Annotated in this window: 36 protein-coding genes and 3 tRNA genes (1 of these 39 running past the window's edge); 24 read left to right on the plus strand and 15 right to left on the minus strand. The window is 71.1% G+C overall.

All coding sequences use genetic code 11. The annotated features are described in order from the left end of the window. The 6 genes from tauA to EOE48_RS09535 all read left to right on the plus strand — a co-directional run. Positions 1-640: the 3' portion of a taurine ABC transporter substrate-binding protein gene (gene tauA / locus EOE48_RS09510; RefSeq protein ID WP_246154072.1), read on the plus strand. The gene continues 455 nt to the left of window position 1, outside the view; the window shows 640 of its 1,095 coding nt (coding positions 456-1,095); the start codon falls outside the window, past its left edge; the stop codon is at positions 638-640. 46 nt (positions 641-686) lie between these two features. Next, on the plus strand, positions 687-1,520 hold the full coding sequence (locus tag EOE48_RS09515) for a taurine ABC transporter ATP-binding protein (RefSeq protein WP_127728556.1): 834 nt from the start codon (positions 687-689) through the stop codon (positions 1,518-1,520). Next, entirely contained in the window at positions 1,517-2,410 is an 894-nt protein-coding gene (locus EOE48_RS09520; protein WP_127728557.1) for an ABC transporter permease subunit, read from the plus strand. The genes EOE48_RS09515 and EOE48_RS09520 overlap by 4 nt, the downstream gene beginning before the upstream one ends. Positions 2,411-2,437: 27 nt before the next feature. After that, on the plus strand, positions 2,438-3,193 hold the full coding sequence (locus EOE48_RS09525; protein WP_127728558.1) for a TSUP family transporter: 756 nt from the start codon (positions 2,438-2,440) through the stop codon (positions 3,191-3,193). A gap of 74 nt (positions 3,194-3,267) precedes the next feature. Further along, a complete protein-coding gene (locus EOE48_RS09530) occupies positions 3,268-4,029 on the plus strand; it encodes an SDR family NAD(P)-dependent oxidoreductase (protein ID WP_127728559.1) in 762 nt (253 codons plus the stop codon). A 179-nt stretch (positions 4,030-4,208) separates the two neighbouring features. Next, entirely contained in the window at positions 4,209-5,591 is a 1,383-nt protein-coding gene (locus tag EOE48_RS09535) for an aminotransferase family protein (protein ID WP_127728560.1), read from the plus strand. A 225-nt stretch (positions 5,592-5,816) separates the two neighbouring features. Here the strand turns inward: EOE48_RS09535 and EOE48_RS29135 are convergent, their stop codons facing one another. From EOE48_RS29135 to EOE48_RS29140, 3 genes are all read right to left on the minus strand, one after another. Continuing rightward, positions 5,817-6,431 (minus strand): DUF6538 domain-containing protein, encoded by a 615-nt coding sequence (locus EOE48_RS29135; protein ID WP_187371363.1) that lies wholly within the window; start codon positions 6,429-6,431, stop codon positions 5,817-5,819. A gap of 326 nt (positions 6,432-6,757) precedes the next feature. Next, entirely contained in the window at positions 6,758-7,378 is a 621-nt protein-coding gene (locus EOE48_RS09545) for a DUF4145 domain-containing protein (protein ID WP_127728561.1), read from the minus strand. A gap of 191 nt (positions 7,379-7,569) precedes the next feature. After that, positions 7,570-7,722, minus strand: coding sequence for a hypothetical protein (locus tag EOE48_RS29140; protein WP_187371364.1), 153 nt, complete (start codon positions 7,720-7,722; stop codon positions 7,570-7,572). Between the two features lie 275 nt (positions 7,723-7,997). Between EOE48_RS29140 and EOE48_RS09550 the strand changes: the two genes are divergently transcribed. The 10 genes from EOE48_RS09550 (at position 7,998) to EOE48_RS09600 (ending at position 24,321) form a co-directional block, all read left to right on the plus strand. Beyond that, complete coding sequence (locus EOE48_RS09550; protein WP_246154075.1) at positions 7,998-8,681, plus strand: recombinase family protein; 684 nt, start codon at positions 7,998-8,000, stop codon at positions 8,679-8,681. Positions 8,682-9,329: 648 nt separating this feature from the next. Further along, positions 9,330-10,148, plus strand: coding sequence for a hypothetical protein (locus EOE48_RS09560; RefSeq protein WP_127728564.1), 819 nt, complete (start codon positions 9,330-9,332; stop codon positions 10,146-10,148). A gap of 4 nt (positions 10,149-10,152) precedes the next feature. Continuing rightward, positions 10,153-11,157 carry a hypothetical protein gene (locus EOE48_RS09565; protein ID WP_127728565.1) on the plus strand — a complete coding sequence of 335 codons (1,005 nt, stop codon included), beginning with the start codon at positions 10,153-10,155 and terminating at the stop codon, positions 11,155-11,157. Between the two features lie 770 nt (positions 11,158-11,927). Continuing rightward, a complete protein-coding gene (locus tag EOE48_RS09570) occupies positions 11,928-12,287 on the plus strand; it encodes a helix-turn-helix domain-containing protein (protein ID WP_127728566.1) in 360 nt (119 codons plus the stop codon). A 1,452-nt stretch (positions 12,288-13,739) separates the two neighbouring features. Beyond that, a complete protein-coding gene (locus EOE48_RS09575; RefSeq protein WP_127728567.1) occupies positions 13,740-14,333 on the plus strand; it encodes a hypothetical protein in 594 nt (197 codons plus the stop codon). Between the two features lie 199 nt (positions 14,334-14,532). After that, positions 14,533-15,234, plus strand: coding sequence for a hypothetical protein (locus EOE48_RS09580; RefSeq protein WP_127728568.1), 702 nt, complete (start codon positions 14,533-14,535; stop codon positions 15,232-15,234). Positions 15,235-15,454: 220 nt separating this feature from the next. Then, positions 15,455-19,216 carry a CHAP domain-containing protein gene (locus EOE48_RS09585; protein WP_127728569.1) on the plus strand — a complete coding sequence of 1,254 codons (3,762 nt, stop codon included), beginning with the start codon at positions 15,455-15,457 and terminating at the stop codon, positions 19,214-19,216. A gap of 3 nt (positions 19,217-19,219) precedes the next feature. Beyond that, a complete protein-coding gene (locus tag EOE48_RS09590) occupies positions 19,220-19,492 on the plus strand; it encodes a hypothetical protein (RefSeq protein WP_127728570.1) in 273 nt (90 codons plus the stop codon). 232 nt (positions 19,493-19,724) lie between these two features. Then, on the plus strand, positions 19,725-23,603 hold the full coding sequence (locus EOE48_RS09595; protein ID WP_127728571.1) for a hypothetical protein: 3,879 nt from the start codon (positions 19,725-19,727) through the stop codon (positions 23,601-23,603). Positions 23,604-23,808: 205 nt separating this feature from the next. Beyond that, a complete protein-coding gene (locus tag EOE48_RS09600; RefSeq protein WP_127728572.1) occupies positions 23,809-24,321 on the plus strand; it encodes a hypothetical protein in 513 nt (170 codons plus the stop codon). Between the two features lie 381 nt (positions 24,322-24,702). Here EOE48_RS09600 and EOE48_RS30195 read toward each other — a convergent pair whose 3' ends face one another. Together EOE48_RS30195 and EOE48_RS09610 are read right to left on the minus strand one after the other, a co-directional pair. Further along, entirely contained in the window at positions 24,703-26,301 is a 1,599-nt protein-coding gene (locus EOE48_RS30195) for a DUF6538 domain-containing protein (protein ID WP_281292741.1), read from the minus strand. Positions 26,302-26,480: 179 nt separating this feature from the next. Beyond that, a tRNA-Leu gene (locus EOE48_RS09610) sits at positions 26,481-26,565 on the minus strand. Between the two features lie 557 nt (positions 26,566-27,122). On the opposite strand from EOE48_RS09610, the gene EOE48_RS09615 reads away from it, so the two are divergent. Continuing rightward, a complete protein-coding gene (locus tag EOE48_RS09615; RefSeq protein ID WP_127728574.1) occupies positions 27,123-32,675 on the plus strand; it encodes an HAD-IA family hydrolase in 5,553 nt (1,850 codons plus the stop codon). A 103-nt stretch (positions 32,676-32,778) separates the two neighbouring features. On the opposite strand, the gene EOE48_RS09620 is transcribed toward EOE48_RS09615, so the two are convergent. Next, positions 32,779-32,982, minus strand: a complete 204-nt coding sequence (locus EOE48_RS09620; RefSeq protein WP_127728575.1) for a hypothetical protein — start codon at positions 32,980-32,982, stop codon at positions 32,779-32,781. A gap of 247 nt (positions 32,983-33,229) precedes the next feature. On the opposite strand from EOE48_RS09620, the gene EOE48_RS09625 reads away from it, so the two are divergent. The 3 genes from EOE48_RS09625 to EOE48_RS09635 all read left to right on the plus strand — a co-directional run bounded on the left by EOE48_RS09625 (position 33,230) and on the right by EOE48_RS09635 (position 35,008). Further along, a complete protein-coding gene (locus tag EOE48_RS09625) occupies positions 33,230-34,663 on the plus strand; it encodes an NAD-dependent succinate-semialdehyde dehydrogenase (protein WP_127728576.1) in 1,434 nt (477 codons plus the stop codon). A 142-nt stretch (positions 34,664-34,805) separates the two neighbouring features. Then, positions 34,806-34,882: transfer RNA gene (locus EOE48_RS09630), tRNA-Arg, on the plus strand. 49 nt (positions 34,883-34,931) lie between these two features. Beyond that, positions 34,932-35,008 (plus strand) — tRNA-Arg (locus EOE48_RS09635). 207 nt (positions 35,009-35,215) lie between these two features. Here the strand turns inward: EOE48_RS09635 and EOE48_RS09640 are convergent. From EOE48_RS09640 to EOE48_RS09650, 3 genes are all read right to left on the minus strand, one after another. After that, positions 35,216-36,622, minus strand: a complete 1,407-nt coding sequence (locus tag EOE48_RS09640; RefSeq protein ID WP_127728577.1) for an amidase — start codon at positions 36,620-36,622, stop codon at positions 35,216-35,218. Positions 36,623-37,276: 654 nt separating this feature from the next. Further along, on the minus strand, positions 37,277-38,335 hold the full coding sequence (locus tag EOE48_RS09645) for a DUF2778 domain-containing protein (RefSeq protein ID WP_127728578.1): 1,059 nt from the start codon (positions 38,333-38,335) through the stop codon (positions 37,277-37,279). Between the two features lie 213 nt (positions 38,336-38,548). Further along, positions 38,549-38,743 carry a hypothetical protein gene (locus EOE48_RS09650; protein WP_127728579.1) on the minus strand — a complete coding sequence of 65 codons (195 nt, stop codon included), beginning with the start codon at positions 38,741-38,743 and terminating at the stop codon, positions 38,549-38,551. Positions 38,744-39,121: 378 nt separating this feature from the next. On the opposite strand from EOE48_RS09650, the gene EOE48_RS09655 reads away from it, so the two are divergent. Next, entirely contained in the window at positions 39,122-39,763 is a 642-nt protein-coding gene (locus tag EOE48_RS09655; protein ID WP_127728580.1) for a P-loop nucleotide/nucleoside kinase family protein, read from the plus strand. Between the two features lies 1 nt (position 39,764). Further along, positions 39,765-40,646: an FkbM family methyltransferase gene (locus tag EOE48_RS09660; protein WP_127728581.1), complete on the plus strand. Its 882-nt coding sequence runs from the start codon at positions 39,765-39,767 to the stop codon at positions 40,644-40,646. 3 nt (positions 40,647-40,649) lie between these two features. On the opposite strand, the gene EOE48_RS09665 is transcribed toward EOE48_RS09660, so the two are convergent. After that, the gene (locus EOE48_RS09665) at positions 40,650-41,792 is read right to left on the minus strand and encodes a 2OG-Fe(II) oxygenase (RefSeq protein ID WP_127728582.1); all 1,143 of its coding nucleotides are present in this window, start codon (positions 41,790-41,792) and stop codon (positions 40,650-40,652) included. Positions 41,793-41,987: 195 nt separating this feature from the next. On the opposite strand from EOE48_RS09665, the gene EOE48_RS09670 reads away from it, so the two are divergent. Both EOE48_RS09670 and rnhA read left to right on the plus strand, forming a co-directional pair. Continuing rightward, positions 41,988-43,892: a glycoside hydrolase family 15 protein gene (locus EOE48_RS09670; protein WP_246154077.1), complete on the plus strand. Its 1,905-nt coding sequence runs from the start codon at positions 41,988-41,990 to the stop codon at positions 43,890-43,892. Positions 43,893-43,977: 85 nt separating this feature from the next. Beyond that, entirely contained in the window at positions 43,978-44,643 is a 666-nt protein-coding gene (gene rnhA, locus EOE48_RS09675; protein ID WP_127728583.1) for a ribonuclease HI, read from the plus strand. A gap of 6 nt (positions 44,644-44,649) precedes the next feature. Here rnhA and EOE48_RS09680 read toward each other — a convergent pair whose 3' ends face one another. The 5 genes from EOE48_RS09680 to EOE48_RS09700 all read right to left on the minus strand — a co-directional run bounded on the left by EOE48_RS09680 (position 44,650) and on the right by EOE48_RS09700 (position 49,872). Next, a complete protein-coding gene (locus EOE48_RS09680) occupies positions 44,650-45,693 on the minus strand; it encodes an ABC transporter ATP-binding protein (RefSeq protein WP_210249555.1) in 1,044 nt (347 codons plus the stop codon). Next, positions 45,690-46,667 carry an ABC transporter ATP-binding protein gene (locus EOE48_RS09685; RefSeq protein ID WP_127728585.1) on the minus strand — a complete coding sequence of 326 codons (978 nt, stop codon included), beginning with the start codon at positions 46,665-46,667 and terminating at the stop codon, positions 45,690-45,692. The genes EOE48_RS09680 and EOE48_RS09685 overlap by 4 nt, the downstream gene beginning before the upstream one ends. Next, a complete protein-coding gene (locus tag EOE48_RS09690; protein ID WP_127728586.1) occupies positions 46,664-47,578 on the minus strand; it encodes an ABC transporter permease in 915 nt (304 codons plus the stop codon). The genes EOE48_RS09685 and EOE48_RS09690 overlap by 4 nt, the downstream gene beginning before the upstream one ends. After that, the gene (locus EOE48_RS09695) at positions 47,575-48,552 is read right to left on the minus strand and encodes an ABC transporter permease (protein ID WP_127728587.1); all 978 of its coding nucleotides are present in this window, start codon (positions 48,550-48,552) and stop codon (positions 47,575-47,577) included. The genes EOE48_RS09690 and EOE48_RS09695 overlap by 4 nt, the downstream gene beginning before the upstream one ends. A 261-nt stretch (positions 48,553-48,813) precedes the next feature. Then, the gene (locus tag EOE48_RS09700; RefSeq protein WP_127728588.1) at positions 48,814-49,872 is read right to left on the minus strand and encodes an AraC family transcriptional regulator; all 1,059 of its coding nucleotides are present in this window, start codon (positions 49,870-49,872) and stop codon (positions 48,814-48,816) included. Positions 49,873-50,025: the final 153 nt, after the last annotated feature.

Consider the following 50,025-nt stretch of genomic DNA (forward strand, 5'->3'; position numbering starts at 1 on the left):
ATCGATCAAGGACCTGAAGGGCAGGACGGTCGCCGTGCCGTTCGTCTCCACGGCCCATTATCAGCTGACCTTCGCGCTGCAGGAGGCGGGCCTGGGGCCCAAGGACGTCCGGGTCCTCAACATGCGCCCGCCGGAGATCGCGGCGGCCTGGGAGCGCGGCGACATCGACGCCGCCTTCATCTGGGCGCCGGTGCTGACGGGCCTGAAGAAGACCGGCACGGTGCTGGCCTCGGCCGGCGACTTCGCCGCCAAGGGCAAGGCGACCTTCGACGGGATCGTGGCGACGAACGCCTTCCTGGCCGCCCATCCCGACTTCGCCACGACCTTCGTCCGGCTGCTCGCCGCCGCCGACGCGGATTACGCCCGCAACGGCGCCTCCTGGACCGCCGGCTCGCCGCAGGTGGCGGCCATCGCCAAGTGGACCGGGGCCGCGCCCGCCGACGTGCCGGAGGGCCTCGCCGCCTACCGCTTCCCGACCCTCGAAGGGCAGGCCTCGGCGCAGTGGCTCGGCGGCGGTGCGGCGACCGCGCTGAAGTCGACGGCGGAATTCCTGAAGGCGCAGGGGCGCGTCCCCGACCTCGCACCCGATTACGGCGCCTTCGTCACCGCCGACGTGGTCAAGGCGGCCGCCGGGCGCTGACCCGCCCGCCCCCGATCGCTCCCCGCGCCGCCTCAAGGAGACTGCCATGCTGGAGATCGCCAAGCTCAGCGTCCAATACGGCGAGGGCGAGAGCGCGACCCTCGCCCTGTCCTGGATCGACCTGACGATCGAGCCGGGGGAGTTCGTGGTGGCGCTCGGCGCTTCGGGCTGCGGGAAGACGACGCTGCTCAACTGCATCGCCGGCTTCCAGCCGGCGACCGAAGGACGGATTCTCCTCGACGGGCGCCCGGTCACCGGGCCGGGGGCCGACCGCGGCGTGGTGTTCCAGCGCCACGCCCTGATGCCCTGGCTCGGCGTGCTGGAGAACGTCGCCTTCGGCCTGCGGATGCAGGGCGTGGCGAGGCCCGAGCGCGAGGCGCGGGCCCGCGCGATGCTCGACCTCGTCGGGCTTGCCGACTTCGCGGGGAAGCGGATCTACGAGCTCTCCGGCGGCATGCAGCAGCGCGTCGGCATTGCCCGGGCGCTCACCGCCGATCCGCGCATGCTGCTCATGGACGAGCCGCTCGGCGCGCTCGACGCCTTCACCCGCGAGCAGGTTCAGGAGCTGATCCTGTCGATCTGGGCGCGGACGCGGAAGATGGCGTTCTTCATCACGCACGAGGTCGAGGAGGCGATCTTCCTGGCGACCAAGCTCGTGATCATGACGCCCCGGCCGGGGCGCATCGCCGAGGTCATCCCGCTCGATTTCTGCCGCCGCTTCCTCGCCGGCGAGGAGGCCCGGGCGGTGAAGTCCAGCCCCGACTTCATCGCCATGCGCGAGCGGGTCCTGCGCTTCATCCACGACCACGGCGGGACGAGGACGGATCCCGAGACGAGCGATCCCGCACGGATCGAACCCGGCCAAGGAGCTGCCGCATGAGACCCGCCGCCCCCCATGCCCTTCCCATCCCTGCCGCCCCGGGCGAGGTCGCGACCGACACCCCCGATTCGGCGATGCACGCCCTGTCCTCGCTCCGGCGCCGCCGGGCCGCGATGCGCGGCAGCGCCCCCAAGATGCTGCTGGTCAGCCTCGCGACGGTGGCCGCCGCCCTCGCGGCCTGGGGCATCGCCACGCAGACCGGCCTCGTCAGGCCGCTGTTCCTGCCCCGGCCCGACAGCGTGCTGAAGGCCTTCGCGGACGCGGTGGACGGGCGCATCGACGGCGCGCCGCTCCTCGATCACGTCGCCATGAGCCTCCTGCGCGTCGCCGGCGCCTTCGTGCTCGCCGCCCTGATCGGGATCCCGGTCGGCCTCGCCACCGGCCTGAACCCGATCCTGCGCGCCGTCCTCGACCCCTTCATCGAGTTCTACCGGCCCCTGCCGCCGCTCGCCTACCTGCCCCTCGTCATCATCTGGTTCGGCATCGGCGAGACCTCGAAGATCCTGCTGATCTTCCTCGCCTGCTTCGCCCCCGTCGCGCTCGCGGCCCGGGCCGGGGTCGCGGCGGCGAGCGCCGACCAGATCAACGCCGCCCGGGCGCTCGGCGCCAGCCGCCTCCAGGTGGTGCGCCACGTCGTCCTGCCGGCGGCCCTGCCGGACATCCTGGTGGGGCTTCGCATCGGCATGGGCGTCGGCTGGACCACGCTCGTCGCCGCCGAGATGGTCGCGGCCTCGACCGGAATCGGCCAGATGGTGCTCAACGCCTCGAACTTCCTGCGCACCGACATCGTCATCATGGGCATCCTGGTCATCGGCGCGCTCGCCGGCGCCTTCGAGTTCGGGATGCGCCGGCTGGAACGGCGCCTCACCCCCTGGAAAGGCAAGGTGTGACCGGTCGCCCCGCCCGGGATCCGCGACATGTCCTTTCTCGCCACTCCCGCCTTCGCCTTCGCCGGCGTGACCTTCCTCGCGGCCGCGTTCCGGGGCGTCACCGGCTTCGGCTACAGCCTCATCGCGGCGCTCGGCCTGGGGCTGCTCCCCTCCGCGCAGGTCGGCATCCCGTTTCTCCTCGGGGCCGATCTCGTCCTGACGGCCCTGCTCCTCCTCGATCGCCGGGGCATCGCGGTGGATTGGTGGGTCCTGCGCCCGCTCCTCGCCGCCGGCCTCGCCGGCGCCGCCTGCGGCGGCCCCCTCGCGGTCGGCCTGGACGAGACGACGGCGCGGCTCGTCGTGACCGTGGCGGTGCTCGGGGCCGCTGGCGTCGCGCTGGTGCGCCGGCCACCGGCCTGGCTCGCCGACCGCCGCCTCGGCATCGCCGTCGCCTTCCTGGTCGGCGGGCTGATCAGCGCCTTCGCGGTCGGCGGTCCGCTGATCTCGGCCTGGCTGCTCGCCAGCGGCGCCGACCGCGGCCGGCTCAAGGGGGCGCTCGCGGTCTTCTTCGGCGCGGCGGACATCCTCGGGCTCGCCGGCCGCGGCCTCCTCGGGGCCATCGAGCCGGGTGTCTGGGACCTCGTCCTCCTCTACGGGATGCCGACGCTCCTGGGCTTCGGCGCCGGCACTCGGCTCTCGGCCCGCCTCTCCGCGGCGGCATGGCGCCGCCTCGCCTCGGGGGGCCTCGCCGGCATCGCCGCGACGGGTCTCGTCCAGGCCATCGTCACCCTCGGGCGCGGATAGGCACCGGGCCGTCCAGGAGCCGGGATCCGCCCTCCCTGTCGCCGTCATGCACCCGCTCGCCTTCGGAGTCCCTCATGTCGAAGATCGCTCTCGTCACCGGAGCCACCGCCGGCTTCGGCGACGCCATCGCCCGTCGTCTCGCCCGCGACGGCTGGCGCCTCGTGGTGACCGGCCGCCGCCGCGACCGGCTCGACGCCCTGGTGGCGGCGCTCGGCGGGAGCGAGCGCGCCCACCCGCTGGCCTTCGACATCCGCGACGAGGCCGCGACCCGGGACGCGCTCGCCGCGCTGCCGCCGGCCTTCGCGGAGATCTCGCTGCTCGTCAACAATGCGGGGCTCGCCCTCGGCACCGGGCCGGCGCAGGATTGCGACCTCGCCCAGTGGCGGACGATGATCGACACCAACGTCGTCGGCCTCGTCACGATCACCCGGCTTCTCCTCGACCGGCTGATCGCCGGTCGCGGCCTCGTCGTGAACCTCGCCTCGATCGCGTCGAACTGGCCCTATCCGGGCGGCAACGTGTACGGCGGGACCAAGGCCTTCGTCCGGCAGTTCTCGCTGGGGCTGCGCTGCGACCTCTCGGCGAAGGGCGTGCGGGTCACCTCCATCGAGCCCGGCCTGTCCGAGAGCGAGTTCACGCTGGTCCGCACCGGCGGAAGCCAGGCCGCCCACGATGCCCTCTACAAGGGCGCGCATCCGCTCCGGCCCGAGGACATCGCCGAGACCGTCGGCTGGGTCGCCTCGCTGCCCGGTCACGTCAACATCAACAGCGTGGAGATCATGCCGGTGACCCAGTCCTGGGCGCCCTTCGCGATCCAGCGCGACCCGGCGGCCTGAGACGAGATCCGATCACGATCCCGGGGGCCGCCGGCCGACCCGCACCTAAGCAGATTTCGCAAAGGCGGTTGCCGGTTTTGCGACAAAAATCTGCGGCAAAACAATGACCTGAGCGGACGAAGCGTTGGCTTGCCAACGCAAGGCTGCTTAGCCCCGCCTCTTCCGGAAGGAACCGCTCCATGAACCACATGCACCGCGCCAACGATCTGCGTCACGTCATCGAGGCCGACCGGGCCCATGTCTGGCACCACCTCTCGCAGCACAAGGCCTACGAGACCGCCGACCCGCGGGTGATGGTCGAGGGCAAGGGGATGCGGGTCTGGGACGCGACCGGCCGCGAATACCTCGACGCGGTCGCGGGCGGCGTCTGGACCGTCAATGTCGGCTACGGCCGCACCCGCATCGCCGACGCGGTGCGCGACCAGCTGGTCAAGCTCAACTACTTCGCCGGCTCCGCCGGCTCGGTGCCGGCCGCCCTGTTCTCCGAGCGGCTGATCGAGAAGATGCCCGGGATGAGCCGGGTCTACTATTCGAACTCGGGGTCGGAGGCGAACGAGAAGGTGTTCAAGATGGTGCGCCAGATCGCGCACCGGCACCATGGCGGGCGCAAGGCGAAGATCCTCTACCGCGAGCGCGACTATCACGGCACCACGATCGGGGCGCTCGCGGCGGCCGGCCAGGACCAGCGCCGCGACCAGTACGGACCGTTCCCGGACGGCTTCGTGATGGTGCCGCACTGCCTCGAATACCGCAGCCAGTGGGGTTCGGTGGAGAATTACGGCGAGAGGGCCGCCGACGCCATCGAGGCGGTGATCCTGCGCGAGGGGGCCGACAGCATCGGGGCGATCTGCCTCGAACCCGTCACCGCCGGCGGCGGCGTGATCACCCCGCCTCGGGGTTACTGGGAGAAGGTGCAGGACATCTGCCGCCGGCACGAGATCCTGATCCACATCGACGAAGTGGTCTGCGGCATGGGCCGCACCGGCGCCTGGTTCGGCTACCAGCATTACGGCGTGCAGCCGGATTTCGTGACGATGGCCAAGGGCGTGGCCTCGGGCTACGCGGCGATCGCCTGCACGACGACGACCGAGGCGGTGTTCTCGCTGTTCAAGGACGACGCCGCCGACCCGATGTCGTACTTTCGCGACATCTCGACCTTCGGCGGCTGCACCGCCGGCCCGGCCGCCGCGATCGAGAACATGCGGATCATCGAGGAAGAGGGCCTGCTCGAGAACACGGTGGCGATGGGCGAGCGGCTGATGGCCGGCCTCCACACCCTCTCCGAGCGCCACCCGGTCATCGGCGATGTGCGCGGCAAGGGGCTGTTCTGCGGCGCCGAGCTGGTGGCCGACCGCGCCACGAAGGAGCCGGCCGAGGAGAGGCGGGTCCAGGCTGTGGTGGCGGATTGCATGGCGCACGGCGTCATCATCGGTGCCACCAACCGCTCGCTGGCCGGGCTCAACAACACCCTGTGCCTGAGCCCGGCCCTGATCGCGACCCCGGACGACATCGACCGGATCGTCGCGGCGATCGACGCGGCGCTCGGGCGGGTCTTCGCCTGAAGCGCCGCGGGCCCGATCCGCGGGGTCTTGCCGGCGGTCTTCCAGAACGACCGTCGGCCCCGTGGGATTGCTCTTATACGGTTTTCGGACGATTCGTTCCGTAAAACCGTATCACCAGCCCGCGCGGCGCCTGAGCGAAGCCGATTTCCGCATTGCGAAGCAATCAATCGGAAATCGTATGAATTGATGTTTCTTGCCGCTTGATCCACGCAAAACGATCAAGCATCACGGAAACGGGGCAATCCCGGTTACACCGCTGGCGGGAGCTTGTATGGCTACCGTCGGCGCGTCAGACACTCTCACCAGTTTGCTCTCAGGGTCGTCGAGTGGCTCACCGCGTGCCGCGGCGCCCAGCTTGAGGCTCGCTCGCTGCATGACAGCGGCAAACGGCCCGCATGCGCTTGCCGCGATCACCCTCATCGACAACGAGGCCACGTCGCTTGAGCAGTGTGTCGGCCTGCTCGGCGCACCACTCCTCCATCTCCGACTGGCCTGCGCGCGGGGCTGGTCGCCTCCTGGATGAGGGCAGCGCCCAGGTTCGGCCGCAGCGACCAACCGGAAGGGCGCCTCGGCCACAGCGTCGCCGAGATCGACACGCCAGAACCCCTGCCGGCTGGGCTCGTCGCGATACTGGCTGATCCACCATGCGTGGAACGGCGCTGCCATGTCGTGGGCTTGGCGCTCGCTCAACGTCGTCGAGCCGCTTCCGAGGTTCGCCCAACGCTCCTCGAGTTCGGCGAGGGCGACGGCATGCCGGCGCTTGGGATCCTCAGGTTGCTTGGTGCCGAGGCTGATCTTCTCTTCGCGCTTGCCGCTCAGGGCGCGCAGATCGTCGGGCACACCCCTGCGCAGGTCGTAGGTGCCGGTCCTGGGATGCTCCAGGGACGCGTCGTCATCAGCGCCATTTGTACCACCCGTTTGCACCACCGGGCAGTCCCAAGATGCTGATTTCGCTGATCGCTTCGGAGGCTCAACCACTTAGCGAGTGGTTGGTGCCCAGGAGAGGATTGCGCCTTGCTGCCGCTAAGTGGCTGAAAACAAAGGGGATGAGGTGGACGCCCCTGCCCCTTTGTTGCACGGTCTGTAGCACGGCTTGGCGCGGGCGTTCTAGTGCCCGAGTCTGGCGGCACCCCGAAGCCGGGACCAGCTTACTGCCGGCTGATGCATCAGCTACTTGCTTGGGCTTCGGCAAGTCCCCGCGCGATTTGGGCCTTGAGAACGAAGAGAAACTGGCCCAAAGCTTCAGCGAAATTCACCGACCGCTTCGCCTCTTCAGGTGAGACATGAGGGTTCTCCGCATCTACATGGCGAGGCCGGTTAGACCCAAGACGTACCGAATGCGCCCACTCGCCCATATCTTCTGTCAGAACGTGGTCTTTGACCGCCTGCTCAATGCGTTTGTAGACCGAACCTTCCGTGTAGTTTAATTCCTTCAGCATCGCATCAACCGCGCTACCAGCCATCACTGCGGCAGCATCAGGCGCATATATTGTCTCGTAAGCCTGCTGGAGAAATTTTCGCGCTATGGGCGGGATATCAGCGTGAGCGTATCGTGCATCTGGGTAGATAGATACAATCACCGGGTCTTGCCCGTATTCAGGATAACATCGCGCAGTAACTACTGATCCACAACTAGAACAGGAAAACGCCGCCCAAATATCCTGATTCTGTCCATCAGATCTATTTGTGAAAGACGGCTGCCAAAATCTATTTAGTAGAGGATTTGCAATTTGGCAGTGAGGGCATCGCGGCAATTGCAGGCTGCCTGCGAGTGTGTGTTGCGTCATTCTAAAACCTCCTGCACGCCTGCAATCAGTTTGTCGGATGTTTAGGGGTCACACAATCCTGAGGCCACCCTCGCGCCAGCGGATCAGGATTTCCCCCCGTACCCCCGCCCCCGGGGATGGTCAGGTGAGCATTGAGCCGGCCTCCGGTCCCCCTCGCCAGGGCAGCCTCCCGGCCCGGCATCAGGCTGCCTTCACGCCCCCGCCTCCCGGGCCAGCAGCACGTCAACCATCCGCTCCCACTCGGCCTCGATGAGCGCCGCCACCCGGGCCTGCCGTTCGATCCTCGCCACCTCGGCCGGCTCGATGTCACCGCCGCGGTCGGCTTGCTGCTGCTGATGGTCCATCCCTTCGGCTCCCGCTTGATGCCTGTCCTCCCGACCGCTTGATGATGGCCAAGGCGTCTTGAGAACACAACGGGAACAGAACGGGTGAGTGGCGGGATGGTTGCCGAGGCGTGCCGGTAGGCTGGGAGGTGGCGCGGTGCGGGCCTCCCGGGATCGGCAGCCCACCAGCCCGACCATCGGTATCCGTGTCATCATTCATCATCGAGCGTTGATGGGTATTGACACGGGAGATGGCGGGACTCAGCTTATGGCGATCACCGCCGAGGGCCGCCCACGTGACCACCTATGTCGCCTACTGCCGCGTGAGCACCGACAAGCAAGGCCGCTCCGGGCTCGGCCTCGAAGCCCAGCAAGCCGCCATCCAGGCCCACCTCAGGCCAACCGACGTGCTGCTCCAGCCGCCCTACGTCGAGGTTGAGAGCGGGAGGCGCACCGACCGGCCGCAGCTTCAAGCCGCCATCGAGCGGTGCAGGAAGACCGGCGCCACGCTCCTCATCGCGAAGTTAGACCGCCTGGCCCGCAACGTGGCCTTCGTGTCGAGCTTGAAGGATAGCGGGGTAGAGTTCCGAGCGTGCGACTTCCCAGACGCCAACCGGCTCATGGTCCACATCCTGGTGGCCTTCGCAGAGCACGAGGCGGAGCTAATCTCGCAGCGGACCAAGGCGGCCCTGGCGATGGCCAAGGCGCGGGGGAAGAAGCTCGGGGGCGACCGGGGCTATCGGCCTGAAGCAGCGCCCACGGCCGACGATGTGGCGAAGGCGACGGCGGTGCGGCAGCGGAAGGCGGACCATAAAGCCTTCGCCGTGCTGCCCGTGCTGGAGCGGCTGCAAGGGGATGGCGTGGTGGGCCTGAGCGAGTTGGCCCGGCGCCTCAACGAGATGGGCCAGCCGACGCCGCGGGGGAATGGGTCTTGGACGGCGACGGCGGTGAAGCGGGCCCTGGCGCGGGTGGCGGTGTGAGCCGCTCCTCAACCAGCTCGAAGCCCTTGGGCAGCCACGATGGCCTAGCAGGGTAGCGGCTCAGCAAGGCCCATGACTCGGCAGATACTCGGTGGCTCCTGGCGATGAGTTCGGCGGTGAATGCGTCTGCGTCTGTAGCCTTGAACATCGCCCACCATCGCGCGAATACCGGGCGGACGCTACAGCATAGGCTAACGCGAAGGGCCGGAGGCGTCGGGATTGCCGCCTGAACTTCGGGCGTCTGGTGAGGGGCCTTGGGCTGCGGCCTCGCGCCGCTCCAGCTCCGCCTCAACGGCGGCCCTCACAAAATCCGTCCGGTCCTCATCTTCTCGCACGACAGCCGCAATCCGCGCGAAGGTCCCCTCTGGGAACCGCGCCGACATGTCTTCAGCCCATCGCCTCTTTCTGCCCACCTGCCGGCGGCTAGGCGATTCGCAGTGCAGCATCAAGCTCCCCTTTTTCTCATATGAGGTATTGACGGTCATTAATCATATGACTTATCGATAGCTCATATCAGATATCGCGGGCGGCCGGCAGGGCAATCCGCGGCTGATGTAGGTCACCACCCCCGAAAACTGGCAGAGAGGCCGGGCGGCATCCTCGTGGATCCGCATCGGCGGAGCTTTGCCCGAGCTGCGAGCCACCCCGATGACCGTCCACCAGCGCCCCTTCGCGCCGGCCGATGCCGTGCGCCTCGACCTCAGCCGCCCGGCCGTGCCCCCGTCAGCCGTGAAGCTCACCGCCGCGGACGATCCGTCCCGCCTCGGAGCCCACCTGGACGGCGCCTCCCCCGAGGTGCGCCAAGCCGCCGTCGAGCGGTCGCGCCGCGTCCCCGAGCCCGGCGAGGTGCGGGAAGCCTGGCACACCCTGCCGGCCACCATCCGGGATCGCATCGGGGAGGAGGCGCTGCTGCACGCCTTCTTCGTGATCGCGGCTGACACGGAGGGCCGGGAGTTGGTCCTGGACGCGGCGGATCGGTGCGAGGACGTTGCCTCGGCAGCACTCACCCAATCCATGGTGCTCGCAGAGGAAGCCCTGCCGGACCTGTTCGGGACCGCCGAGGCCGAGGCGCCATGGGCCCGCGGCGGTGGCGCCGGGTTGGTCGCGGTGCAGCCCACGGCTCCCGAGGTGGTCTTGGGCCCTGACGGTCTCCCCGGGCTCGATGCCATCGCCACCGCCTGGGACCGCCTCACACCGGCTGCCCAGCGCGAGATAGGCGTCCAAGCCGCCGCCCTGGCCTTCTACGGCTGGGTTGCCGGTGATGACGACCACGCTCCCGCCGACAGGTGGTTCACGGAAGAAGCCGTCTCCCGGGGCGTCCGCGGGGAGGATCGGGCTCGTCCCCGCCTGGACGAAGCCGCGGAGCGGTTGCTGCCCGAGCTGTTCGGCGCCTCGGGGGAAAAGCCTGCCTGGGCTGAGACCACCACTACCGCCCCCGCTACCGTCACCACCGGCCCGGAGGTCTGACCCGATGACCGTCCATCAGACCCCGGCAGCCTTCACCCTGCCGCCCCTCTCGCCGCTTCAGGCCGCGATCCGACAGCATCGGGTCGCCCTCGCGCGGCTCGATGCCGCCCAAGACCTCGACGCGGAGGAGGAGCCCGAGGCGGGGCGGCTGGCGCGGGAGGCGGAGGTGCGGGCCTGGGCTGCCCTCATGGCGGCCCCCTGCCTCAGCCGTGCGGATGCCGCCAGCCTGGTGGCCCACGTCACGCCGAGCATCGAGGCGGACCCGTGCCCCGACCTTTGCTCCAAGCTCGTGGACGCCCTGGCGGCGGTCCTGAAGGCGGACCGGGAATCGGTAGCGGGGGAGGAGGGGGAGCCCTCGCCGATCACCCTCGCCATACGGGCCCATGAAGCCGCCAGGAGGGCGCAGGAGGCCGCCTCCCGGCTGCTGGAGTCCATCGCCCCGGCCGGGCTCGATGCCAGCTCACGGGCCGTCTGCGAGGCAGAGGAGGAGACATCGAGCCTCCTTCAGCAGACGCCGTGCGGCTCCCTCGCCGATGCCACCGCGCTGCTGGCCTACCTCCGGTCCGTCCTCGCCGACGCTCCCGACCTCAGTACCTTCGATAGGGCGGTCTTCATGGTCCGGGTGGCCGACCTCGGGCTGTTCGTCGGGGATCAGGAGGGGGAGGACGCGGGGGAGACCTCGGGCGGCCTTACGGATGCCATCGCGGCCCACCGCCGGGCCTGGGAGGTCTTCGCCGCGATGGGTGGGCCGGAGGGCGGGGAGGCGCACGATGCCGGCTCGCGGCTGCTGGAGATGCCTTGCGGCTGCCGGACGGGGGCGGAGGCGATGCGGGCGCACCTTCGCTGGTTCCTCCCGGAGCTGGAGGCGGCCGGGGAGGAGTGCCGGGACGGTGCCGCCGGGTATGAGCCCGAGCTGAAGGCCCGCCTGCGGGAGCTGGAGCTGTTCCTCGCGGGCCCTGTGGATGCCGGGGAGGAGGTCGGCCGGGTGGTGAACTCGGGGCGGGGTTGAGGTCTACTCTCGGGCGGCGTGAAGACGACACGAGGGAGAGGCCCCGATGGTCGCAAGCAACGTACCGGAGGCGATAGCCCGCGCCTTCGCTGATAAGGGGACCATCTCGGGGCCGGAGCTGTGCCGCCTCCTGCCGATGGATGCGGATACCTTGCGGAGGCACTGCGAGGCCGGGAACATCTCCTATGTGAGGCTCGGCCACGGTCACCGCCGGTCCTTCACCCTCGCGGCCATCTCCCGCTTCCTCGCTGAGCGGACGGTGACGGAGAGCCCTCCCGATCCCAAGCCCAGGCGGGTCGGCGCTCGGCAGCCGGCTCCGGGCTGGGAGGGTGGCGACTTGAAGGCGTTGCGCGAGAGCTTGCGAGCCGAGCGGCTGCAAAGAAGAGCGGGAGAGCAGCGATGACAGTCCCCGCCGCAGTGCTTGAAGCCTTCTCCGACCGGGCGGTGATCGGGCCCTCCGAGGTGTGCCGGCTCCTGTCGATCAACCAGCAGACGCTTCGCCGGCACTGCAAAGCTGGTAACATCAGCTACGTGCAGACGGGCTTCGGGGAGCGGTCGCCACGGCGAGCCTTCACCCTGGAGGCCGTCATGCGGTTTCTCACCGAGCGGAGCAGGATCCAGCCGTGTCAGTCAGCAAGTCGGACAAGAGCCCGTACTACCAGTACGACTTCTGGCGAGGCGGAAAGCGGTTTCAAGGCTCAACGCGCGAGACGGATCGCCGAGCGGCAGCAGGCAGCCGGAGAGCAGGCCAAGCGTAGGGCGGTGGCGCCATGATGATCCCGGCCCCCCTAGCAGCAGCCTTCGAGAAGAAGTCCACCATCTCCAGCGCCGAGCTGTGCGAGCTGCTGCCGATGGATGACGCCACGCTCCGCCAGCACGTCCGCGCGGGGAACATCGAGTTCATACGGCTGGGCCTCGGGGTCTCGGCGCCGCGGCGGTTCACCCTGGAAGCCGTGATGGCTTTCCTCGAAGAGCGGCGGGAGCGGGAGGCGCCGGCTGTGGGTCTACTGCGGGAGGTGGCTCGGCCCCTGCGCACCTCGCCAGGAGCAGCATCCGGGGCGGTCTCGGGCATCCTCGGGAGCCTGCTGGAGAAGCGCAGCGCCGCCACGAAGGCAAAGGTAGGCCGATGAGCTATTCGGCCCTCCCCGCCAACCACCCCCGCCAGCAGTAGCCCCGGGAAGCCACCCAGCAGCCCCGCCAGGACTCGCCAGGGCAATCCGGCATCCACCCTAGCCTGATGGGTCTCGTGGGCCCTGGCGGGGGTCCTGAGAGCAAATTGTAGTAGCGGAGGATATGAAGAGGGCAGCGCCATCACGGTGGCCGCGTGTCACCATGGCGGGGAGGCTTGGCGCAGGCGTGGGGCAGCTTCGCGACAGCTTCGGACCGCCAGGTAGACGCGCCAGCGTCACACCGACGAAGAGTGGGAGCGGATCTTTGGGCCTGACGACGGGGACGACGACTACGGGCTCCCGAGGATGGGCCGGGCGGATCGCCGCGCGGCGGGGCTGAAGCCGGCCAAGAGGTAGGCTGGAAGCGGGCTTAATGAAATCAAGGACTTAGAGACCCCAAATAGCTTCGTATATGAAGGGGGCCTCTAGGTTATAGCTATAGGAGACATAGGAGGGAGAGACCAGCAGATGCGTTAGCATCGCATCCCATCTCCTTCCCCTTGGTGGGTCACTGCGAGGCACATGAAGGAGCAGTGCTCAAAGTGACATTAGTGTCACCAAGGCTAGACCTAGGGGCCTTCCTCGAAGCATCTGGAGAGGAGGAGACACAACCATCACCGACAAGGCTCAAGGGGCACTGGATGCCCTGCTAGTCTTCCTCACCTCCCTGGTTCCCCTCCTAGTGGTGGCCTGGAAGGGACGGAGGCGGGGGCAGCCACCCTAGCGAGGGGATGGTGCAGAGGGTGACCACCACCGAGGGCAGTCCCCTCATGGTCACCTCATGCACTGCCTCATGCCCAGCTCAGGGGATCAACCGGGGAGGAGGATGGGATTAGGGGGTCTTGGAAGGACGGAAATCCTATCGCCCCTGGTCCTGAAGGCCAACTTCAGGTCCCGCCCGCAGCCCGCTCCAGAGGCACCAGCAAGCTGCGCACAGGCATGTCAATTAGCATCGTGGCCGCATCTAGCCGAAGGGACAGCTTGGTGCCTGATACTCCTGGTCCCAGAATGCCTTGACCAGGGAGAGGCAGAGTGTCGCTACAACACGTAGCATAATGAGAAGAGATAGCTCCCCGCCAGCCTCCAAGCTCCAGCATTCTGGACCCCCTGCGAGATGCCCCCGAGCGGGGCAACGGCGGTGGCACTCCTCAGCCCCCGACCCTTGATGCCATTAGGAATAGAGACCTACCACCGAGAGATACCATCGGTGGCGCCTAAACCGGTCACCCTATCAGCCTCGCCGAAAGCCACCCCGCTATGGCCAAGCGCAAAGCCCCCTCCAAGCCGCCCCCGACCCCTCCGGCTGCCACAAGTACCCCGAAGGTCCGCAAGGTCTACCCGAGGCCCCGCTTCAAGTATCCTCCCGCCACCGCGGCGACGGTCGAAGGGCTTCTCACCTATCACGATCAATGGGTGCGCTACGCTCTGGAGCCTGAGGTTGCCCCGGCGCCCGACCGAGAACTGCTCCTGAGGGGTCTCCCGCAGGGCTACGTCGCCTCCGCCAACCTCGCCGTTGAGCATGATCGGGTGGTAGTCAGCTTCAAGGCTGCCCCGATGTGCCAGTACAAGCGGGACGAAGGGCTGACCGCTCATACGGTCCCCTTGGGCTTCTTCGTGCTCCGCGCCCTGTCCCTGTTCGAGGGGCATGCGTTCGACAACAGCTATCGGGGGCCGCCTGATGCGGGCGGTATCGTGCTGCTGGCGGCCGGCTTCACGCTGCCCCGCCTGCTTGCTGATGCCGACGCGGAGGAGGTGGTGGCACAGTTGAACGGGAGGGATGACCTCTGCCCGTGGTCTCTCCGCGTAGAGCCGGGCCGGCACCGGGCGCTCCGGGGTAGGCAGGAGGCCATCGCCCACGCCCTGCGCCGATACGAACGTCACGCCGCCGCTTGGGGCTTGGCAGACATCATCACCATCGAGACCTACGAGGCCCTGCTCAAGGGCGCCTTCCGCCTGTTCGATGCCGAGCACGGCAAGCACTTCCTGCGGCCCCTGAGCGGTCGCTGAGACCCCTTCGAGCGTCGTAGCCGCCCCGGCTCCGCTCCTCACCCATCACAGCTCCCGCCCCCTCGCACCCATCCGGCACCTCGCCGGGAGGGCGATGCCTCATGCCCGCTTCATGGCGGCTCAGGGCTCGGGTCGGCGGCTGTGACCACCCGGCAGGATCACCCTGCCACATCGCCAACCATAAGGACTCAGCCACCCCATGCTGACCGATACCGTGAGCGCCACTCCCACCACCGTCACCCGGCGCCGTTCCTCGAAGTACCCCCCGACCACCCGGGAGGCCCTGACGGCGACCCTGGCCCTCTACAACCAGGCCGTGGGCCATCTTCAGGACCCCGAAGGCCACCCCGCGCCGGACCTCGGGCTTGCCCAGGCTGGCCTCCCGCAGGGGTCAATCTCGGCCATCAGCATCGCGGCCCCGCACCCGCTCTACGGCCCCGTGCTGGATTTCCGCATCGGCGAGCGTAACCCCCGGCAGGCGCCCGCTTCGGGCATCCTCATCCTGCGGGGTCTGTCCCTGTTCGGGGGAGTGCCCTTCATCGATACGAACAAGAAGGGCGGCCGGGAACAGCACTACGTCGAGGTGCTGGCGGAGGGCTTCACCCTTCAGCGGCTCATGGCCGGCGCCGAGGTGGGCCAGTCGGTCCGGCTTCTCGGCGACCATCACGACCTCACCCCCTGGTGCCTCAGCGTCGAGACCGACAGCCCCCGCGCCAAGCGGACCCGGGCGGGTGCCATCGCGCTCGCCCTGAAGCTGTACGACCGGAACGCCCGGGACTGGGGTCTGTCCGACCTCCTCAGCCGGGAGGAGTACGAGGCTTTCCTTCGAGGCGCCTTCCGCCTGTTCGATGCCGAGCACGGGCGGCACCTCCTGCGGCCGGTGGGTCTCACCGCCGGCTAACCCTCTGAGGCGTAAGGCGGTGGGATTTAGCACTGCCGACCGCCCCCGACTTCCCCGAGCCTCGCCCCTAGCGGGCTGACGGCGGGGAGGCAGAGGCCAGGGCTTGGTTCACGTGGGGTGGCGCCGAGCCCTGGCCAGCCTGTCCATCATCCCAGCCACCCCCGCACCGCTTGCCCCTTCGGCGAGCTACCCCTCACATCGACATTAAGGAACCCACCGGATGGCCCGTGCGCCTTACCGGGGCGTCGAGCTGACGGAGGCCCTGCGCCCCGTCGCCTCGCCCGTAGACACCTTCGTGACAGCCCAAGCCCCCTCGCGGGATACCAATCTGCAAGACCTCGCCCGCTCCCTCTCGGGGCTCGGAGGCTCCCTCCAGTCCTTCGTGCAGAAGCGGGATGCCGAGGCGGAGGAGGCCGACCGTCTCCGGGGAGAGGCCGCCTTCTACAGCCAGACCGAACAGGGCTTCGCCGCAGGCGTAGCATCCGATGCGGTCCCGGCCCAAAGCTCCCCCGCCTTCCTGCGGGGCTTCAAGCAAGCTCAAGGCAACGTCGCCGGAGGTCAGCTTCAAGAACAGCTCGCCGCCGCCTACGATGCCTGGCCCGAGAAGACCTCGACCGACCCGAACGCCTTCAACGGCTTCCTTACGGGCTTCCTCAAAGACAAGATCAAGACTCAGGACGGGGACGTCCTCCGGGGCCTCCTCCCGCACGTGAGGCAGGCCAGCGCCAACCTCCAGCAGCGCCATATCGGCGACGTGTCGCGGGCCGCCAAGGAAGGCTTCGCGACCGCCCTTTCGGCCCGGGGGGAGCAGGTCCTCGACGCCGCAGACACCGCCGGCCTCGCCTCGAAGAAGGGCACCGACTACGTGGGCGCCTTCGGCGAGCTGGAGGCTATCCGCGCGGACGGCTTGAAGAAGGGCCTCAGCGAGACCGACCTCGATACGAAGCTCATCGATACCGTCACCACCGCGGCCATCACCAAGCGGGACCCGAAGCTCCTGGGCTTTCTGGACCGGAAGGTGCCGGGCAAGGACTATACCTGGGCCAACACCCCGTATGGCCGGGACCAGCGCCAGAAGACCATCGATACGCTGGAGACGATGGGACGGCGGTCCATCCAGGAAGACGAGAAGCGGCGCCGGGAGGAGAAGGCAGCGGCGAAGGACGATGTGACGCGAGACACCATCCTCGCCATCACGAAGGACCCGCGGGCCCCGCTCCCGGAAGCCCTGCTGGCCAGGGGCGAGAAGGTGGACCCGGACTTCCGCATCAACGCCATCCGCTGGCGGGATGAGGTCGGGAAGGGAGAGCGGACCTCGGACCCGGAGGCCCTTCTCGCCGTCACCACCGACATCATCAACGGGGGTGGGCTCCAGCGGGTGCAGCAGGGCATTCGCGATGGTGTCTTCCGCAATCGGGCCGACCTTGAGCACGCCTTCAAGTTCGCCGAGGGCATGAAGACGGAGGGGCCGAAGCTGGAGGAGATGCTTCGCGTCGGCACCGCAAAGACCATCATCGACACGCTGAAGAAGCAAACGGCCGTCGAGAAGGACGCCTCCAAACTCCTCTTCGATGACGGCTCGATGTCGCGCGAGGGTTTGCAGGCCACGTCCGACTACAAGCAGGCCCTCATGAGCTGGCTGCTGGAGAACCCGAGGGCCACCAGCTTGGAGCGGGAGAAGGCCGCCCAGACCATCGGCGCCGCCTTCCTGGACCGGCTCAAGCAGCCGGAAGGTCCGATGAGCACGACCTACTATGATCGGACCGGGCTCGACACGGCCAACACCTTCGGGGCCGCAGCGCCTCCCGGTGGCTCGGCGCCTGTCGCAGCGCAAGCCCCCGCTCCCGGAGACACCCCGCAGGGTCGCGTTCCCCCTCCGCCCCCTCGCGGCACCGTCACCCGGCCCAACCCCCTCGCGCCGCCCCCGCAGCAGCCCGCCCCGCAACCGGGTGGTCTCCCAGCGGTGGACGACTTCGGGCGGCCTCTCGAAGCCGTGCAGCCCGCCGCCCCGTCGCAACCTGCGGGTCCGGCACAGGGCCAGCCTCAGGCCACCACCGCCCCGGCTCCGGCCCTGCCCGTGGCACCTCAGGCCCGGCCTGCCGCTCCCCCTGCCGCTGCCCCCGCCACCCCGGCGCCCACCTCCGAGGCGGCTCAAGGCTGGTTCCAGGGGTTGGCGCCGGAGACCCGGGCCGCGCTGGAGCAGATGGCCACCGCTCAGAAGAAGCCGCTCCCCGCGGTGGTGGACGATGCCTTCCGCAGGGCCGTCGCGGCGGGTCGCGTGAAGGCCCCGGTCGCCCCCGCCGCTCCGGCCTTGGGCCGTCAGTCGGAAGGGCCCCGCGCACCGGACGGAACGCCCATCGAGCCCGCCTCCCTGCCTTCCTCGCCCAAGACGGAGGAGGTCGGCCGCGCCTTCTCCCGTGCCATCGAGGGCGCCTACGTCGGCTCCGTCACCTCCGATGGCACCTCCGCCATCGTCAACGGGCACACCTTCACTGGCACCACCACCCCCGATCAGGTCGCCCGCCGCTTCGAGGGGTTCGGGGAGGCCAACCCGCAGCACCGCCAGGCCCTCACCGCCTTCCTGTCGAAGTCGGCAGGCCAGACCATCGATCCCGTGAAGGTGCCCTGGTGCGCCGCCTTCGTGGATGCCGTCCTGGACGCCTCCGGCAAGACCAAGCGCGGGTCGCTCCGGGCGGTGGACTTCCTCGACTACGGCACCGGCACCGCGCAGCCCACCCGCGGCGACGTGGTGGTCTTCAAGTCCATGGCCGCCGGCTCGACCGGGCATGTCGGCTTCGTGGTCGGCATCGAGGGGGATCGCGTCCGCTATATCGCCGGCAACGACGACAACCGGGTCCAGGAGGATACCCTGCCGCTCAGCAAGGTCGCCGGCTTCCGCAGGCCGCCCGAGGCCGGCACCCCGACCGCCTTCGCGCCGAGCCGGGAGGTGGCCGAGCGGTTCGCCTCCGTGCTCGGGGCCACCGCGCAGCCGGCGGGAGGGTATGCCTCGCGGGAGCTTCAGGCCGATCCTCGGGCCGCCCGCATCCTCGACTTCGTGGCGGGCCCGGAGAGCGGGGGCAACTACAACGCGGTCTTCGGCAATGCGGGGGCCACCGAGGACCTGAGCAAGCGAACCCTTGACCAGACCATCGCGTGGTCGCGGGATCGGGGAACCGCATCCTCCGCCACCGGCCGCTTCCAGTTCATGGCCGGGACGCTGGAAGGACTGAAGAAGGAGCTGGGTCTGTCCGGCCGGGAGGCGTTCACGCCGGAGCTTCAGGACCGCATGGCGCTGGCCCTGCTGAACCGCCGGGGCTACCGGGACTTCGCCACCGGCAAACTCGGCACGGAGGACTTCGCGAACGAGCTGGCGAAGGAGTGGGCGGCCCTGCCGAACTTCACTACCGGCCGCAGCCACTACGCGGGGGACGGGGTGAACAAGGCCCTCGTGTCGCCGTCGCAGGTCCGGGCGGCCTTGGAGGGGACCGGCGCCTTCCCGGGCTCCCGCCTCGCGCGGGCCGCTCAGACCCTCACCTCCGCCGTCTCCGGCTCGGGGGTGGCAGGCCGCATCCGGGGCATGTTCTCCCGGCCGGCAGCCCTCCCGTCCACCCCGCCGGCCTCCGACCCTTACGCCAACGCCCCGGCAGGACAGGCGGCCCGGCTTCGGGAGACCAACCCGGACCCGGTGGGCAACTCGGAGACCGTCCTCGCCCAAGTCCCGCCGCAGCTCGCCGAGGTGATCCGCAAGGCCCAATCCGACAACCCGAGGCGCCGCTTCGTGGTGGTCCGCAGCGGGGACGGAGAGGGGGCCGAGGTCTACCCGGTGGATGCCGAGGGCAGGGTGGTCTTCGAGCCCGGCCAGCAGCAGGCCGCAATGTCTGCCATCAGGCTGGCGGCTGACCAGCTCGGCGTCGGGGTGAACCTTCAGGGCCTCCGCGAAGGGCGGCCTCGGGTGGCCCTGGCGCAGACCCGGAGGGCGTGACGGATGGACGGCAGCACCACCACAACCCCGGACGGAGAGGCCACCACCGTGACGGACGATCATCAGCACCACCATCACCAGCAGCAGCAGCCCGAGGCCGAGCCTGAGGGCGTGGCGTTCGATATCCAGCGGGCCTTTGAGCGCGTCTTCGAGGAAGAGGAGGAGCGGGTCCGGCAGGCCGCGATGATCGACGCCGCCGTAGAGCGGTGGGTGCGGGAGAAGGGGCTCAACATCCTGCCGTTCCCCGAGCACCGCACCCGCAAGCCCACCGCCTAGTCGCGGCCCCCGGGCCCTCACCACCACCAGCATCACCACCACCGGGCGGGGCCTCATGCCTCGCGCGAAGGCGCCCCCGTGCCTTGGCCCCGCCCGGTCCCCTTTCCGCGTCCGCATCCCACTGAGAAGGAAGGCCCCTTTGACACCGGACGAAATCCGCCAGCTCATGGCCGAGCCCCCGGCTCCGCCCCCCGCAGCCCCGCAAGCCGCCCCGCCGCCGGCTTCCGGCTCAATGACGCCCGACGAAATCCGGGCGCTGATGGCCGAGCCCGAGCCCTCCGCCGCCACTGCACCGCCGCCCCCTGCCGACTTGCAACCGGTTGCACCTGCCGAGGCTGGAGGGGGTCTGTCGCCGGAGGAGGTCCGCGCCTTCGCCAGCACCCCGGCCCCCGCCGCCGCCCCGGCCCAGCCCTCCGGCGCCCCCGCGGTAGACGAGTACGGTCGCCCACTGGAAGGCGCCTTCGCGCCCGACATCAAGACCGACCCCTCGGGGCAGGTAGCGGCCTCAATCGTCACGGGTGCCGCTAAGTCGATCTATGAGACCAAGGACTTCATCTTCGGCAAGACCGCCGAGGAGGACAAGTCACCGACCCGCCGGGCCCTCGAAGGGCTCGACCGGGAGCTTGCCCAGGAGTCCATCGCCAACTCCTTCGTCTCCGGCCTCTCCCAGTTCGCCACGGGGATGCTCGGCGCCGGTAAGCTGGTGGGTCTCGCCAAGGCGGTGCCGGCGGTGGGCGGGGCTATCGGGGCGCTGGAGGCCAGCCGCAAAGGCGCCCTCGCCCTGGAGACCGCCAAGGCCGCTGCGGTGGGAGCCGTCGCCTTCGATCCCAATGGCCCCCGCCTGTCCGACCTGATCGTCTCCAAGGGCCCGTCCTGGCTCCAGAACCCCGTCAACAGCTACCTCGCCGGGGACCCGAACGACTCCGCCGCCATCGGCCGGATGAAGAACGCCCTGGAGTCCATCGGGGTGGACGTGGCCCTGGTGGGCGTCTTCGCGGCGAGCCTGAAGGGCTACGCCTGGGTGCAGGCCCGGAAGGCTGGCACGGCGACCCCGGAGGCAGCCGACGCGGCCCTCTCGGAACTCGGCACGGCGGTGGCCCACCAGGAAGCGAAGCTGGCGGCGAGCAAGGGCGATACGGCTGCCGTCGAGGCGCTGCGGGAAGCCCACCCTCAGGCCGTGGCCGACGCCGAGGCGGCGCTTGCGCTGGAGCGTCCGGCGGTCCCACCTGCCGATGCCCTCGCGTCCGGCGCCATGTCAGCCCGGAGCCCCCGGCGGTCCCTGGCGGAGCGGGAGGCGGCCGGAGAGGCGGTGGACTACGGGCCGGATGCCGCCGCGATGCCGGCTTCGGCGCAGCGTGACGCCACGGTCTCGGCGCTGCCCGACGAGGTTCTGCCCGGGGCGGGGGTGAGGGAAGGGGGTCTCCCCGGCACGGTGCCGGCTCAGGCCGAGCCCTCCGGTCTCCAGCTTCTCGGCATCACCGACGATCAGGTCTCCCGGCTCATCGCCCACGGCCGGGCCGACACGGAACAGCTCCTCTCCCCGGGCGGCTGGGACGGCGCCATCGAGCGCGGCTACAGGTTCGGCGACGGTGGCCGCATCCCGTGGCAGAAGCTCAGCGTAGAGCCCGGCCACGAGCCCGGCCGCTCGCCCCTCGATCAGGTCATCCGCCGGGTCTCCGATGAGTTCGCCGGGGAGATCGCAGCGGCCAAGGGCGGGGATGCTGACGGCGTGCTCTCGGACGCCATGGCAGACCGTATGGTGGCGCAACGGGTGGCCATCTACGGCGACGATCCGGCCGAGCTGATGGGCACCCTCCAGCTCGCCGGCTCGAATGCCCGGGAGATGGTGGCCGATGTTGCCGCCGCCGACCTCATTACACTGCGGGCCTCCCAGGACGCGCAGAACCTCGCGGACCGCATCAAGCTCGGGATGCTGGAGGAGTACGGCGGGGACCTCTCGGCGGCCATGACGGCCCTCCGCGGCCACTACCAGGTGGCAGCCACGGCGCGGGCCCACTCGGCCACCATCGTGTCGAACGCCGCGCGAACCCTGCGCCGGCAGAGGACGGAGTTCGGCTACAGCCTCGAAGACGTGGCCGCGATGGGCAAGCTCTCGGATGCCGGGATGCTGACGCTCATCGAGTCGGCGGGCAGAGACCCCCGGGTCGCGGACAGGCTGCTCCGGCAGGGCTTCTGGAGCAAGGTGGTGGATGATGCCTCGTACCTGTACGTCAACAACCTCCTCTGGGGGCTGCGGACCCACTTCGTGAACCTCTCGACCAACCTGTATATGGTCGGGGCCCGCCCGCTGGAGCGGATGATCGGCGGGGCGGTGCAGGGGGATATGGCCCGGGTCGCCGAGAACGCCCGGCAGTACAGCTACCTGTTCGGCGCCTTTCACGAGTCGTGGCGCGATGCCGTCCGCACGTGGCAGACCGGGGAAAGCATCCTCGCCCCGCACGCCGCGGAGGTCAGCGCCTCCTCAGCGGGCCGGTCGGTCAACTGGGTCGCCGAGGGCTTCCGCCCGTGGGACAGCATCCCGAGCATCCTGAGCAATGCCTATACCGGGTTCATGAAGGCGGCCGGCACGCCGACCCGGGCGCTTGGCTCCGTGGATGAGCTGGTGAAGCAGGCGGTCTACCGCTCCAAGGTCATGGCGGCGGCCCACGGCGAGGGCATCGCGGCGGGGCTGGAGGGACCAGCCCTAACGGAGCACGTCCGGCGGACCCTCGACGCGGCCTTTGACGATGCCGGCCGGGCGGTGGACCTCAAGGCCCTCGAAGAGGCCAACATCGCCACCTTCCAGCAGGACCTCTTGCCGAAGACCCTCGGCTCGGGCGTGCAAGGTATGGTGCAGAACGTGCCGGCCCTGCGCTTCGTCCTGCCGTTCGTGAAGACCCCGACCAACGTCCTTCGGATGGGCTGGAAGATGACGCCGGGGCTCAACTTGGCGCAGACCGAGTTCCGCCGAATGATCCGCGGCGACATGGGCCAGGAGGCTCAGGCGCAGGCCATCGGGCAGGCCGCCATGGGCTCCCTCTTCATGGCCACCGCGGCGATGCTCACCCATGCCGGCTACGTGACCGGCGGCGGGCCGGAGAAGGCGGAGCTGAAGCGCCAACTCATGGCCACCGGATGGCAGCCCTACAGCTTCGTCATCCCCGGGGAGGATGGGCGACCCACCTACGTGAACTTCGGCCGCTACGATCCCATCGCGATGCCCTTCGGCATCATGGCGGACGTGGTGGATATCCTGGAACGGGACCACGATGGCGACGGCTTCGGGGAGCAGGCGACGGCGGCCCTCGGCGGGGTCTTCCTCTCGCTGGTCAAGCAGCTCGGGCAGAAGACCTACCTGACCTCGCTCAACGACACGATCACCGCCATCACCAGCCCGGAGCGGGGTCTCTCGAAGGTGGCGGGGCAGACCGCGGCCAACTTCGTCCCCTTCGCGTCGGGCCTCCGGTTCGCCAACCCGGACCCGCTGATGCGGGAAACCCGGGGCGTGGTGGATAAGATCATGGCCACCGTCCCGGGCCTGTCCGAGCGGCTGCCGGCGCGGCGAGACGTGTTCGGAGACCCCCTCACGGTCCATAAGGGGCTGTGGGTCACCGGCTCCGGCAGCATGGTGGATGCCGAGGTGCGGCGCATGATCGATGAGGCGGGGGTCAGCCCGTTCGGTCCTCCCAGCTCGACATACCGCGGCGTGGACCTTCGCGACCTCCGCACCGTGGATGGGCGCAACGCCTATGAGGTCTATCAGGAGCTAGCTGGCAAGCCGGGCTCAGGGCCGAGCCTCAAGGAAACCGTGGCCCGCATCATGCTGACCGAGGCGTATGGGCGGGCACCGGACGGCGATGCTGACCAGAAGGGGACCCGCCAGGCGATGCTCACCGGCACCGTGGCGAAGTTCCGGGAGGCGGCCGGGAAGCTGCTGCTGCGGGACGCCAATGTGCGGAAGGCGGTCTTTGAGCAGCGCGTGAAGGGGAACGCCGCGGTGGCCCGGAAGGATGGCGTGAAGTCGGACCGTGAGGTCGGCGCGGGGTATCTGGAGCGGCTTGGGAGGGCGACGGGGCTGGACCTGGGAGGGGTCCCGGCGGGGTCGGAATAGGCCAGCAGCAGCCGGCGGAGAGGTGACTGTCTCTCCGCCGCTCTCCGGTGCGGTGACAAGTGCTTAGAGGTGCCTTTGGATGCCGGCGGCAGCGTGCTCTTGAGCACATCACTCAGCCCTCTCCAAAGAGGGGCTGACAGCGCCGAACAGGATTGATAGAGAGACCGCCCCCCGACAAACGCTCATTTTCCGCAGAGCAGACCGCATGAACGAGTTTGTCTCGGATATTGAGCTTGATTTCCCTCCGGGTATATCGACCGTCCCCTTCGGTGATGAGCACTACATCGAGTTTCGCCTAGGATTCCTGCCTGAGACCAGGCGGATTGTAATTATGTCGATTATACTTATGGAAGGTGGTTCTGCCCTGCATTCTTCCAGTGGGGTTTTTGATCTAAGATTTGGCATTAGGCTTAAATACATGGACAAGGATTGGGATGTAACGCCAGTAGATTTTAGTCAGGAAACAAAGCGAGATTTCATTCACCCCAATCACCGAGAAACCGTTCTTAATCTTATAATGCGAGGCGTATGCGAGTTGGTAACAGAGGTTAATCCACCTCTCATCACCATGTCTACCTACGATACGGAACTTCCGCCTCAGGCACTCGTTAAATATGCGGCAATAGCAGAATGCTTAAATGGGCTGGGGTACCGGACGGCGGACGCGTACCTTAGCGCGGATGGGAGGCACCGATGGGTATTTGCCCCCACCTCTTGATAGCCCCAACCGAAACCCCTAGGTTCCCGCTATGAACGCGAGGAGGCGTCCATGACCACACTCTCAAGGCGGCAGCTGGAACAGATCAGCGACGCAGCGGGTCGGCACTTGGCCGAAACGCCTGGGAGAGGTGCGCCTGTGGCTGACCGCCACATCGCCCGCTTCGAAGAGCTGATGGCCCTTCGTGCTCAATCGCAACAAGTTGCCCCGCAAGTGCGCGTTGCGCAGAGAGCGGCACCGCAAGTGCGTACCAGCGTGCGTCTTGGCTCGTTTGAACTTGCCATGGCACTGCCTGATCGCTAGTTGTGCAGGCTGCATGGTGCATGCAAGCAGGGCCTCGCTCCGGCGGGGCTTTATCGTTTTAGGAGCCGACTGGCTCTCTTAGCTCACCTCATACCGCGGCAGCTTCGCCACGGCCTCCGCCATCGCCTTGACCGTCACCTCGCCGTAGCCGCCCCCCGCCGTCCTCGGGGCGTGCCCCTGGATGGCATCAAGCACCCTGTCGCCCATCCCGGCGCTCAGACCCTCCGTCTTGAAGCGGTGCCGCCAGCCGTGGTTCGGGGCGACGTTCGGGTCCGGCACGAGGGACCGGGCGAACTCCGTCAGGCGGTTCTTCAAGCCCTGGAGCGGGCCGAGCACGTCGCCCTCCCTGCCGAGCTTCAGGAACAGATGGCCGGCCGGGGCCTTCGCGACGAACTCCGGGAAGCCTAGCTCGACCAAGTGCGGGTGCAAGACCACCTCCCGCGCCTCATTGGTCTTCACGGTGCCGGCCTCGGGCGTGATGGTGATGAGCCAGTACGGACCCTGCTGCCGGAGGTCTTGCTTGCGGAGCTGCGCCAGCTCGCCCACCCGCGCCCCCGTATAGGCGGCAAGCCACGGCACCCAACGCTTGGCGGCGGCCGTCTGCGGGCGCTCCCCCTTCCCGGGCTGGTACGCGAGGGCGGCCCGGAGGATCGCGTGGGCCTCCGCGTCGCTGAGCCCCTTGCTCCGCAGCTTCCGCGCCTTGCCGAGCTTCAGCGTCACGTCCTTGGCTGGGTTGCTCGCCATCCTCCGGTTGGCCACGGCCCACGCGAAGATGGCCTTGAGCCCCGCGATGTCGCTGTCCTTCACGGTCTTGGCCGAGATCGTCTTGCCGGTGCGCGGGTTGATGGTGGCTAGGCGGTGATCCTTGAACCCGAGCACGTCCTCCGCCGTCACCCGGCCCGCATCATCATGCTTCAGGTAAGCCACGAAGGCCGCCACCGTGTTCCGGTAGCTCTCATGGGTGCTGGGCTTCAGGCCCGCCGCCTGCCGCTCCGTCCACCAGTCCGCCACGAGGCCCGTCAGGGTGGTCTTCCCGGCGGGGACAGGCGCGGGCTTGGCCGGCTCGGGCCCCCTCCCCTGCTGCTCAGTCTGCCATTCCGGGAAGCGGTTCGCGTTCGGGTCGGGGCTGTAGTCGCCTCCGGCATTGCGCTCCCGGGCCGCGAAGGCATCTCGCAGGGCCCGCGCGAAGGCATCAAGAAGCACCGCCCGCGAGTCGGCATCCACGCTGGAGACGCCGCGAGCCAGCAATAGGCGGTCCACCAGGGGGCCTAGCGTCGGCTCCAGGCCCGCTGTGTCGTCGGCCTCGATGGCGGCTTCAAGCTTCCCCCGGGCCGAGGCGAAGGCCGCTTCCTCCTCCGCCGGCATGCTGCGGGCCCGCTCCCAGCGCCCATCAGGCATGTGCTGCACGGCAATGGTGCGGCCGGCTCCGCCGTCAGACCACGCACGATAGAGTTCCCCCGCCAAGGCCGTGGCCTGCTGATGGCTGAGGGCGGCGGGTGCGTCAGTGCGCAGGCTGACCCAGAACCGCTCAAGGGCCGCCGCGGCTTGCCCCTGGCGAGCCTTGGCCTCTGCGGGGTCTCGGGTGCGGAGCGAGAAGCGGACGCTGCGCATCGTAGCGGTGAAGCGGACGCGGACCGTCTCGCAGCCAAGAGGCAGCACCAGCGTGCGGCCGGCCACCAGCGGGAGGACGTCTCGGGGGATGCGTTGGGTGAACTGAGGGAGGGAGGAGTCGGACCGTTTCACCGGGCGAACGAGCCTGAAGAGCATCTCTGTAGCACGCCGTTGTAGCACGGTCGGCTCAGCGTATCGCTCTAAGAAGGCTCAACTTTCTGAGGCCACTAGCCTTCTGAGAAAGTTGGTGCCCAGGAGAGGACTCGAACCTCCACGGCTTGCACCACTGGTACCTGAAACCAGCGCGTCTACCAATTCCGCCACCTGGGCCCGAGGTGCCTTGCGGCGCCGCGGTGGGGTTCGTTTAGTGGGCGCCGCGGGCAGCGTCAACGCCGTTCTTCGCCGGGCGTCGCGAAAAGTCGTGGGGCCGGCGACGGCCCGGGCGGGGCGGCCACGCTCGTCCGCTGGCGGCCGTCCTCGACCGACCGGAGCGGAATTGCGGATTCCAGCGCGGGCGGATTGCATTCGCTTCTCGCGCCTGCGAAAGAACGGGTCGTGCAAGCGCAGGCCAATAACTCGCCCCCGTCGCAAGGATGCCGATCCTGCGGCCCATGCGGAAACTCCCATTGTAACTTAAGTCAATCACCGAAGATCCCGGCCGGGCGGCAATCGAAATGGGTGAGGATCCCAGGCACGGGCGGACATGGAACGAGCCATGACCCTCATTGCTGCCCGGCTCAGATGACGAAACCTGATACCCGATCGATGATGCTCGCGGGACGTGCGCGCCGACCAGGCGTCAGCAATCCCGCCCGGGCCGGCCGGCCCGCTCTTCGTCTGCAGCCGCATCGGCGGCACAGCGCCCCAGGATCGCGCAGGAAGCCGTGATGACGTCGAAGCCGAACCACTCCGTGCAGGCCCTGAGCGAGATCAGCCGGCTCGCGATCGAGCAGCCGATCGTCTCCTTCGACATCTTCGACACCCTCGTCCGGCGCCGGTTCCTGGCGGTCAACGAGGTGCACGACACCGTCAGCGCCTACCTGCTCGGCCGGCTCGGCCGCTTCGGGACGGTCGGCCCGGGGCGGCTCACCCTGGCGCGCTACAACACCGGCAACTTCCTCAAGACCTCGCCGCACCTCGCGATCGAGGAGCCCGACCTGGAGACGATCTGGACGCAGGTCCTGAGGAGCTTCCCGGGCGCGGCGCCCCACGACGAGGGCCTCGTGCGCGACGTGGTGCGGTTCGAGTACGACCTCGAGTTGCAGAACCTCGCGGCGGTCGACGGCGCGGCGCAGATGCTGGCGCGCCTGAAGGCCCGGGGCAAGCGGCTGATCGCGGTCTCCGACATGTACTTCCCGGGTGCGTGGATCGAGGAGATCCTCACCCGGCTCGGCCTGCGGGACTTCTTCGAGCACGTCTTCGTCTCGCTCGACGAGGGGGCGACGAAGCAGACCGGTCGGCTGTTCGAGGTGGTGCTCGACCGGCTCGGCGTCGCGGCGTCCGACGTGATGCATTGCGGCGACAACCCGCATTCCGACATCGCCATGGGCCGCGGGGCCGGGCTGGCGGTGACGCATGTCGACCAGCACGCCCACCTGCACCTCGAACGGCCCGCCTACGGCCGCCGGCCCGACATCCACGACGAGATCGCCGACCTCGTCAAGCTCTTCCTGCTGCACACGCGCTTCCACGCGCTCAACAACCGCTCCGACCACCTGTACTTCCTGAGCCGGGACGGCCTGCTGCTGAACCGGGTCTGGCAGGACTGGGACTGGCCGCTGCTGCGGGACCACCTCGCCGGCATCGGCACCTCGGACCTGTTTCTCAGCCGGGCGACCTCGTGCTGGCTGGCCCTGAACTTCAACGCCGACTGGCTGCCGCAGGCGATCGGATTCGCGTTCTGGCTCTGCCACGGGCGGGCGACCGGGCGGCAGATCTCCGACCTGCTCGGCATCGCCGAGGTGCCGGAGGTCCTCGGCGGCGGCAGCTACGACTCGGCGACGCAGTCCGACCTCGTCGTCCAGGCCTACCGGCGCGCGACGCTGTCCGAGGCCATCCGGGCCTCGCTGCTGCGCAAGCGCGGCCTCGCCGAGCGCTACCTCGACCAGCTCGGCTTCTTCGAACACCGCCGCGTGACGCTGTGCGACGTCGGCTATTCCGGCACGGTCGCGCGCGACCTCAACAGCTTCTTCCTCCAGGAGAGCCCGCGCGCCGGGGCGCCGCGGCCGCCGACCATCGACCTCGCGCTGATCGCCACCAACGGCAACCACGCGCAGAACGCCGTCCTGGCCCAACCCTACGTCGTCTTCGCCGCCCGCTCCCTGCTCGAGAGCCACGCGATGCCGGCCTCGCTCGTCGACAGCTACGCCTGGCTCGAGTTCTTCTTCAAGCATCCGACCTACGGCCCGCTCCTCGCCTACGAGGCCCGCGGCGACCGGGTCGCGCCGTGCTTCGAGACCGGCCCCACGCCGGAGGCGGAGTACCCGAGCGAGACCGTGCTGAAGGCGGCCGGCCACCGGCCCGAGGACGTGATCCTGCTTTGGATGGCGCTGACCGAGCACTGGAGCTTCCTGACCGAACCGCTGCTCGCGCGGTTCGCCGCCCCGGACCTGCCGACCCTGCGCCAGATGCAGGCGGAGATCTACGAGGCCGACGCGGTCAGCGGCCGGCGCCGCTCGGTCGCCGCCGTGCTGCCGGACCTGTCGGCCGACGAGATCTACCGCTACGCCAAGCGGCACGATTACTGGATTCCCGGCTCGATCCTGGCGAGCGCGCGGCGCGTGCCCGACGCGGCGCCGTCCCCGGCGGCGGCGGCGCCCCGCCGCTCGGTGCTCCGGCGGGTCCTCGACGACCGGCGCGTCCGCAGCCTCGTCGCCCGCCGGCTCCTGCTGCGCCGCGTCCGGTCGGGGGCGCGGCCGTTCGATCCGGACTTCTACCGGGTCTACCACCCCGACCTGCGGCTGATGGACGACGCGGCGCTGCTGCGCCACTTCCTCGATTTCGGCATCCGCGAGGGCCGGGCCGGAACGCCCGAGGACCTGATCGCGCGGCTCGAGCGCGGACGCGGCCCGCTGCCGCCGGATTTCGACCCCGAGGAATACCAGACCCTCCACCCCGATCTCGGCTTTGTGGAGCCCTGGCGCGCCAAGGAGCACTACCTCGTCTTCGGGCGCCAGGAGGGACGGGCCTACCGGGGCGATTTCGGGTTGCAGGACGACGAGTTCGCCGAACTCGTCAGCCGCGGCCTCGTGCGCCTGGATCCGGCCGAGCAGGCCGAGCGGGACGGCGGGATGCCGGTGAGCGCGATCCTGTTCCGGCGCGCCGGCCTGCGGCGCGGCGCCTGGCTCCATCACCTCCAGGTCGCCGAGTTCCAGGCGCTCAACGGCGGCTGGTCCGGGCCGCTGGTCTCGCGCGCCCATGCCGTCGCGGCGTTCCTGCGCGAGGGGATCACCCGGCTGGCGCCGCTCGGCCTCGCCAGCCGGTTCGATCCCGCCTTCCACCGCGGACGCCATCCGGAGTTGGGCGACCTCGACGACGAGGCGCTGTACCGGCACTGGCTCGACCAGGGCGCGGGCGCCGGCGAGCCGCCCTCGGCCGCGGCCCGGCTGACGGCGCTGGTCGAGCAGCAGGACTTCCCCTCCGCCTTCCGGGTCGGGCTGTTCCGCAGCCGGCACGCCGCCCCGGCCGCGGACGAGGACGCCCCCGCCGGAGCCGGCGGGGCGGCCGCCCCCGACGACGTCGACCTGCTGGCCCGGTTCATGGACGGCGACTACACCGCCTTCCCCGATCTCGTCGACGGACCGGGCGCGGCGCGGCTGTGGGAGGTCTACGCCCGCCGCGCCCGCGGCCGCGGGCTCCTCGACGCCGCCCGCCAGGGCTACGAGAACGCGCTGCGGGCCGGCGGCACGCCGGGGCGGATCTGGCACCAGATCGGCGACATCGACCGCGTGCAGGGCCGGCCGGCGCAGGCGCTGGCCGGATTCCAGACGGCGATCGACGCGGGCCGCACCGACCGCTGGTCGTACATCGAGGGCGCCGGCCTGGCCGCGCGCCTCGGCGACTTCGCCCGTGCCCTGGCGATCCTGGCGGCCGGCCGCGCGGCCTGGGCCGACAAGGAGACGTGGCGGCGCGCCCGCGACGGCGTGCTGCGGAGCTGGTTCGACCACGCCGCCGCCGAGCCGGCCGCGGCCGGCCTCCCCGCGTTCCTCGCCGGGTTCCGCGCCGCCGTCGCGGAGGAGGTCCCGGCCTTCGGGCCGCGCCGCCTGCCCGGGCACGAGACGCTGGTGGTGAGCGACGGGTCGCTGTTCGACGGCGAGGGCGGCGACGAGCGCTCCGGCGAGGCCGGCCTGCGGGATCGGTTCGGGCCCAACGTCCGGCTGGTCCGCCGGGAGCGGCGGGCGGAGGCGGTGGGCCGGCTGCCGTGGGCGTCCTGCCTCGTGCTGCACGAGGCCCGCGCCGATCTCGACGTGATCCGCCTCGCCGAGTACGCCCGAGCCCTCGGCATTCCGGTCCTCTACTGGATCGGCGGGTTCGACGGGCGCGCCGCGCCGCCGTTCCGGGGCTCGCCCGGCCCGGCCCTGCGCGCCCTGCTGTCGTGCGAGCGGGCGCGGTTCGCGATGGGTCTGTGCGACAGCGGCGTCGCGCCCCTGCCCGAGGCCCTGCTCGCCCTGGAGGCGCTCACCCGCGACCGCCGGGCGGTCTGCATCGGGGCGCTGGCCCGCCCGCCGGCGGCGCAGCCCGGGCCGGCCGGCGCCGCGACCGTGCTGGTCCGGCTTCCCGGCGGCGAGGTTCCGGCGGAGATGACGGCGCTCCTGCGCACGCTCCTCGCCGAGCGCCCCGGCCTCCGCGTGCTCCTCGGGGCCGGCCGGGTCCCGCCCGATCTGCTCGCGTTCGCCCACCGGGTCCGTGCCGTTCCCCTCGGCGGCCTCGACGGACGCGACCTCGACGTGATGCGGCAGGCCGCCTGCGTGATCGACCTCGCCGGAGCCGACGCCTCCGGCGCCGAGGCCGCGGCGCTCGGCCTGCCGTGCCTGCATGTCGGCCGGAGCGCCCGCCCCGGCGCGGACGCGTTCGGCCAGCCGGCGGCGGGCTGGCGCGCGGCGGCGGGAATCCTGCGGCACTGGATCGACGAGCCGGAGCGGCGGCGCGAGACCGGGCACCGGGCGCGCGCGGCGTTCGAGGCCCGCTACGTCCCGGCGACCGGGCCGGCCGTGCCGCGGCCGCCGACGCCGCGCCCGGAGCGACCGCGCATCCTGTTCGCCAACGTGTTCTTCCCACCCCAGACGATCGGTGGCGCGACCCGGGTCCTGAAGGACAACGTCGACCTGTTCCTGGAGCAGGCCGGCGACGCCATCGACTTCGCGGTCCTGACGAGCGACGACGACAACGACGCCAGCGGCGCGGCGCGGATCGACGCCTATCGCGGCATCCCGGTGTTCCGCATCGCGACGCCGCAGGAAATCGACATGGACTGGCGGCCGCACAATCCCCGGGTCGGCGAGTACGCCGCCGAGGTGATCCGGCTGGTCAAGCCGGATCTCGTCCACATCCACTGCCTCCAGCGCCTCTCGGTCGCGGTCGCGGAGGCGTGCGAGGCGGCGGGCGTGCCCTACCTCGTCACCCTGCACGACGCGTGGTGGCTGTCGGACTACAGCTTCCTCACCGACGAGGACGGCCGGCTCTGCCTCCCTGGCCGGAACCTCCCCGAGCAGGAATTCTCGCGCCGGATCGGCCCGGCCGAGAGCCTCGCCCGCGGCGAGCGGCTGCGCAGCGCGCTCGGCAAGGCCCGCGCGCTGCTGTCGGTGTCGGAGCCGTTCGCCGACCTGTTCCGGTCCTGCGGCTTCGAGGCCCGGGTGGTCGCCAACGGCGTGTCGCGCCTCGACCCGGCCGAGCGGGTGCCGGCCCGGGGCCGCGTGCGGCTCCTCCATCTCGGCGGCACGCAAGCCCACAAGGGCGCCTACCTGATCGAGGCCGCCCTGCGCGCGACCGCGTTCGCCCACCTCGAACTGACCATCGTCAACCTGTTCCGCGATCCCGGCGACGACAGCGAGACGGTGTGGGGGACGACGCCGGTGCGCATCCTCGGCAAGGTGCCGTCCGACCGGGTCGCCGAACTGTACGCGAACGCCGACGTGCTCGTCGCCCCCTCGACCTGGCCCGAGAGCTTCGGCCTCGTCTCGCGCGAGGCGGCGGCGAGCGGCTGCTGGGTCGTGGCGAGCCGGCTCGGTGCCATGGGCGAGGTCGTGCGCCCGGGCGAGAACGGCTTCCTCGTCGACGTGGCCGGCCCGGACGACCTGACTGGCGTGCTCCGGCGGATCGACGCCGACCCGGACCGCTACACCCGGCCCCCCGCCCACCGGCCCGCCCTGCGGACGGCCGACGACCAGGGACGCGAACTGCTGGAGATCTACGCGGCGCTGCTGGCCGAGGCCGGCCGCTGAGCATCCGTCCGCCGGCCGTGAACGACCGGCGGAGGGATGCGGGTGCAGGACGTCGGCGGACCTGCGGAGGGCCGCTCCGCCGGGGCGGCCCGGGCTGTCGTGCTCAGATCAGGATGGTGCTCAGGGCCGCCGCCACCGCGGCACCCGCCACCGCGAAGCCCAGGATGACGACGCTGCTCACCTGATCGACGGTCTCGACCGAGCGGCCCTGCGGGACACCGTGCGGATGGCCCTGGATCGGGCGGGGATCGTTGCCGGCCATCGTGATCTCCTTGGCGTCCTGCCCCCGGAAGCGGGGGTCCTGCACCCAAGACGCGGGGGTCCTGCCCCCGGAAGCGGGGGCTCAGTCTCGTCAACGCGCCCGGAGCGCTCCGGTGCGAGCGCGGCCGTGGCGAGGCCGCGCGGCAAGGTTCCGGGCAGGTTTGTCCCGGTCCGGGGCCGTCGCCGCGCATGATTCCGGGGTCTCCCATGCCGGAACCGGACTGTGCATCACCCCGGCAGGCGCGTAGAACGACCGCCATCGTCCCTCCGACAACCCAAGGAAGCACGCGACGATGTTCCCGAACGTTCGACTGCACATCGCCGGCGAGTGGCGCGACGGCGCCGGCGGCGAGACCCTGCCGATCCTCAACCCGGCCACCGGCGAGACCCTGAGCCAGCTCGCGGTCGCGACGAAGGCCGACCTCGACGCCGCCCTGGAGGCGGCCGAGCGCGGCTTCAGGGCGTGGCGCAAGGTCTCGGCCTTCGAGCGCAGCAAGGTCCTGCGCAAGGCCGCCAACCTGCTGCGCGAGCGGGTCGAGGACATCGCCCGCATCATGACCCAGGAGCAGGGCAAGCCGCTGGCGGAAGCCAAGATGGAGGTGCTCGGCGGCGCCGACACGATGGACTGGTTCGCCGAGGAGGGCCGGCGTGCCTACGGCCGGGTGATCCCGCCGCGGGCCGAGGGCGTGATGCAGCTCGTGATCCGCGAGCCGGTCGGTCCGGTCGCCGCCTTCACGCCGTGGAACTTCCCGATCAACCAGGCGGTGCGCAAGGTCTCGGCGGCGCTCTGCACCGGCTGCTCGGTGATCCTGAAGGGGCCCGAGGACACCCCGGCGAGCTGCGCCGCCCTGATCCAGGCCCTGCTCGATGCCGGCGTGCCCGGCGACGTGCTCGGCCTCGTCTACGGCGACCCGGCCACGATCTCGTCCTACCTCATCCCGCACCCGGTGATCCGCAAGGTGACCTTCACCGGCTCGACGGCGATCGGCAAGGAGCTGGCGGCGCTCGCCGGCAAGCACATGAAGCGCGCCACGATGGAGCTCGGCGGCCACGCCCCTGCGATCGTCTTCCGCGATGCCGACGTGACCAAGGCCGTGCAGGTGCTCGGCGCCAACAAGTACCGCAACGCCGGTCAGGTCTGCGTCGCCCCGACCCGCTTCCTCGTCCACGATTCGGTGTTCGACGCCTTCGTCGACGGCTTCGTCGGCTTCTCCCGCGACCTCAAGGTCGGCAACGGCCTGGAGAAGGGCGTGACGATGGGCCCGCTCGCCCATGGCCGGCGCATCGAGGCGATGGAGGGCTTCGTCGCCGACGCCGAGCAGCGGGGCGCCACGCTCCACACCGGCGGCAAGCGCATCGGCAACCAGGGCAACTTCTTCGAGCCGACGGTCTTCACCGACCTGCCGCTCGATTCGCGGATCATGAACGAGGAGCCGTTCGGGCCGATCGCCGCGATCCAGCGCTTCTCGGACGACGAGGAGGCGTTCGCGGAGGCCAACCGCCTGCCCTACGGGCTCGCCGCCTACGCCTATACCCGCTCGGCCGAGACCGCGACCAAGCTCGCGACCCGGGTCGAGAGCGGCATGATGTCGATCAACCACCACGGCATCGCCCTGCCCGAGACGCCGTTCGGCGGCGTCAAGGATTCCGGCTACGGCAGCGAGGGCGGATCCGAGGCGATCGAGGCCTACCTCAACACCAAGTTCGTCACCCAGGCGGGCTTCTGAGCGACCGCGGGAGCCGGCCCGTCCGGCCGGCTCCCCTCCCCTCTCGGGGAGGCGTCAGCCCCCTGCGATTGGGGGTTGCCAACCCGGCGCGAACCCCTTAGATCCCACCTCCACCGGCCGAGGCGACACGCCTCCCGGTCAGGCGCCCGTAGCTCAGCTGGATAGAGCACCAGACTACGAATCTGGGGGTCAGAGGTTCGAATCCTTTCGGGCGCGCCATTCCCACACGACGACATTACGCCGAGGCCGGACACGGGCCATCGGCCGGGCGCCCGTAGCTCAGCTGGATAGAGCACCAGACTACGAATCTGGGGGTCAGAGGTTCGAATCCTTTCGGGCGCGCCATCTCGTCGGCATCTGATACGATTTTCGGACGATTAGTTCCGAAAATCGTATCAGATGCCCGCGCGGCGTCTGAGCGAAGCCGGTTTCTGCATCGCGAAGCGATCAATCAGAAACCGTATGACAGACCACCCCGCCGTTCGGCCCGATCCGGACCCTGTCCGTCGCGCCTCGTCCGCGGCGGCCGACCGGCCGCCGCGCCCTCGACGATCAGTCCAGACCCGGCGGGCGGCGGCGGTGCCAGTCGGTCGCCCCCTGGAAGGCGTGGCCGGCCCGCACCAGGGCGGCCTCGCCGAAATGCGGGCCGACGAGCTGGAAGCCGACCGGGGCGCCGGCCTCGGTGAAGCCGCCCGGCAGGGTGAGGGTCGGGCTGCCGGTCATGTCGAACGGGCAGGTGAAGCGCAGGAGCCCGTTCATCAGCGCCGCGTCCTCGCCGAGGGTCGCCATCGTGGCGAGCGTCGGGCCGGCGAAGGCCTGGGCCGGCACCGCCAGCAGGTCGATATCCTCGAACAGGGCGCGCACCCGGCCGCGGAACTCCTCGCGGCGCAGGATGATCTTCTGCACGTCGAGGCCCGATTGCGCCCGCCCGAGTTCGATCAGCCCCGACAGGGCCGGGCCGTACTCCCCCTTGCGCGACGGATAGGTCGCCTCGTGCGCCACCGCGGTCTCGATCCCGCAGAGCGGGAACCAGTCGACGATGACCGCGGTCGGGTCGGGGAAGCGCACCGGCACGATCTCGGCCCCGAGCCCGGCGAGCACGTCGATCCCGGCCTGCGTCACCGCGCGGGCGACCGGGTCGACGTCGCGCGCGATCCAGTCGGCGTCGACGCCCAGCCGCAGGCCCTTCACCCCGCCCGCCAGGGCCGCGGCGAAATCCGGCACCGGCAGCGGCACGGCAGTCGGGTCGTCGGGATCGGCGCCCGCGATCACGCCCAGGATCGCGCCGCAATCGGCGGCGCTGCGGGCCATCGGGCCGATATGGTCGAGGGTGGCGGCGAGCTCGAACACGCCGTAGCGGCTGACCCGGCCCCAGGTCGGCTTGAGGCCGGTGACCCCGTTCGCCGCCGAGGGGAAGCGGATCGAGCCGCCGGTATCGGAGCCGAGCGAGCCGTAGCACAGCCCGGCCGCGGTCGCGACGCCCGAGCCGCTCGACGAGGCGCCGGACCAGAACTGCGCCCCCCAGGGGTTGCGCGGCGGGGTGATCGCCGGGTGGTGGTCGGCATAGGCGCCCTCGGTGAGCTGGAGCTTGCCGAGGATCACGGCGCCGGCGGCGCGCAGGCGCTTGACCACCGTCGCGTCGTCGGTGGGCCGGTAGTCGCGGTGGATCGTCATGCCGGCGGCGGTCGGCGCGTCGGTCGTCCAGCACAGGTCCTTGACGGCGAACGGCACGCCGTGGAGCGGTCCGCGGTTGCGGCCGGAATCCAGCTCCGCGTCGGCGGCGCGGGCGGCCGCGAGGGCGCCCTCTTCCATCACGCAGGCGTAGCTCTTCAGCTCGCCGTCGAGGCGCCGGATGCGGTCGAGCTGGGCCTGGGTCGCCTCGACGGACGAGACCTGCCGTGCGGCGATCCGCCGGCCGATCTCCAGAAGCTCGCACGCATGCAGGTCGGTGTCTGACACGGCGTCTGCCTCCCTCTCCGTTCAGGATGTCATACGATGTCCGATTGATCGCCCGGCGATCCCGATGGGATCGCTATCGCGATGCGGACCTCGGTTCGCTCACGCGCGTGGAACCTCCGGCTCCACCGCGCGGGCCGGTGATACGGAACCCACATCGCTCAGGTGCGCGCAGAACTCTGGTCCACGCCGCGCAAGCTTCGTGCGCCGCGGCGGGATTTCGGATCGTCCCCCGATGCCGGCGAGATGCGCCGGACAGCAACATGACCGGACCGCGCAGCATCGTCCTTGAAGAGCCATGGATGATTCTGCCGTCGGGCGCAGCGAGCCGAGACGAGAACTGCCAGCCGCTCTGTCGATCCGAGGAGTTGATGATGTCGCGAGGGCGGGCGGCGTGTCAATCGGGGCGCGACCGCTTTTCAGGGCAATCGGGTGAAACCCGATTGTCGATCCGGCGGGCGCTCTTCGGGCGCAAAGCGCACCGCGCCCGCCATCGAGCGTCGCCCTGCGGGCGACCGCAGAACGATCGCTGAAGCGATGGCCCTGGGCCGCTTTTCGCCGGCCTGCCTCCGTCGCCCGATGCGAGCCCTGGGGCGGAGGCCGCGAGCCGCCGACGGCGCCGCCGGTGCTCCACCGTCGCGCCGCCCGGGCCGGTGGTCACGCGCCGTCGCCCCGTCGCGAGCCGCGCTCCAGAAGGCCGAACCGGCTGCCGCCGGCGGGCGGGCCGTCCTGTCCGTTGCCGGCCACGACCACGAGGCGGCGGACCTCGCCGCGCAGGAAGGCCTGGAGGAAGCGGTCGTAGTTGCGGAACGACACGCAGCCGTTCGAGGCGCCGCTCGGTCCGAGCATGTAGGTGTGGGCGAGGATGCCGGTGCGGCCGTGGATCGCCCCCGGCCCGCCGACCGGGTTGAGGCGGATCGCCCGCACCCCGTGGAACAGCGCCTCGCGCTCGGTCAGGGTATAGACCCCCGGCGGGGTCGAGCCGCGCATCCGCAGGTGGACGTAGCGCGGGTCGTCCATCGTCGCGCCGAGGCCGGAATGCGCCTCCAGCGCCTCGCCGCCCGGCAGGGTCACCCGCTGCGCGGTGATGTCGTAGACGGCGGTCCCGGCCGAGGTCTCGGGAACCGGCGACAGACGCGGCCGCGGCGTCCGCTCCAGTCCTCCGGGGGCCGCGTAGGCCAGCGCCGGCCCGGCCGGCGCCTCCTGGCGGCCGAACAGCCGCTCGAGGAACGACGGCTCCTCGCCGCCGGTCGCGGCCCGGAACACGCTCTGGGTCGAGGGAAGGACCCGCCGGCTCGCGAGCCGGGGCGCCTCGGCGAGGCGCGGCCCGCGCAGTTCGGGCGGGCGCGGCACCGGCAGCGGCACGGCGAGACCGGCGGGTTCCGGCGCCGCGGCGGCCGGCGCGGTCCCGGCCACCGCCGGCACGGGCGCGGCCGGCGGCGCCTCGGCCCGGAAGCTGTGCACCCCGGCACCGAGGGCCGGCGCCGGATCGAGCATCCAGTCGAGCACGGGCGGCGCGGCGGCGACGACGGCGGCCGGCGCCTGCGCGACCCGGTCCTCGACCGCCGGCGGTGGCTCGGGGGCGAGGATCCGTCCCAGGGCCGCGAAGCCGAGGAGCGCGGCGCCGGTGGTCAGAAGCAGGCCGCGGCGCAGACGGTGACGGCGCCGGCGGCGCGGCGGGACGGACGGAGACGCGACGGACGCGGCGTGGGGCATGAGGCTCGACTCGGATACGCATGGCCGCCCGGCCGCTCCGCCTCGCCCCGCACCGCCATCCCGGCGGCCCGAAGACCAGAGGAGCCCGATCCACCCGTTAGGGAAGGATCAACCTTAAGCGTCCGCGTATTGAGCAGCCTCGTGGTTAATACCCGATAAATCGCGCCGCGCCGCGACGGCGCCGATCCGGCCGTCGCGGCGGGGCCCGGCGTCCTACCAGCGGGCGCGCATGCGGGCGGCCCGGCGGCGGCGGGCCGAGATGAAGGCGCGCAGGGCGAAGCCGAGGATGAACCCGGCCAGGAGACCCACGACGAGCACGACGACGGCGTAGCGCGTGAGCGCGGGATCGGCGATCACGGCCGCGTGCGTGGCGAGGATCGCGTCCCACTGCGCCTTCAGCTCATCCACCGATTCATCTCCACCAGCCGGATTCCCGGAGCCACCCCGGACAATGCGCGGGAGGCGCATCCTCGCCCCCTTGGTAGCCAGCCGCAAGCTCGGCCGCAACGCGGACGGCAGGTTGCCCACCGCGGATTGCAGGATGGCCCATGACCCTGCGTCGTCGAATCGACGGTCCCGGGGTTTGCGGGATAATCAGGCAATCGGCTGTCCGCATCATCCCGAAAACCCCAGTCGATCGGACGCAAGACCGAAGGATGTCCGGATTGACTCGCGATCGATCCACTACACAATCGGGGCGGAACGACCGGATGAATCTGGGCAACGACGATCCGGCGCAGGACACGCGATGCTGCAGATTCATGGGGGCGCACCGATATGGTGGCGTTGACGGTCCGGGACGCCGGCGAGCCCGGCATCGGCGCGCGGCTTCGCGCGCGCCTACACGGGGCGCCGCGGCGTCCGGACGAGGCGAGCGCCGCGGCGCCGGCCCGAGGGGCTCCGTCGCGGCTGGTGGTCGCCCTCGACGGCCACGACGGCTCGGGCAAGTCGACGCTGGCGGTCCTCATCGCCGAGCGGCTCGGCGGCCGCATCGTCAAGCCGTTCGGCGGCCGGTTCGGCCAGTACATGCTCTGGCTGTCCGGGCAGCGCCGCTACGACCTGCTGAGCCGGGTCGCCGAGGAGGAGCTGCGCCGGGCGGTCGCCGCCGAGCCCGGCGACCATCCCCTGGTGATCGACCGCCACGCCCTGACCATGGGCGTGCTGCTGTCCGAGCCGTGGCGGCGGCGCTGGCCGCCGCTGCCCCACACGGTGCTGTGCTACGCCGATTCCTCGACCGTAGTGCGCCGGCTGCGCGAGCGCGGGGAGGCGGTCGGCCGCGAGGCCAGGCACGCCGCCGGCATCCGCCGCTACCGCGCCCTGGCCGAGGCCGCCGGCGTGCCGATCATCGCCACCCGGGACGCCGCGCCCGCCGACGCCGCCGCCGCGGCGCTCGCCGCGATGGGCCTGTCGCCGGGATCGGTGGCCTGACATGCCCCTCCTCGACTTCATCGACACGATGAACGGCCGCACCCTCGCGGAGGTGCCGGGCTTCCGCCGCGCCGCCGCCCGCGACGTGCCGGACACCTACGACCGCCGCTTCTTCGAGCACCGGTTCCACCACCCGTTCTTCGGCTACGTCGAGGTGCAGAACGACGGCTGCCAGCCGTTCTACATGTTCACCAACAACGACGACGCGGTGGCGCAGCAATACCTGTGGTACGGCAAGAACGGCTACGCCCCGGCGAGCGTGCGCGAGTGGGTGCGCCTCGCCCGGACCGCCCGGGCGGTGTTCGACGTCGGCGCCCATACCGGGCTGTTCTCGCTGCTCGCCTGCGGCGCCAACCCGGACCTCGCCGAGGTCGTCGCGTTCGAGCCGCTGCCGCGGGCCCATGCCCGCATCGTCGAGAACCTGATCGTCAACGGTCTCGTGCCCCGGGTCGCCGCCGAGCGGGTCGCGGTGGCCGACCGCACCGGGGAGCGGATCCTCCACGTCCCGGGCGACGAGTACCAGATCGTGCTCACCGCCTCGACCCTGTCGCAGGGCGACGCCGAGATGATGCACCGGCGCGAGCGCTGCGACACGATCTCCCTCGACGACTACGTCGAGCGGACCGGCCTGGAGCCCGACCTCGTCAAGCTGCGCATGGAGGGCACCGAGCCGGAGGGGCTGGCGGGGGCGGCCGGGCTGCTGGCGCGCCGGCGGACGAGCTTCCTCGTCGAGGCGCGGCCCGAGCACCGGGCCGTGCTCCTCGACCGGCTGGCCGGCTACGCGATCACGCTGATCGACGACGCCGCCAACCGGATCCTGCGGCCCGGCGAGCCCGGCGCCGAGGCGGCGCGCACGATCCTCGCGGTGCCGCCGGCCGGCTGACGCTCACCCGGCGGCCTTGTAGTCGCCCGCACCCTCGACGTGGCGGCTGTTGGCCTCGCGCAGGCGGGCGGCCTCGTCGTCGTAGAGGAACGGCAGGAACGCGTAGCGGCGCCCGCGCGTGACCGGCGACACCGCGTGCAGGAGCGCGCACGGGAAGATCACCGCGCCGCCCGGCGCCACCTTGTAGCTGCGCCGGCCGTATTCGGGAAAGCTCACCTCGCCGCCGGCGAAGTCGCCGTTGAGGTTGATCGACACCGCGAAGCGCCGGTGCGCCGTGCCGAGCGTGGTGTTGTCGCGGTGGGCGCGGAAATGCGCGTTGTCCTCGGCGGCGTAGCAGCCGACGATGTAGCGCTCCATCCGGGTCGCCTTGAAGGCGTAGACCTTCTGGATCTCCGGGTTGACCCGGCGCAGGATGCGCGCCTGTACCGCCTTGATCAGGTCAGGCTCGTCGATCGTGTAGTCCCGGCGCCGCTTGTGGCGGTGGTCGGTGACGCCGACGGTGCGGCCGTCGACCTCGCGCATGAAGCCGGATTCCTCGCCGCCGTGCCGCTCGTAGCGCTCGATCAGGAGCCGGCACAGGTCCGCCTCGAACACGTTGGGGATGACGAGGATCGGCGGCGGCACCTCGAAGCCGGCGAAGCGGTCCGGCGGCGGCAGGGCACGCAGGAACGCCATCGCGGCCGCCCCCTCGGCGCCGTCCGGCGCGAACGGAAACACCGCCATCACCCGCAGGGTCGGGTCGAGCACCATCCACGATCGGCGCACCGGCACGCTGGCGCCGGCGACCGCGTCGCGCGGCAGCACGCCGTAGAGCCGGCTCACCTTGCCGTCGAAATCGAGGAAGTGGCGGATGCCCGGCAGGCTCTCGGCCACCCGGCCGGTGCTCTCGTCGGCCGGGTCGAGGCTGACGCCGAACAGGGCGACGCGGTCGTCGTCGAACAGCGCGCGGTTCTCGTCCACGACCCGCAGGGCGTTGCGGCCGAGGGGATCGCCGGCCGAGCCATAGAAGCACAGCACGACGTAGCGCCCCGCCACGGTGTCGAACATGTAGCTCGGGTTGCCGGTGCTGCGCTGCTTGAACCACGGCGCGGGATCACCGGCCGTGATGTTGGCGTAGGTGTGTGCGACGTCCGTCGTTCCGGCCATGCTCGCGCCCCGTCGGTTCGAACCCGTCGTATAAGCCGGGTCCTGACGAAATCTAACCGTCCCGGCGCGCGGGCCTGCCGCGCCGGGCGGGCATTGAAGCGCCGCTCACCCGCGGTAAGTGTCCGCTCGGCCTCTCCGCGCCGCCCCGGCACGGCCGCGGCGAACCCTGCGGGAGCCGGTGTGCGGGAGCAGCGCGTGACCGAACGGAGTGCCCCCGACCCTGCCGGCTACGACCTCGCCGACCCGCGCCCCGCCGACCGGGTGCCGAGCCCCGACGCGCCCGGCCGCGCCGGACATCCGCCGGTCGCGGGCGCCGGCTTCCCGATCCAGGACTACGCCGCCCTCGGCGACGGGCGCTCCGTCGTGCTGGTGGCGCCCGACGGCGCGGTGGCGTGGTGGTGCGTGCCCGAGATGGACTCGCCGCCGCTGTTCGACAGCCTGCTCAATCCCGATTTCGGCGGCTCGTTCCAGATCCGGCCCGAGGGCCCGTTCACCGCCGAGCGGCGCTACCGCACCGACAGCAACGTGCTCGACACGGTGTTCGTCACCGCCACCGGCCGGGTGCGTCTGACCGAGTCGCTCAACAGCTCGACCGCCGGGCGCCTGCCGTGGTGCGAGCTGGCGCGGCGCCTCGAGGGGATCGAGGGCACGGTGACCCTGCGCATCCGCGCGGTGTTCGGCACCCGCGGCGACACGGTCTCGCCGTGGCTGCAGCCGACCCCCAACGGCTGCGTGTTCCATGCCGGCCCGGTGCTCGGCCTGTTGCGCTGCAGCGACGGCGTGCGGATCGTCGAGGAGGAGGACCGCACCATCGCGGCGAGCGTGACGGTGGCGGCCGGCGAGCGCGCCACGGTGGCGCTGCTCGCCGGCGAGGACGAGCCCCTCGGCGTGCCGGCGGTCGCCGACATCGACGCGCGCATCGACGTCAGCGACGAGGCGTGGCGGCGCTGGGCCGAGGGGCTGCGCTACGACGGCCCGCACCGCGCCGCCGTGCGCCGCAGCGCGCTCGCCCTCAAGCTCCTGCTCTACTCGCCGAGCGGCGCCATCGCGGCCGCCGCCACCACCTCGCTGCCCGAGGGCTACGGGGCGGGCAAGGACTCGGGTAAGAACTACGATTACCGCTTCGCCTGGATCCGCGACGCCGGCTACACCGTGAACGCCTTCCTGCGCATCGGCGCGATGCCGGAGGCCAAGGCGGCGTTCTCGTGGCTGATGCGCCATCTCGGCGAGCACGGCGCCCAGGTGCTCTACACCCTGCGCGGCGACCTCGCCCCCGACGAGACCGGGATCGAGGTCGCGGGCTACCGCGGGTCGCAGCCGGTGCGGGTCGGCAACGCGGCGGCGCTCCAGCACCAGCACGGGATCTACGGCGACATCTTCGAGACCGCCGCCCTGTTCGTCGCCGACGGCAACATCCTCGACCAGCGCAGCGCCGGGGTGCTCGCCGCCCTCGCGGATGCCTGCGCCGACGGCTGGCGGCGCAAGGACGCCGGCATCTGGGAACTGCGCGAGCCGCGCCACTACACGATGTCGAAGATCAGCGCCTGGCAGGCGCTCGCCCGGGCGGTGGAGCTGGCCGAGGCCGGGCACATCCCGGCGACCTGCGTGCCGCGCTGGTCGCGCGAGCGCGACCGGATCGCGCAGTGGATCGACGAGAACTGCTGGTCGGAGGCGAAGGGCGCCTACACGTTCTATCCCGGCACCGACCGGCTCGACGCGGCGCTGATCCTCGCGGTGCGGTTCGGCTTCGACGGCCGCGACCGGCTGTCCTCGACCCTCGACGCGATCCGGCGCGAGCTCGGCCGCGGCCCCTACCTCTACCGCTATTCCGGCGCCGAGGCCGAGGAGGGCGCGTTCCTCGCCTGCTCGTTCTGGCTCGCCGAGGCGCTGTGGGACCTCGGGCGCTGCGGGGAGGCCGAGGCGGTGTTCTCCGGCGCGCTCGACGGGCTGGCGCCGGGCGTCGGCATCCTGAGCGAGATGGTCGATCCGGCGACCGGCGACTTCCTCGGCAACACGCCGCAGGGACTGAGCCACCTCTCGCTCGTCCACGCCGCCTGCACGTTCCGCGACGCGCCCCGGCGCGGGAAGGCCGGCGGCTGAGGCCCCTGCCTGCCCCCGTGCCGCAAAGCGGTTGTTAATCCTGAGCGCGCCAGACAGGCGTCCGGACCGACACGAGAGAGACCCCATGCGAACCGTCGTGTATGCGGATGGCGGCTGCGATCCCAATCCCGGCCCGGGCGGCTGGGGCGTGGTGATCCGGGCGCCGGAGGGACCGGTCGAGCTGTGCGGGGGCGAGCGCGCCACCACCAACAACCGCATGGAGCTGACCGCGGCGATCCGGGCGCTGGAGCATTTCCCCGAAGGCGCGCCGATCGAGATGCGCTGCGACAGCCAGTACGTCGTGAAGTCGGTCACCGAGTGGATGCGCGGCTGGAAGGCGCGCGGCTGGCGCACCGCCACCGGCGACGTGAAGAACGTCGACCTGATGCAGCGCCTCGACGAACTCGCCGCCGCCCGCGACGTGCGCTGGGTCTGGGTGCGGGGCCATGCCGGCGAGGACGGCAACGAGCGCGCCGACCGCCTCGCCGCCCAGGGCCGGCGCGAGGCCCTGGGCCTGCCGCCCTCGCCCGCCGCCTCGGCGGCGCCGGCCCCGGCGCCCGCCCCGGCCGCACCGGCGCGCACCGCCTCGGTGGCGATCGACAACGCCCTCGGCCTCCGGGTCGCGCGGGCGGCGAAGCAGGCCGGCCAGACCCCGCAGGCCTTCGTCGAGGACGCCCTGCGGCTGGCGCTGGACCTGGGCCCGGACGGCATCGCCCGGCTGCGGGACTCGCTGCGGGAGCCGGCGGCGTAGGGCGTTTCAGCTTGCGACGGCCGGATCCGCCGCACTCCCCCTCGTCTCGGGCAGGAACTCGCTCCGGTCCCGGTGGCAGGCGACCCGCTGCCCCGGCCCGACCGGGCGCAGCAGCGGCGCCTCGCTGCGGCAGCGCGGGATCGCGGCCGGGCAGCGCGGGTGGAAGTGGCAGCCCGGCGGCGGCGCCAGCGGCGAGGGCGGCTCGCCGGTGAGCCCGGTGAAGCGGCGCTTGCCGGGCACCAGCCGCGGGGTCTGGGCGAGCAGGCTCACCGTGTAGGGATGGGCCGGGGCGGCAAACAGGGTTTCGGCCGGCGCCTCCTCGACGATGCGACCGAGATACATCACGCAGACCCGGTCGGCGATGTGGGCGATCACCCCGAGGTCGTGGCTGACGAACAGGTAGGTCAGGCCGAGGTCGCGGCGCAGGTCCATGAACAGGTTGAGCACCTGGGCCTGGATCGACACGTCGAGGGCCGCCACCGACTCGTCGCAGACGAGGAGCCGCGGCTTCACCGCCAGCGCCCGGGCGATGCCGATGCGGGCACGCTGGCCGCCGGAGAACTGGTGCGGGTAGCGCGTCATCGCGTCCGCCGGCAGGCCGACCCGGCCGAGCAAAGCCGCCACCGCGTCGCGCCGCTCCCGGGCCGGGACGAGGCCGTGGGTCACCGGCGCCTCGCCGACGATGTCCTCGACCCGCAGCCGCGGGTTGAGCGAGGACGAGGCGTCTTGAAAAATCATCTGCACGGCGAGGGCCGCCGCGCGCCGCTCCCGCGGCGGCAGGCTCGCGCGGTCGCGGCCCTCGAACAGCACCCGGCCGGCGCTCGGCACGGCGAGGCCGGCGACGAGGCGGGCGAGGGTGGACTTGCCGCAGCCCGATTCGCCGACGAGGCCGACCACCTCGCCCGGCCGCACCGCGAGGTCGACGTCCGTCACCGCCCGCACCGCGGCGGGGCGGCGGCCGGTGACGAGGCCGGCGAGGCGGGCGGCGAGGGAGGGCGTCGGCGAAAAGTGCTTCGAGACGCCGTCGAGGGTGATGAGGTCTCGCGTCACGCTCGCACCTCGCCGTGGAGGGGATGGCGGCACAGGGCCGTCCGGCCGGGCAACGCCGCGACCGGGGGCGGCTCGGCGCAGTCCGGGGTCGCGGAGGGGCAGCGGGGCGCGAAGGCGCAGCCGGGCGGGCGCCGGCCGAGCGACGGGGCGAGGCCGGGAATCTGGGTGAGCGGCGCGCCGCGGGCGTTGCGGCTCGGCGACGAGCCGATCAGGCCGGCGGTGTAGGGGTGCATCGGCGCCTCGATCACCGCGGCGACCGGCCCCTCCTCGACGATGCGGCCGGCATACATGACGCAGATCCGGTCGGCGAGGCCGGCCACCACCGCGAGGTCGTGGGTGATCCAGACCAGCGCCGTGCCCATCTCGGCGCAGAGCGTCTGCGCCTCGGCGAGGATCTGCGCCTGGATGGTGACGTCGAGCGCCGTCGTCGGCTCGTCGGCGATCAGCAGGGCCGGACGGTGGAGCAGCGCGATCGCGATGGCGATGCGCTGGCGCATGCCGCCGGAGAGCTGGTGCGGATAGGCGCGCAGGCGCTCGTCCGGGGCCGGGATGCCGACCCGCACCAGCGCCTCCCGGGCCCGCGCCCGGGCGGCCGCGGCGCTCACCCGCTCGTGGGCGTGGATCGCCTCGACCATCTGGGTGTCGACCCGCAGGACCGGGTTGAGGGTGGTCATCGGGTCCTGGAAGATCATCGCCAGGCGGGTGCCGCGCAAGGACCGCAGGTCGCGCTCCGGCAGGCCGACGAGGTCGCGGCCCTCGAACCGGATCGCCCCGCCGCTGATCCGCCCGGGGGCGTCGATCAGGCCCATCAGGGCGAGCCCGGTCACCGACTTGCCCGAGCCGGATTCGCCGACGAGCCCGACCACCTCGCCGGGTGAGACCGCGAGGTCGATGCGGTCGAGGGCGGTGAGGTCGCCGTGCTCGGTGCGGAACGCGACGCTGAGAGCCTCGACGGAGAGGACCGGGGCGGTCACGCGGCGAGCCGGGGGTTGAGCACGTCGCGCAGCCGGTCGCCGACGAGGTTGATCGCCACGATGACGGTCACGAGGGCGATGCCCGGGAAGGTCGAGATCCAGTACTTGCCCGACAGCAGGTAGTCGTAGCCGTTCTTGATGAGCAGGCCGAGCGACGGCTCGGTCACCGGCACGCCGACGCCGAGGAACGACAGCGTCGCCTCGAGGGCGATGGCGTGCGCGACCTGCATCGTCGCCACCACGATCACCGGCGAGAGGCAGTTCGGCAGCAGGTGGCGGAAGATCAGGCTGCGGGTCGGGAGCGCAAGCGCCCGGGCCGCCTCCATGTAGTCGCGCCGCCGCTCGACCAGGGCGGCCGAGCGGATCGCGCGGGCGTAGTAGGCCCACTGCACCGCCACCAGCGCGATCACCACCTTGTCGACCCCGCGCCCGAAGCTCGCGAGCAGGATCAGCGCGATCAGGATGGCGGGGAAGGACAGTTGCAGGTCGACGAGGCGCATCAGCAGCGCGTCGACCCGCCCGCCGGCATGGGCCGCGAGGATGCCGAGGCTCGCCCCGACCGACACCGCGATCAGCGTCGCCGACAGGCTGACCACGAGCGACACCCGCAGGCCGTAGATGATGGCCGAGAGCATGTCGCGCCCCTGGGCATCGGTGCCGAGCCAGTAGGTCATGCCGGAGAAGCTCTGCGAGCCCGGCGGCATCCCGGCATCCATGATGTCGAGGGTGGCGAGATCGTAGGGGTTCTGCGGCGCGATGAACGGCGCCAGCAGCGCCGCGCCGCCGGCGAGCACCAGCACCGCGAGGCCGAGCAGCGCGAGGGGATCGCGCAGGAAGGCCCGGACGTGGCGGCGCCAGACCGGCTGCGGCCGGGCGGCGACCGGCCCGGCGGGCAGGGATGAGGCGGTCACGGCTCGGACTCCGACAGGCGCACCCGCGGGTCGAGGGCGGCGTAGATCAGGTCGACCACGAGGTTGATGACGATGAACAGGCAGACGGTGAGCATCAGGTAGGCGACGACGACCGGGCGGTCGAGGCGGTTGATCGAGTCGATCAGCAGCTTGCCGATGCCGGGCCACGCGAACACCGTCTCGGTGACGACCGCGAAGGCGATCATCGAGCCGAGTTCGAGGCCGATCACCGTGATGACCGGCAGCAGGATGGTCTTGAGCACGTGGACCCCGACGATGCGCGAGGGCGCGAGCCCCTTGGCGCGGGCGAAGCGCACGAAGTCCTGCAGCATCGCCTCCCGGGTGCCGGCGCGGGCGAGGCGGATCACCACCGCGAGCTTGAACAGCGCGAGGTTGAGCGCCGGCAGCACGAGGTGGCGCAGGCCGTCGAGGGTGAGGAGCCCGGTTTCGATCCCGAGCACCCGCACGGTCTCGCCGCGCCCGCCCGCCGGCAGCCAGCCGAGGGTGACGGCGAAGACCAGAACCAGCATCAGCCCCTGCCAGAAGTTCGGCAGCGAGAAGCCGAGGATCGACCCGGCCATGATGGCGCGCCCCGACGCCGAGTCGGGCCGCAGGCCCGCCCACAGGCCGAGCGGCAGCCCGACCACCACCGCGATGGCGAGCGCCGTGAAGGCGAGTTCGAGGGTGGCGGGCAGGCGCTGGAGGATCACCTGCACGGCGGGCTCGTTGTAGACGAACGAGCGCCCGAGATCGCCGTGCAGCGCGTTCCACGCGAAGGTGGCGAACTGCACCGGCAGCGGCCGGTCGAGCCCGAGCCGGGCGGCGATGGCCGCCCGCTCGTCGGCGGTGGCGTCGGGCGCCGCCAGCATGTCGATCGGGTCGGCGATGGCGTAGACCCCGACGAACACCAGCAGCGCCATCGCGGCGATGGTGACGAGGGCCTGGCCGAAGCGCTGGAACAGGTAGGTCAGCATGGCGTCGGCCGGGGGTGGGGTGGTCGTGCGCCGTGCGCAGGCGGGGTGATCGCGTGTATCATACGATTTTCGATTGATCGCTTCGCGATGCGAAAATCGGCTTCGCTCAGGCGCCGCGCGGGCTGGTAATACGGTTTTCCGGAACGAATCGTCCGGAAAACCGTATTACCTCGCCCCGCGGGCGGGGAGAGGAAGAACGCCCGCGCCCGTCCTGCCACGGCCCGCGGTGCCGGCCCTCCCGGACCTGCCGCGCCGGCTCCCCTACAGGTCGTCGAACAGGCGGCCGATCTCCGCCGCCGACACCTCGTTGCGCCGCTCTGCCACCAGCCCGTCCCGCATGATCGTGCGCGGCGTCGCGCCGTACAACTCGCGCAACGCGTTGCGCAGGCTGCGCTCGGTCCCGAACCCGCTCGCCCGCGCCACCTCGACGACCGTGAGCCCGGAGGCATCCAGCCGCGTCAGCAGGTCCACCGCCAGCGCCGCCCGCCGCTGCCGGATCACCGCCGCCACCCCGCCCGCCGGCGCGAAAACCCGGTACAGCATCGTGCGCGACAGCCCGAACTGCGCGCACAGGCTCTCGATCCCCAGTTCCGGCCGCGCCGCCTCCCGGTCGATGAAGCGCCGCAGTTGCGCCAGCGTCGGCAGCGCCACCGGGGGGCGGTCGGGGTCGCCGCCGGCGGGCGCGGCGCTCCTGGGCACCACGAAGGCCGCCGACACCGCGACGACCGCCCGCGCCAGGGCCAGCGCCGCGCGGTCGGGCAGGCGGTCCACCTGCGCCGCCAGCGACGTCAGCAGCCCGCCCAGCACCGCGCCCGCCGGGCTCGCCGCCGCGAACACGACGCCGTCGACCGCGCCGGGCTCGCCCGTCGCCGCCTCGAATACCACCCGCGGCATGATCAGGCCGAGGATGCGCGTGCCGTCCACGACGCGGGCGTGCATCCCGCCCTTCAGATCGACCATCAGGCAGTCGCCGGGACCCGCATCCACCGCCCGGCCGCCGATCTGCCCGTGCAGGCGGCCCGACACGACGCAGTCGGCGATGACGTGGTCGTGCTCCCACTCCGCCCGCACGCTCTGGCTCCGCAGCAGCGTCGCCGGCCCCAGGCACAGGTCGGTCACCAGGAACGGGCCGACCGGGTGGACGCCGACGCTGCCCGCGAAAGCCGCGAGGTCGCCCGGCTCGACCGCGGTGTCCATCGACACCGAGGTCGCCTCGCGCCACGCCTGCGCCCGGGCGACGGGGTCGGGGTGGCTGTCGCGGTCGACCCGCACCCGGACCGGGCCCGGCGCGCCCGGTGCCCCCTCCGTCTCTGATCCCATTCCGCCTCTCCAGCGTTCGCACCCCCAAACCTAGCGCTTCCAGCCGCCGGATAACTGGAAAATCCGTCCCGGATCGTCGATTTCTGAGACAATCTTTCCGGATGAACTGACAGGAGGATTGATTTTCGCCCTCCCGTGGCGTTCTCTGCTGAC

Origin of the sequence: Methylobacterium oryzihabitans (assembly GCF_004004555.2) — a bacterium.
In the GTDB taxonomy this organism is placed as follows: domain Bacteria; phylum Pseudomonadota; class Alphaproteobacteria; order Rhizobiales; family Beijerinckiaceae; genus Methylobacterium; species Methylobacterium oryzihabitans.

What these genes read in the sequence shown, in the direction of transcription:
- EOE48_RS09515 (WP_127728556.1), top strand. Translation starts at nt 687, where the DNA reads ATGCTGGAGATCGCCAAGCTCAGCGTCCAATACGGCGAGGGCGAGAGC.
- EOE48_RS09520 (WP_127728557.1), top strand. Translation starts at nt 1,517, where the DNA reads ATGAGACCCGCCGCCCCCCATGCCCTTCCCATCCCTGCCGCCCCGGGC.
- EOE48_RS09525 (WP_127728558.1), top strand. Translation starts at nt 2,438, where the DNA reads ATGTCCTTTCTCGCCACTCCCGCCTTCGCCTTCGCCGGCGTGACCTTC.
- EOE48_RS09530 (WP_127728559.1), top strand. Translation starts at nt 3,268, where the DNA reads ATGTCGAAGATCGCTCTCGTCACCGGAGCCACCGCCGGCTTCGGCGAC.
- EOE48_RS09535 (WP_127728560.1), top strand. Translation starts at nt 4,209, where the DNA reads ATGAACCACATGCACCGCGCCAACGATCTGCGTCACGTCATCGAGGCC.
- EOE48_RS09545 (WP_127728561.1), bottom strand. Translation starts at nt 7,378, where the DNA reads ATGACGCAACACACACTCGCAGGCAGCCTGCAATTGCCGCGATGCCCT.
- EOE48_RS29140 (WP_187371364.1), bottom strand. Translation starts at nt 7,722, where the DNA reads ATGGACCATCAGCAGCAGCAAGCCGACCGCGGCGGTGACATCGAGCCG.
- EOE48_RS09560 (WP_127728564.1), top strand. Translation starts at nt 9,330, where the DNA reads ATGACCGTCCACCAGCGCCCCTTCGCGCCGGCCGATGCCGTGCGCCTC.
- EOE48_RS09565 (WP_127728565.1), top strand. Translation starts at nt 10,153, where the DNA reads ATGACCGTCCATCAGACCCCGGCAGCCTTCACCCTGCCGCCCCTCTCG.
- EOE48_RS09570 (WP_127728566.1), top strand. Translation starts at nt 11,928, where the DNA reads ATGATGATCCCGGCCCCCCTAGCAGCAGCCTTCGAGAAGAAGTCCACC.
- EOE48_RS09580 (WP_127728568.1), top strand. Translation starts at nt 14,533, where the DNA reads ATGCTGACCGATACCGTGAGCGCCACTCCCACCACCGTCACCCGGCGC.
- EOE48_RS09585 (WP_127728569.1), top strand. Translation starts at nt 15,455, where the DNA reads ATGGCCCGTGCGCCTTACCGGGGCGTCGAGCTGACGGAGGCCCTGCGC.
- EOE48_RS09590 (WP_127728570.1), top strand. Translation starts at nt 19,220, where the DNA reads ATGGACGGCAGCACCACCACAACCCCGGACGGAGAGGCCACCACCGTG.
- EOE48_RS09595 (WP_127728571.1), top strand. Translation starts at nt 19,725, where the DNA reads ATGACGCCCGACGAAATCCGGGCGCTGATGGCCGAGCCCGAGCCCTCC.
- EOE48_RS09600 (WP_127728572.1), top strand. Translation starts at nt 23,809, where the DNA reads ATGAACGAGTTTGTCTCGGATATTGAGCTTGATTTCCCTCCGGGTATA.
- EOE48_RS09615 (WP_127728574.1), top strand. Translation starts at nt 27,123, where the DNA reads ATGACGTCGAAGCCGAACCACTCCGTGCAGGCCCTGAGCGAGATCAGC.
- EOE48_RS09625 (WP_127728576.1), top strand. Translation starts at nt 33,230, where the DNA reads ATGTTCCCGAACGTTCGACTGCACATCGCCGGCGAGTGGCGCGACGGC.
- EOE48_RS09645 (WP_127728578.1), bottom strand. Translation starts at nt 38,335, where the DNA reads ATGCCCCACGCCGCGTCCGTCGCGTCTCCGTCCGTCCCGCCGCGCCGC.
- EOE48_RS09660 (WP_127728581.1), top strand. Translation starts at nt 39,765, where the DNA reads ATGCCCCTCCTCGACTTCATCGACACGATGAACGGCCGCACCCTCGCG.
- EOE48_RS09665 (WP_127728582.1), bottom strand. Translation starts at nt 41,792, where the DNA reads ATGGCCGGAACGACGGACGTCGCACACACCTACGCCAACATCACGGCC.
- rnhA (WP_127728583.1), top strand. Translation starts at nt 43,978, where the DNA reads ATGCGAACCGTCGTGTATGCGGATGGCGGCTGCGATCCCAATCCCGGC.
- EOE48_RS09695 (WP_127728587.1), bottom strand. Translation starts at nt 48,552, where the DNA reads ATGCTGACCTACCTGTTCCAGCGCTTCGGCCAGGCCCTCGTCACCATC.
- EOE48_RS09700 (WP_127728588.1), bottom strand. Translation starts at nt 49,872, where the DNA reads ATGGGATCAGAGACGGAGGGGGCACCGGGCGCGCCGGGCCCGGTCCGG.